51 protein-coding genes (2 of these 51 only partly in view) are annotated in these 57,671 nt (G+C 68.1%); 28 read left to right on the top strand and 23 right to left on the bottom strand.

Annotated elements, in window-relative coordinates:
* The 3 genes from F8566_RS52285 to F8566_RS19405 form a co-directional block, all read left to right on the top strand.
* Nucleotides 1-1,772 carry the 3' portion of a serine/threonine-protein kinase gene (locus F8566_RS52285; protein WP_264159343.1) on the top strand. 559 nt of this gene lie to the left of the window's left edge, so the window shows 1,772 of its 2,331 coding nt (coding positions 560-2,331); the start codon falls outside the window, past its left edge; it ends in the stop codon at nt 1,770-1,772.
* Nucleotides 1,769-2,698: a DUF4232 domain-containing protein gene (locus F8566_RS19410; RefSeq protein ID WP_151561727.1), complete on the top strand. Its 930-nt coding sequence runs from the start codon at nt 1,769-1,771 to the stop codon at nt 2,696-2,698. The genes F8566_RS52285 and F8566_RS19410 overlap by 4 nt, the downstream gene beginning before the upstream one ends.
* An 824-nt stretch (nt 2,699-3,522) precedes the next feature.
* Nucleotides 3,523-4,107 (top strand): PadR family transcriptional regulator, encoded by a 585-nt coding sequence (locus F8566_RS19405; RefSeq protein WP_151561726.1) that lies wholly within the window; start codon nt 3,523-3,525, stop codon nt 4,105-4,107.
* Between the two features lie 125 nt (nt 4,108-4,232).
* Here the strand turns inward: F8566_RS19405 and F8566_RS19400 are convergent, their stop codons facing one another.
* The 3 genes from F8566_RS19400 to F8566_RS19390 form a co-directional block, all read right to left on the bottom strand.
* Entirely contained in the window at nt 4,233-5,114 is an 882-nt protein-coding gene (locus F8566_RS19400; RefSeq protein ID WP_151561724.1) for a hypothetical protein, read from the bottom strand.
* A gap of 218 nt (nt 5,115-5,332) precedes the next feature.
* The gene (otsB, locus tag F8566_RS19395; protein ID WP_225993328.1) at nt 5,333-6,142 is read right to left on the bottom strand and encodes a trehalose-phosphatase; all 810 of its coding nucleotides are present in this window, start codon (nt 6,140-6,142) and stop codon (nt 5,333-5,335) included.
* A 19-nt stretch (nt 6,143-6,161) separates the two neighbouring features.
* Nucleotides 6,162-6,482, bottom strand: a complete 321-nt coding sequence (locus F8566_RS19390) for a DUF3263 domain-containing protein (RefSeq protein ID WP_151561722.1) — start codon at nt 6,480-6,482, stop codon at nt 6,162-6,164.
* Between the two features lie 184 nt (nt 6,483-6,666).
* Here F8566_RS19390 and F8566_RS19385 point away from each other — a divergent pair, with 184 nt between their 5' ends.
* Nucleotides 6,667-7,608, top strand: a complete 942-nt coding sequence (locus F8566_RS19385) for an SAM hydrolase/SAM-dependent halogenase family protein (RefSeq protein WP_225993327.1) — start codon at nt 6,667-6,669, stop codon at nt 7,606-7,608.
* Nucleotides 7,609-8,035: 427 nt separating this feature from the next.
* Entirely contained in the window at nt 8,036-8,632 is a 597-nt protein-coding gene (locus F8566_RS19380; protein ID WP_151561718.1) for a MarR family winged helix-turn-helix transcriptional regulator, read from the top strand.
* A 48-nt stretch (nt 8,633-8,680) separates the two neighbouring features.
* Here the strand turns inward: F8566_RS19380 and F8566_RS19375 are convergent, their stop codons facing one another.
* The 7 genes from F8566_RS19375 to F8566_RS19345 all read right to left on the bottom strand — a co-directional run bounded on the left by F8566_RS19375 (nt 8,681) and on the right by F8566_RS19345 (nt 16,281).
* Nucleotides 8,681-8,971, bottom strand: a complete 291-nt coding sequence (locus F8566_RS19375) for an SHOCT domain-containing protein (RefSeq protein WP_225993326.1) — start codon at nt 8,969-8,971, stop codon at nt 8,681-8,683.
* A 112-nt stretch (nt 8,972-9,083) separates the two neighbouring features.
* Complete coding sequence (locus tag F8566_RS19370) at nt 9,084-11,549, bottom strand: S8 family serine peptidase (RefSeq protein WP_192809752.1); 2,466 nt, start codon at nt 11,547-11,549, stop codon at nt 9,084-9,086.
* Between the two features lie 350 nt (nt 11,550-11,899).
* A complete protein-coding gene (locus F8566_RS19365) occupies nt 11,900-12,370 on the bottom strand; it encodes a hypothetical protein (protein ID WP_151561714.1) in 471 nt (156 codons plus the stop codon).
* A gap of 150 nt (nt 12,371-12,520) precedes the next feature.
* Entirely contained in the window at nt 12,521-13,081 is a 561-nt protein-coding gene (locus F8566_RS19360; RefSeq protein ID WP_151561712.1) for a dihydrofolate reductase family protein, read from the bottom strand.
* A gap of 222 nt (nt 13,082-13,303) precedes the next feature.
* Nucleotides 13,304-14,086, bottom strand: coding sequence for an FAD:protein FMN transferase (locus tag F8566_RS19355; protein WP_151561710.1), 783 nt, complete (start codon nt 14,084-14,086; stop codon nt 13,304-13,306).
* A 23-nt stretch (nt 14,087-14,109) separates the two neighbouring features.
* Nucleotides 14,110-14,358, bottom strand: coding sequence for an FMN-binding protein (locus F8566_RS49935; protein WP_192809751.1), 249 nt, complete (start codon nt 14,356-14,358; stop codon nt 14,110-14,112).
* Between the two features lie 438 nt (nt 14,359-14,796).
* The gene (locus tag F8566_RS19345) at nt 14,797-16,281 is read right to left on the bottom strand and encodes a ferredoxin reductase family protein (RefSeq protein WP_192809750.1); all 1,485 of its coding nucleotides are present in this window, start codon (nt 16,279-16,281) and stop codon (nt 14,797-14,799) included.
* A 692-nt stretch (nt 16,282-16,973) separates the two neighbouring features.
* Between F8566_RS19345 and F8566_RS19340 the strand changes: the two genes are divergently transcribed.
* The 9 genes from F8566_RS19340 (at nt 16,974) to F8566_RS19300 (ending at nt 27,615) form a co-directional block, all read left to right on the top strand.
* A complete protein-coding gene (locus F8566_RS19340) occupies nt 16,974-18,425 on the top strand; it encodes a DUF1996 domain-containing protein (protein WP_151561704.1) in 1,452 nt (483 codons plus the stop codon).
* A gap of 154 nt (nt 18,426-18,579) precedes the next feature.
* The gene (locus F8566_RS19335) at nt 18,580-18,918 is read left to right on the top strand and encodes an immunity 51 family protein (RefSeq protein WP_151561702.1); all 339 of its coding nucleotides are present in this window, start codon (nt 18,580-18,582) and stop codon (nt 18,916-18,918) included.
* A gap of 49 nt (nt 18,919-18,967) precedes the next feature.
* A complete protein-coding gene (locus tag F8566_RS19330; protein ID WP_151561700.1) occupies nt 18,968-19,537 on the top strand; it encodes a hypothetical protein in 570 nt (189 codons plus the stop codon).
* Nucleotides 19,538-19,731: 194 nt separating this feature from the next.
* A complete protein-coding gene (locus F8566_RS19325) occupies nt 19,732-20,787 on the top strand; it encodes a FecCD family ABC transporter permease (protein WP_151561698.1) in 1,056 nt (351 codons plus the stop codon).
* Nucleotides 20,788-20,825: 38 nt separating this feature from the next.
* Nucleotides 20,826-21,881 (top strand): FecCD family ABC transporter permease, encoded by a 1,056-nt coding sequence (locus F8566_RS19320; protein WP_225993325.1) that lies wholly within the window; start codon nt 20,826-20,828, stop codon nt 21,879-21,881.
* Between the two features lie 196 nt (nt 21,882-22,077).
* Nucleotides 22,078-22,824 (top strand): ABC transporter ATP-binding protein, encoded by a 747-nt coding sequence (locus F8566_RS19315; protein ID WP_225993335.1) that lies wholly within the window; start codon nt 22,078-22,080, stop codon nt 22,822-22,824.
* A gap of 131 nt (nt 22,825-22,955) precedes the next feature.
* A complete protein-coding gene (locus F8566_RS19310) occupies nt 22,956-24,005 on the top strand; it encodes an iron-siderophore ABC transporter substrate-binding protein (RefSeq protein WP_151561693.1) in 1,050 nt (349 codons plus the stop codon).
* 2 nt (nt 24,006-24,007) lie between these two features.
* A complete protein-coding gene (locus F8566_RS19305; protein WP_151561691.1) occupies nt 24,008-25,840 on the top strand; it encodes an ABC transporter ATP-binding protein in 1,833 nt (610 codons plus the stop codon).
* A 74-nt stretch (nt 25,841-25,914) separates the two neighbouring features.
* A complete protein-coding gene (locus tag F8566_RS19300) occupies nt 25,915-27,615 on the top strand; it encodes an ABC transporter transmembrane domain-containing protein (RefSeq protein WP_151561689.1) in 1,701 nt (566 codons plus the stop codon).
* A gap of 43 nt (nt 27,616-27,658) precedes the next feature.
* On the opposite strand, the gene F8566_RS49930 is transcribed toward F8566_RS19300, so the two are convergent.
* Entirely contained in the window at nt 27,659-28,213 is a 555-nt protein-coding gene (locus tag F8566_RS49930; protein ID WP_192809749.1) for a hypothetical protein, read from the bottom strand.
* A gap of 211 nt (nt 28,214-28,424) precedes the next feature.
* Nucleotides 28,425-30,284 carry an ABC transporter ATP-binding protein gene (locus F8566_RS19290; protein ID WP_225993324.1) on the bottom strand — a complete coding sequence of 620 codons (1,860 nt, stop codon included), beginning with the start codon at nt 30,282-30,284 and terminating at the stop codon, nt 28,425-28,427.
* A 447-nt stretch (nt 30,285-30,731) separates the two neighbouring features.
* Here F8566_RS19290 and F8566_RS19285 point away from each other — a divergent pair, with 447 nt between their 5' ends.
* The 4 genes from F8566_RS19285 to F8566_RS19265 all read left to right on the top strand — a co-directional run bounded on the left by F8566_RS19285 (nt 30,732) and on the right by F8566_RS19265 (nt 35,371).
* Nucleotides 30,732-31,736, top strand: coding sequence for a hypothetical protein (locus F8566_RS19285; protein WP_151561685.1), 1,005 nt, complete (start codon nt 30,732-30,734; stop codon nt 31,734-31,736).
* Nucleotides 31,737-32,204: 468 nt separating this feature from the next.
* Entirely contained in the window at nt 32,205-33,155 is a 951-nt protein-coding gene (locus F8566_RS19275) for an endo alpha-1,4 polygalactosaminidase (protein WP_225993323.1), read from the top strand.
* A gap of 200 nt (nt 33,156-33,355) precedes the next feature.
* Nucleotides 33,356-33,835 carry a hypothetical protein gene (locus F8566_RS19270; RefSeq protein WP_151561681.1) on the top strand — a complete coding sequence of 160 codons (480 nt, stop codon included), beginning with the start codon at nt 33,356-33,358 and terminating at the stop codon, nt 33,833-33,835.
* 723 nt (nt 33,836-34,558) lie between these two features.
* Entirely contained in the window at nt 34,559-35,371 is an 813-nt protein-coding gene (locus F8566_RS19265) for an endonuclease/exonuclease/phosphatase family protein (protein ID WP_192809748.1), read from the top strand.
* On the opposite strand, the gene F8566_RS52995 is transcribed toward F8566_RS19265, so the two are convergent.
* On the bottom strand, nt 35,362-35,553 hold the full coding sequence (locus F8566_RS52995) for a hypothetical protein (RefSeq protein WP_404800320.1): 192 nt from the start codon (nt 35,551-35,553) through the stop codon (nt 35,362-35,364). The genes F8566_RS19265 and F8566_RS52995 overlap by 10 nt on opposite strands.
* A 149-nt stretch (nt 35,554-35,702) precedes the next feature.
* Between F8566_RS52995 and F8566_RS19255 the strand changes: the two genes are divergently transcribed.
* Nucleotides 35,703-36,281 (top strand): hypothetical protein, encoded by a 579-nt coding sequence (locus F8566_RS19255; protein WP_151561679.1) that lies wholly within the window; start codon nt 35,703-35,705, stop codon nt 36,279-36,281.
* A gap of 544 nt (nt 36,282-36,825) precedes the next feature.
* Here the strand turns inward: F8566_RS19255 and F8566_RS19250 are convergent.
* Entirely contained in the window at nt 36,826-37,842 is a 1,017-nt protein-coding gene (locus F8566_RS19250; RefSeq protein WP_151561677.1) for a helix-turn-helix domain-containing protein, read from the bottom strand.
* A gap of 129 nt (nt 37,843-37,971) precedes the next feature.
* On the opposite strand from F8566_RS19250, the gene F8566_RS19245 reads away from it, so the two are divergent.
* A complete protein-coding gene (locus F8566_RS19245; RefSeq protein ID WP_151561675.1) occupies nt 37,972-38,463 on the top strand; it encodes a hypothetical protein in 492 nt (163 codons plus the stop codon).
* A gap of 422 nt (nt 38,464-38,885) precedes the next feature.
* Here F8566_RS19245 and F8566_RS19240 read toward each other — a convergent pair whose 3' ends face one another.
* Nucleotides 38,886-39,599 (bottom strand): C39 family peptidase, encoded by a 714-nt coding sequence (locus F8566_RS19240; RefSeq protein WP_151561673.1) that lies wholly within the window; start codon nt 39,597-39,599, stop codon nt 38,886-38,888.
* 314 nt (nt 39,600-39,913) lie between these two features.
* Here F8566_RS19240 and F8566_RS19235 point away from each other — a divergent pair, with 314 nt between their 5' ends.
* The gene (locus tag F8566_RS19235) at nt 39,914-40,408 is read left to right on the top strand and encodes a hypothetical protein (RefSeq protein WP_151561671.1); all 495 of its coding nucleotides are present in this window, start codon (nt 39,914-39,916) and stop codon (nt 40,406-40,408) included.
* A 61-nt stretch (nt 40,409-40,469) separates the two neighbouring features.
* On the opposite strand, the gene F8566_RS19230 is transcribed toward F8566_RS19235, so the two are convergent.
* A complete protein-coding gene (locus F8566_RS19230; RefSeq protein WP_151561670.1) occupies nt 40,470-40,868 on the bottom strand; it encodes a VOC family protein in 399 nt (132 codons plus the stop codon).
* Between the two features lie 175 nt (nt 40,869-41,043).
* Entirely contained in the window at nt 41,044-42,081 is a 1,038-nt protein-coding gene (locus F8566_RS19225; RefSeq protein WP_151561668.1) for a helix-turn-helix transcriptional regulator, read from the bottom strand.
* A 141-nt stretch (nt 42,082-42,222) separates the two neighbouring features.
* Between F8566_RS19225 and F8566_RS19220 the strand changes: the two genes are divergently transcribed.
* On the top strand, nt 42,223-44,589 hold the full coding sequence (locus F8566_RS19220; RefSeq protein ID WP_151561667.1) for a PA domain-containing protein: 2,367 nt from the start codon (nt 42,223-42,225) through the stop codon (nt 44,587-44,589).
* Nucleotides 44,590-45,087: 498 nt separating this feature from the next.
* Here the strand turns inward: F8566_RS19220 and F8566_RS51315 are convergent, their stop codons facing one another.
* A complete protein-coding gene (locus tag F8566_RS51315) occupies nt 45,088-45,282 on the bottom strand; it encodes a hypothetical protein (RefSeq protein ID WP_225993336.1) in 195 nt (64 codons plus the stop codon).
* Nucleotides 45,283-45,572: 290 nt separating this feature from the next.
* On the bottom strand, nt 45,573-46,535 hold the full coding sequence (locus F8566_RS19210) for a threonine ammonia-lyase (protein ID WP_151561664.1): 963 nt from the start codon (nt 46,533-46,535) through the stop codon (nt 45,573-45,575).
* 559 nt (nt 46,536-47,094) lie between these two features.
* On the opposite strand from F8566_RS19210, the gene F8566_RS19205 reads away from it, so the two are divergent.
* The 3 genes from F8566_RS19205 to F8566_RS19195 all read left to right on the top strand — a co-directional run bounded on the left by F8566_RS19205 (nt 47,095) and on the right by F8566_RS19195 (nt 49,208).
* Complete coding sequence (locus F8566_RS19205; protein WP_192809747.1) at nt 47,095-47,502, top strand: DUF3592 domain-containing protein; 408 nt, start codon at nt 47,095-47,097, stop codon at nt 47,500-47,502.
* A gap of 454 nt (nt 47,503-47,956) precedes the next feature.
* The gene (locus tag F8566_RS19200; RefSeq protein WP_151561661.1) at nt 47,957-48,385 is read left to right on the top strand and encodes a nuclear transport factor 2 family protein; all 429 of its coding nucleotides are present in this window, start codon (nt 47,957-47,959) and stop codon (nt 48,383-48,385) included.
* Between the two features lie 388 nt (nt 48,386-48,773).
* Nucleotides 48,774-49,208: a hypothetical protein gene (locus tag F8566_RS19195; protein WP_151561660.1), complete on the top strand. Its 435-nt coding sequence runs from the start codon at nt 48,774-48,776 to the stop codon at nt 49,206-49,208.
* A 734-nt stretch (nt 49,209-49,942) separates the two neighbouring features.
* Here the strand turns inward: F8566_RS19195 and F8566_RS19185 are convergent.
* From F8566_RS19185 to F8566_RS19175, 4 genes are all read right to left on the bottom strand, one after another.
* Nucleotides 49,943-50,485: a hypothetical protein gene (locus F8566_RS19185; RefSeq protein WP_151561659.1), complete on the bottom strand. Its 543-nt coding sequence runs from the start codon at nt 50,483-50,485 to the stop codon at nt 49,943-49,945.
* Nucleotides 50,486-51,760: 1,275 nt separating this feature from the next.
* Entirely contained in the window at nt 51,761-51,889 is a 129-nt protein-coding gene (locus tag F8566_RS52275) for a hypothetical protein (RefSeq protein ID WP_264159342.1), read from the bottom strand.
* A 502-nt stretch (nt 51,890-52,391) separates the two neighbouring features.
* Nucleotides 52,392-53,231 (bottom strand): hypothetical protein, encoded by an 840-nt coding sequence (locus F8566_RS19180; protein WP_151561657.1) that lies wholly within the window; start codon nt 53,229-53,231, stop codon nt 52,392-52,394.
* A complete protein-coding gene (locus F8566_RS19175) occupies nt 53,228-53,806 on the bottom strand; it encodes a SigE family RNA polymerase sigma factor (protein ID WP_151561656.1) in 579 nt (192 codons plus the stop codon). The genes F8566_RS19180 and F8566_RS19175 overlap by 4 nt, the downstream gene beginning before the upstream one ends.
* Nucleotides 53,807-53,936: 130 nt before the next feature.
* Here F8566_RS19175 and F8566_RS19170 point away from each other — a divergent pair, with 130 nt between their 5' ends.
* The 3 genes in view from F8566_RS19170 to F8566_RS19160 are tightly spaced (at most 30 nt apart) and all read left to right on the top strand, a layout consistent with a single transcriptional unit that may run on beyond the window.
* The gene (locus tag F8566_RS19170) at nt 53,937-56,252 is read left to right on the top strand and encodes a WD40/YVTN/BNR-like repeat-containing protein (protein ID WP_151561654.1); all 2,316 of its coding nucleotides are present in this window, start codon (nt 53,937-53,939) and stop codon (nt 56,250-56,252) included.
* A gap of 30 nt (nt 56,253-56,282) precedes the next feature.
* The gene (locus F8566_RS19165) at nt 56,283-57,518 is read left to right on the top strand and encodes a sensor histidine kinase (protein ID WP_151561653.1); all 1,236 of its coding nucleotides are present in this window, start codon (nt 56,283-56,285) and stop codon (nt 57,516-57,518) included.
* Nucleotides 57,515-57,671, top strand: partial view of a response regulator gene (locus tag F8566_RS19160; protein ID WP_151561651.1) — the start only. Its footprint extends 509 nt past the window's final position; 157 of the gene's 666 nt are visible here — the first part of the coding sequence; it begins with the start codon at nt 57,515-57,517; the stop codon falls past the right edge of the window. The genes F8566_RS19165 and F8566_RS19160 overlap by 4 nt, the downstream gene beginning before the upstream one ends.

Below are 57,671 nucleotides of genomic sequence, written 5' to 3'. Positions count from 1 at the left end.
GCGGCGGACTCGACGTGCGGGCCGACGTCTACGGGCTCGGCGCGCTCACCTACCACATGCTCACGGGCCGTCCCCCCGGGCCCGCCCCGGTCAAGGTCCCGCCCAGCGCGCTCCGCGAGGGCATCCCGCCCGCGTTCGACCAGGTGATCCTCCGTTCCCTGGAGGTCGAACGCGAGAAGCGCTGGCCGACCGCCGAGGCCTTTGCCGAGGCCCTCTCCACCCTCCGGCCGACCATGCCGCCCGGAACGCGACACCCCATGAAGGCCGAGACCTCGAATCTGGACTCGACCATTAAGGACGAGTACGTGGGTCCCCAGCGTCCCGCACCGCCCAGCGAGTCCAGGCGCCCCGTGGCCGGACCCGGACAGGTCACGCCTGGTCAAGCGCCTGCAGCCGATCCTTCGGCCGCCACAGGCCAGCCTGGCACGCCTCAGGGTGGGCCTTATCCGGCCCGCGCTGAGCCCCGCGGGCCTCAACAGGGGCAGCCTCAGCCCGGACCGTACGGTCCTCCTGGGGGCTATTCAGCTGAGCCTCAACGCGGCGGAGGCCCCGTCCCGCCGACGCCGGAGCGACCAGTAGCGCCTGGACAACCTCGCGCACCTTTCCCCGTCGAGCCGGAGCCTCCCACGCGCGAGGACCAGACGGCGTCCGACGACGACATCCTTACCTCCGAGATGCGTGTGCCGCCCCGCCCGGGCGACCGGCCCGGGCCTCCCGGGGGCGTCCCCGACGACGAGAAGACGATCGTGGACCAGCCCGGCCAGGCTCGGCCCCCAGGCGGCGGTCCGCAGTATCGCCCCGGAGAGCCTCCTGGGTCTCCCGATGACGACCGTACGGTGGCTGTCCCGATACCTTCGGCCTACCAGGGACCTTCTGGTCCGAGCCCGGAGCCACCGCCTGCCGACGAGGACAAGACGACCGTTCTCCCGACCCCGCAGCCTCCGCATGGCGGTGGAGGTCCGGGGCATCCGCCGCCGCACGGCCACGCGCAGGGCCCCTCGCCCACGGGATTCCAGCCACCGCAGCCGGGCTCCGAGCAGGCGCCGCGCCCGGCGGGCGGCCCGATGGGAAAGCTCAAGAACGTCCGCCTTGCCGGGCGTTCCGGCGGCCCGGCGGGCGCCAGGGCCGGAGGCGGCGACCGCAGGCAGAACAAGCTCATGACGCCGATGATCATCACCGCGATCGTGCTCTCGATCGCGCTGGTCGGCGGTCTTCTGCTCGGCACGCTCTTCAACGAAGGCGACGGTGGCGGTGACAGGAACGGGGCGTCCAAGCAGCCCGCGCCCCCGCAGGACTTCGTCCAGATCGCCGACCCCTCCGGCAAGATCAGGCTGGCGGCGCCCAATGCCTGGCCGCTCCAGTCGGCGGAGAGGACCTGGAGCACCTCGGTCGCCGCCCTGACCGATCCCAAGGCGAGGCCGGTCCTGCGCGCGACGCCCAACGCCGCCGCGTTCAAGGGCGACGGAAGGAGCCCAGGTGTCTTCGTGGGCCTGACCACTGACACGGCCGCCGGAAAGCTCCCGCCGCCGGGACTCATCCGCCATCCGCAGTGCACGAAGGGCGCCCAGGAGAACTACGTCTCCCCCGACAAGGCTCTCTCCGGCACGATCATCCGCTTCACCGCCTGCAAGGTCGGTACGCCGTCCGTCACCGAGGCCGGCCTGCGCGACAAGAGCGGCACGTTCGGCGCCTGGGTCCGGATCAAGGAAACCGACAACCGCAACCTCACCAAGACCATCCTCGACAACCTCAAGCTCGCCGCCCCCGAATGATCACTGAAGGCCCGAATGACCGGCTGAGTGCCAGGTTGTATATCGGACATGTCGCCCGTGTCACCGCAGCTTTGATCCTCCCCCTGGCCCTGGTGGCGTGCGAGAAGACCGCAGGCGCGCCATCGGAACGCTCTGAACGCCCCACGGCCTCCGCAGCGCCGGCCTGCCCGCGATCGGGAGTCGCGTTGTGGGTCCGCGCAACAGAAGCGGCCATGGGTCTCCGGTCGATGAGCGTCGAGCTCTACAACTGCGGTGACCGCGACCGAGTGCTCAAGGGTTATCCACAGGTCCGGCTCCTGGACGTCGACCGCAAGCCGATCAAGGTGGCGGTCGGCCGCGGGTCGTCCTCGGTGGCGACGGTGGACTCCTACAATCACCCACCGCGAAAGGTGACGTTGAAACCCGGCGAGGTGGCCTGGGCCGGAATCCTGTGGCGCAACCTGGTGACCGACGATCCACAGCATGCCGTCACCGCCGAGTTCTTGGAGATCGCACCATCGCCGGGCGAGCCAACTGATCGCCTGCCCGGCGTCGGCATCGACCTGGGCACCACCCGGAAGCTGGGCGTCAGCCCGTGGGAGAAGGTCCGCAACACGACCGCAGCGAGCAGCAACGGCCCGCGCCAGCACCCGAACTTGGGACCGGCTCAACGGCTGTTGGCCGAGATGGCCGTACGAAAGATCTACCCCGCATTGGAACGACTGCGCACCCAAGGCGGCTTCACCGCAGACTCGGTGCGAGCGGCGCTCCTGGGACTGGGCTATTCGGCCGACACCACGAAAGCGACCTCCATCGGAGCAATCCAGGCAGTCGCGTTCGAGGTGCGCCCGGGAGGCGGAGCTTGCGTGTCCGGCACCCTCCAACCGGACCGCCTGACGACAAAGGTTGACAGCGGACAAGTAGCAGGCGGATGCGCCACCGCCTGACCAGCACGTGGCGCTAGCCGAACGCAAGCTGCTACAGCATAGAAGCCCGCCAAGTCGATGCAGACACGCCCGGCAGCTCACCCACACACCCCCCGCAGGTCGTGCAAGACACGCCCACAGGTCTGCAGACGCGCGGCAGATCATGCAGACGCGTCCCGCAGGTTTGTCCAGACGCAACCCAGCAGGTCGTGCAGACGCGCCCTGCAGGCCGTGCAGACGCCGTCCCAGATCGGTGTAGACACGCGCGGCATCTTGCAGACGCGACTCAGCAGGTCGTGCAGACGTGCCCCACAGGCCGTACACACGCGCCCCCCGCAAGTCGGGCAAACGCGCAAGTCGTGAAGCCATGTCCTGCAGGTCGTCCAAACGCGCCCCGCAGATCGCCCAGAAGCAACCCAGCAGGTCGTGCAAGACACGCCCACAGGCCTGCAGACGCACCCCAGGTCATGCAGACGCGTCCCGCAGGCCGTCCAGACGCGCGCCGCAGGCCTTGCATACGCGCGCCGCAGCCGTGCATACGCGCGCCGCAGCCGTGCATACGCACGCGGCGGTCGTGCAGACGCGTCCAGATCGATGTAGACGCGGGCGGCAGATCTTGCAGACGCACGGCAGGTCGTGCAGACGCGACTGAGCAGGCCGTGCAGACGCGACCTAGCAGGTCGTCCAAACGCGTCCCGCAGGTCGGGCAGACCCGCCCGCAGGTCGATGCAGAGCGTGCCGGATGCTCTCCGCTCACCATCGATCTTCCACTGACAGTTGCATCGCGACAGGTTCCGATATATCGTTAATGCATCGCAACCGATCACTACTGAAGGAGACATGCGATGCACTCCCGACACGGACGATTTACGAAGCCTGAAGAGCGCCCCCGGCGCGGCGATCCGTTCGGCCCCTGGGGCCAAGGCTTTGGCGGACCCGGTTTCGGCCCTGGCCGGCACGGCGGTGGCCGCGGACGCGGCAGGCGCACGCGGCGCGGCAACGTGCGGGCGGCGCTGCTCGCCCTGCTGGCCGAGCGGCCGATGCACGGGTACGAGATGATCCAGGAGCTGGACAACCGGACCGGCGGGGTCTGGCGACCCAGCCCCGGCTCGGTCTACCCGACGCTCCAGATGCTGGAGGACGAGGGACTGGTCACCAGCGAGGAGCAGGGCGGCAAACGGCTGTTCTCGTTGACCGACACAGGCCGCGAAGAGGCCTCGCAGCAGGCCGTCGCCCCATGGGAAGAGGTCACCGAGGCCGCCGGCGAGAACGCCCTGCGCGGTCGCGAGGCCATCGGACAGTTCATGGGCGCGCTGCACCAGGTCATGAACGTCGGCAGCGAAAGCCAGAAGGCACGTGCCCTGGACGTCGTCAACGACGCCCGCCGCCGCCTCTACGGAATCCTCGCCGATGACCCCGCAGCCGAGTGACCCCACCCCGGCCGCATCGTGATCGGATCACGATGCGGCCCTTTTTCATTGCCGGCCCGCCCGGTCATGAACACAAATGGCAGGAACGGACACTCTCAGCGACCACAGGGGGGCGTTCCGTTCGATCAGTTGGGGAACGGAGCCGGCTGGGCGTACTGCCCGGAGACGAAACGCTTCTGCCATATGTAGAGCCGAAGGTCGTTCCGTGTAAGGCGCCTGTCGACGGGCACCTCGACCATCGCGCGGATGAGGTAGGACGAGCGGGCCGGCATGTACTTGTCGCCGCCATCACCGGCTTCAAGTTCGCCACCGGAGATGCGGCGTATGACCTCGCTCTGCGTCGGCGGAGTGCACATGGTCTCTGGCACACCCGCCTGCCACATGCACCGGCCACGCGCCTGCCTCGCGACAAGGTTGCGCTTCACGAACACATCGCCAGGTGGGTCGAGCAGGACCTTCTGGTCCGTCGGGTTGCTCAGCACGTAGTCGATATAGGCGACCGCGGACCCGGCGGGCAGCGGTGACGACTGCACGGTCGGCTCGCCGCCGGCACTGACTCCCCCGTTCACGGCCGCTACTTGGTATTGGGCGCCTTCGGCCGTCGTGATGGCGACCGGCTTCCCGCTTCTGGGCGCGGCCCCTTGAGACCCGGATCGCGAATTCGTCGGCGGGTCACCTCCGCCGCTCTTCTCCCCGAACCCGATCGCGAACACCGCACCACCCGCGATCATCGCCGCCACGCCGGTGACGACCGCGGTCAGGATGAGCCCCCTGCGCCGTCCTGCGCGCTTACGCCGTTCCGCCTGCGCACGGTTACGGCCCGACCGTGAACCGAGTCGGACCTCCACGCCGCTGGTCTCCCGCACACCGATCGGCCCGGTCGTGATGGACGTCCCCGGCACGTCCGCCGGATAGGCCCCGGTGGTATGACCTTGCGGGTAGTGGAACGAGTCGGGCTCGCTCTGCGGCGGAACGTCGCCGGGTCTTCGCGGTGTTCCTGGCTGCATGTCCAATGCTCCCCGTCCCCCCACACTTCACCGAGATGCCGCCCATAGTTTGACGCAATTGGACGCCTCATCAACATGCGACCCCGGAATAACACCAAAAGACGCTAATCAGTCATGACCCTGTTGTCACTTATGGACACAGGCAAAACCCGCACGCAGACGACCGGCGTGAGCGCACGATTCCATCGCGCGCTCACGCCACGACGCGGCTCGGACGCTCAGGGGAGCAGGGTTTCGAGGAACTCGACTATGCCCTGCGGGCCGTCCACCACGAGGTCGGCACGTTCGGTGAGGGCGGTTACCTCGGTGGAGCCGCTGCAGAGCTTGAGGCCCGGGACGCCTTCGGCGCGGAGGGCGTCGATGGCGTCGAAGGCAGCCAGGTCGCCCAGGTCGTCTCCCGCGAAGAGGACGGCGGACGGCAGGCCGTCGCCCAGGGAGTCGATGAAGCTCCGGAAGGCGATGCCCTTGTCCATGCCGGGCGGGCGCAGCTCCAGCACGAGGCGGCCGGGCTCGACGACGAGGCCGGTGCGTTCGGCGAGCGCGTTCATGATGCCGCGCAGGCGTTCGAGGGCGACCTCGGGCTCGGCGGTGCGGCGGGTGTGCACGGCGAGCGCCTGGCCCTTGTCCTCGACGAACGTGCCGTCCGGGGCGCCGGCGGCCGCGAGGACGTCGGGCAGCTTCGCGCGGGCCTCGGCGACGCCGGGAGGCGGCTCGGGCACCGTCATGGTGCCCGACTCCCAGCGCTCCAGGCCGTACTGCCCGAGCACCACGAGGCCGTCGATGCCCTCGAAACCGCCGTACTCCACGGCGGTGGCCGCGGGACGGCCGGTGACGATCACCAGCGAGCCCACGAGCGGGGCCAGGCGGGCCAGGGTCGCGGCCGCCCGGGGATGGGCCCGGGCCGCCTCGGGATCGTCCACGATCGGCGCGAGTGTGCCGTCGAAGTCGAAGCCGAGCACGGCTCCGCGGGGGTTGTCGCGGATAGCGTCGAGGCCGTCCGTACCGACGGCGGTCAAGGGAAGGTTCACGTGACCAGTGTTGGTCACGCTACGGCCGGATGCCGAGTCGGCGCGCGGCGCGCTGCCGTTGACGCTGTGAGCGCATCCGGCGAAGGCGCTTGACCAGCATCGGGTCGTGCGCGAGCGCCTCGGGCCGGTCGATGACAATGTTGAGGAGCTGGTAGTACCGCGTCGCCGACATGTCGAACATTTCGCGGATCGCCTGCTCCTTGGCTCCGGCGTACTTCCACCACTGCCGCTCGAAGGCGAGGATCTGGCGGTCACGCTCGGAGAGGAGTTCGGCAGGGAAGGCGCCGTCGTCTTCCAGGCCGTCGTTCACGGGTGGGTGTAGCGCAGAACCATCGTTCATGGGTCCGTCCTGATGGGGGCCGTCACCAGGGGCGTTGGCCTCTCGCATGAGGTCCCCTCTGTGGTCACTAATCCCGGGTCGTCCGGGTTCGGCCGGGTGCCATGCTACGCGTCCCCGCCGACAAGTTCCGGGTGTTCTGACGGAACGGCCCAACGTTACGCTCAGGCAACGGAGGTGGGTTCCGTTGAGTGACGGCACGAGCACCAATACGAGCGCCAAGGCGCATCAGTGCATCACATTTCTTACCGACTACGGGCTGGACGACGGGTTCGTCGCGTCATGTCACGGCGTGGCCGCGCGGATCGCCCCGGACGTCCGGATCATCGACATCACCCATCTCGTCCCGGCGGGCGACGTGCGGCGCGGCGCCGCGGTGCTGGCGCAGACCGTCCCGTACCTCCCGCCGGGCGTGCACGTCGCGGTCGTCGACCCGGGCGTGGGTACGAGCCGGCGCGCCATCGCGATCGAGGCCGGCGACCGGATCTTCGTGGGCCCCGACAACGGACTGCTGTCATGGGCCGCCCGCGGCCTGGCGCCCGGCGGAACCTACTCCCTCGCCCCGTGGCGCACCCCGGCCGGGGAGAGCACGCCGGCGGCGAACGAGCCACGCGCGTTCGAACTCACCAATTCCAAGCTCTGGCTGGACCCGGTCTCCCCCACGTTCCACGGGCGCGACATCTTCACGCCCGTCGCCGCGCAGCTGGCCGGCGGACTCGACATCTCGGCCGTCGGCCGTCCGGTGGACCCCGCGAGCCTCATCACGCTCCCCTCCCCTACGCGACGTGTACAGAACGGCGGGGCGGAGGGCGAGGTGCTCACGGTCGATCGCTTCGGCAACATCCAGCTCTCGCTGACGAGATCCGACCTGGACCAGCTGGGCGCCCATCCGGGAGACTCCCTCACGATCACCCTGGGCGTCACCGCTCGTCTCCAGGGCTCCGAACCCCAGCGCCGCCGTACCTTCAGCGTCCCTTACCGGGAGACCTTCGGCTCCGTACCCCCCGGCGAACTGGTCGCCTACGCCGACTCGGTCGGCTGCGTGGCCCTGGCCGTCAACTCCGGCGACGCCGCCCAGCGGCTCGGCCTCCCCCCGGGCGCCCGCATCCGGATCTCACCCACGCCCTGACGCGCCCCCAACACGACACGCTCTGCCCGACTCACGCGTTCTGTCCCGCCCGATGCACCCTGCCCGACCCGACGTACCCCGCCCAACCTGACATGCTCTGCCCGGCCAGAGGCGCTCTCACCGTTCGACGCGCCCGGCACCGTCCGACGCGCTCCGCCCGCCTGACGCATCCCGCCCCGCCCGACGCGTCCTGTCCCGCCGACGCGCACCGCACCTTGGGACGCGCTTTGGCGAATCTGACGCGTCTGTCCCGTCGGACGCGCCCTTTCCGGTCCGACGCACCCTTTCCGGTCTGGCGCGTTCTGCCCGACCTGGCACGTTCTGGTCGGTAGAGGTGCAGTCGCATGCGCACTACATGCATTAACGTATGTATGTATTGTGCATCTGTACGGTATGTCCCGGTAGATGTCTTGAGCGGAGGCCCTGCATGGGGATCGAGAACGCCTCCAAGGGCGGCCACCCCGAGGACCTTCCGGATCCGGCGCTGTCCGACATCGCTCTCGCGCTCTTCCATCTCCGGCGGGTCTGGGCCACGCCCGATCTCATGAAGCGCATCCGGGCCCAGACCTCCAGCGGCCCCGGCGGCAGGCCCCTCCAGCTCTCCAATCTGATGGTCGTCCACGCCGTGGCCGGGTTGAGCTTCGGCGACGGGTCCGGGGACGGAGACGAGCGCCGGGGCGGTGCCGAGGTCACGGTCGGGGCGGTCGCCGAACGGCTCGAAATCGATCCCTCCACGGCGAGCAGGCTGGTCGGCCATGCGATCGACGCGGGCCTGGTCTCACGGCGCCCCTCCCCGGTGGACGCGCGGCGCGCCAACCTCGGGCTGACGGATGCGGGGACGCGCGTCAAGCAGGTCGCCGACCGCTTCCGTCGTGCCTACCTCGACGAGCTCATGGCGGACTGGACCGGATCGGAACGCGAGGACTTCGCGCGCCTTCTCACCCGATTCGCCGACGCCGCAGCGCGGTGCCCCATGGACTTCGACGGCATCGACAAGATCTTCGAAGAGGCCCAGGCCGATTGATCTGCCGGCCGCCGTGCCTTCGGAGGCACGGCGGGCGCGGCATGGACGTCATGCGTCGTTACGCAGCGTCGACGAGCGAGCGTAGTACTCGTCCTCGTCGATCTCGCCCCGGGCGAAGCGCTCCGCGAGCACCGACCGGGCTCGGGCCATCGGATCGGCATGTGCGGCCCCGGCCGCGATGCGGCGGCGCACCAGGTAGAACCCGGCGACCACCACGGCCACCCAGAACAGCCCGAACGTGATGGGGAACACCGGCCACCAGGCGGGGGCGTCCGCGGCCCCGCTCTCGTGCCAGGGACCCGGGTGAACCTGCATCGCCAACGTCGTCAGCATGGTCATCGACCTCCTTGTTTCGGATAAGTCGATGCTCAGCGACAGGTGAGGGGCGCTGCATCGTACGGCCGGAGGCTTCTCCGCTACGCCCGGTGGAGTAGCGAGGAGCCGTGCGGAATCACCACCACGGTGGGCGGTAGTCGTCGTCATCTTCCGGACGCCGGCGCGTGGAACGGCCTCCCGGCTGGTCCTCAGACGACGATCCTGGCTCGGGGAAGCGGGCGCCGTACTGGTCGTCGTCGTCCAGGTCCGCGGGTGGCACCGCGGGGAAGGCCGCAGTGGGCAGCTCGTCCGAGAAGTCATCCGCGGGAGGCAGAGGAAGCGCGTCGGTCGGGCCTTCGGCGTCCTCTTCCCGAGGCACGGAATCAAAGTCGGGCAGGTGATTCGGAGTGGTCGGCTCATCAAGCGCGTGACCGTTAAGGCCGTGGCCATTGCTTGCTGAGCCCCCGAATCCGTTCAGGGCACCCAGCCCGTTCGAGCCATTCTGGCCTCGGCCATTGTCCGAGACCGCGGGCTCACCGGGATGGTAAGGACGAAGGTCGCCGAGACTGAACGGAGGCTTTTCATCGGCAGTTCCGGGCCCTCCGTTCTGGCCCGTCGCTGGTCCGCGGCCGCCGAGCTCTGGCGTACGGTCTTCGTCGCTGTCCGGCTTGTGCCTGCGTCCTCGCTTTTCGCCGTACCCGCGCTCCAGCTCGTCGCCGCGCTCTACGTCCTGGCCACCGCCCAGACCTCCGTATTCGCGCTCAAGGCGTCGCGGGGGCCGTGCTGAGCCGAATCCACGCTCAAGGTCATGGGGTTGGCTCTCCTGGCGGAAGCCACTTGCGGAGCCGTACGGGCGCTCCCGCTCGTCCCCGTTTCCAGAGCCGTATGGGCGCTCCTGGCGGGGGGCACTTCCCGCGCTGTACGGGCTCTCCTGGCGGTGGCCGGTCCCTGGGCCATACGCGCGTTCCTGTCCCTCGGCAGCGCCGGTACGCGGGGGCCAGAGGGGACGATCGGTCTGCTCTCGTGAGGTCGGCGCCTCGGGCGAGGGTGAAGCGTGCGAGCGACCCATCCGGGCCGCCGATTCCGGGGAGGCGGACGGCATGCCTCCGGGGAAGACCTCGCTGCTCTGCCACAGCGGGACGTTGACGGGTGCGACGTCAGGACCGTTCGACGGACCGCCGCCCGTCATGGCGCCGACGGGTTCGCGCGGGCGGCCGGAACCAGAGTGACGCAGGTAGTCGTCTTCTTCGAAGTCCTCGTCGGGGCGGCGTCGCTGCCGCCAGCCCAGCACCAGTCCGACGATCACGAGGACGGCGCCGCCCGCGACGACGGCCATCACCAGGGTGCCGGTCCCCTCCTCCTCCGGCTCGGCGGCGACGGGCGAGGACTTCTCGGCGCTCTTGGGCGTCGCGCCCGGGCCGTTGGCGGACTTGTTGATCTTGTTGGCGGCCAGCAGGGTCCGTGCCGCGTCGAGGGTGCCCGGGCAGTTGGTCGAGCCACTTGCCTGCTGGCGCGGTACGGAGCCCTGGATGAGGGCCTGGCGGATCTCGTCCGGGGTCAGCTTCGGGTAGCGGGCCCGGACGAGGGCGGCCACCCCGGCGGCGATCGCCGAGGACGGGCTGGTGCCCGTACCGACCACATAGCCGTTGCTGGCATCCGCGCTGACGATCTCGACGCCGGGCGCGCAGACCGCCACGTACGAGCGCCGGTTGCTGTCCTTCCAGACCCGCCCGCGGTGGTCGAGGGCCCCGACGGCGATCACTCCGTCGTACGCGGCGGGGTAGTTGCGGCGGTTGGAGCCGGCTCCGTCGTTGCCCGCCGAGGCGATGAGCACGACGCCCTTGCTCAGGGCGTACCGGACGGCCTCTTCTTCGGTCTTGTCACCGTCATAGAACAACCTGCCGCCGCCGAGGGACATGTTGATGACCTCGGCGCCATGATCGACGGCATACCGGATGCCCTGCGCCACGGCGTCGCGGTTGCGCCCGCTCGTTCCGCCGTTGCCCCGGAGCGGATCGTCGTTCTCCCAGGTCACTCGGATCGACAGGATCCGGCTCTGCGGCGCGACACCGATGACGCCGCGCTGGTAGCCCGGCCCGTTGCCGTGCCCGGCGATGATGCTCGCCATCGACGTGCCGTGCAGCCCCCAGTACTTCCCGCCGGGACGCCGCGTACCGCCGGTGAGGTCAGGGCCGCTGGTGACCCGGCCGACCAGGTCGGGATGGCGTTTGTCGACGCCGGTGTCGAGCACCGCGACGGTGACGCCAAGACCCTTGGACCACTTCCAGGCCCTGGGGATGTGCATCGCGTCGAGATGCCACTCGCGCTGGCGGATCTGGTCCGGCGCGGATCGGGTGACTCCGGTGACGGCTCCCCGTGCGGCGACGCGCGCCTGGCCGGCGACGCCCGCCTGGCCGGGCTGGCCCGCGTGATCGGACTGGCCCGCCTGACGTTCGGCGGAACCGTCGGGGGCGAGCGCCATGGGCACGGCGACTGCGGCGGCGAGCGTCAGCGCGGTGAGGCTCGCGGTGGCCCGTACGCCAAAATGGCCGACGGGTCGGGTACCTCGAGAGCGGCGTCGGCCGGCATGCGACACGCCCACCGAACCTCCTCCCGGCGTCGGCCGTGGTCTGCTGGTGCAACCCACCACAGGCGGAAATCCTCGTGAACACGAAGCACGACGGCAACCGCCGCCTCCGTGGGCACAGCCCCTCATCCCGCCCCACCGAGCCCTCGGGGCGCGAGGCCTCATTCTGCCATGAGGCGGCAGTACGGCTCGGGCACTCGGCACATTCAGGCACGGTCCAGGACAGCTGGCAGTTCTTACGGATCTACCGTGCTCCGCACCCGACCTGCCCTAACCCGGGCACCCTGTGTGCTACACCCCACCGCGCGTCAAGTTCCCCGCGAACGACTGCTCTGAGATGGCGGCAGATCAGGTGTGGCGGCAGATCAGGTGCAGGTGCCGAAAGGCCGGTCGCAGTGGAGAACCTGACCACCGAGCGCCGGCCGCACCTTGTCGATGAGCGCGTCCGGTCCGGTGACGAGCCAGTTCGGGCCGTGCAAGATCGCGAAGGCGCCCGGTTCGCCGAGGGCGCTCTGCCCGATCCCGGTCTTCCAGCTCTCCAGGGCCGTGTCCATGGTCAGCCCCGAACCGGAACCAGGGCTGAGCACCGTCCCCGCGACATAACGCCCGCCGAAGCGGCATTCGACCCTCGCCTGATCGACCCGGCAACCGGTGGCTCCTCGTTTCCGAAGGGCCGCCGCGATGTCCTTGGTGTCCCCGTAAGCACGGGCGCTCGCGCCGGGCCGGGCCGAGGCCCCGCCGTCTTCGCCTGTCATGAGGAACGCGGTGATGCCTGCGGTGGCGAGCACCGTACCGCCGACTGCACCGGCGACGGCAAGCATGGGCTTCGACTTCATGCACACCAGGATGCCCTACTCGCGAGTAACTTGATCCTGACACACAAAAACCATCCCCCTCCCTGAAGCCAGGAGGGGGATGGCCGCTTCGCCAGGCCGTGCCCCTCCCGCGGAGTTCGGAAGGGGCCCTTGAACGTGAAGGTGGCTGTATCAGGAACGCTTCGGCTCGAAGTGCAGCCCGGTGATGCCGCAGTCGAACGCACGGGCCCCGACGAGCCGGAGCTGCTGGTAGGCGCCTGCGGGGAAGACGGGCATTCCGGTGCCGATCGCGGTCGGGTTCATGAACAGGTGGAGCTCGTCGAGGAGGCCCTCGGCGATCAGACTCGACACCAGCGTGCCGCCGCCGTAAGCGATCATGTCTCCGCCCGGCTCGGACTTCAGCCTGTTCACGGTCTCGGCCAGGTCGCCGTTGGCGACCACGGCGTTCTCCCAGGGCGACTCGGTGAGCGAGTTGGAGATCACGACCTTGGGAGTGTTGTTCATCCAGTCGATCGACTCCTGGGTCTCCCCCTCCGGCCCTGCGGCCCACGTCGGGATGAATCCCTCGGCGAGCTTGCGCCCCAGCACGATGCAGTCGACCTGCGCGGTGAGCGCCTCGATGTAGCCGTTGATGTCGCCGGTCCAGGGAAACGTCATCCAGTCCATCTCACCGTTCGGGCCGGCCATGTAGCCGTCAACGGTGGTCTGAACCTGAAGCTTGAACTTACGCATGGGCGGGGTCCTTTCGAGTGCTGTGCGCTTGCTTCCTTGCGATGCCCCAACTCTGGCAGCCGACAATCTGAGATGTCAAGACAAATTTTTTTGTCGGTGCACGGATGCCGTCATACCTCGCAAAGGTCCTAGTCCCCGCCTGCGCTCAGCTCACGCACAGGACCAGCGCACATGGCTCGCCGGAACGCGCCCCCGCCCCTTGGCCAGTACGCGCCCTAGCCCCTAGCCGGCGCCCACATCCGCATGCTCTCCAGCCTCCACACCGGTCTCGAGGGCATCCTCAGCGATGGGGAGATGGTCGGAGTGGTAGGCGTGGCCGTCGCGCGTTACGGCGGCGGACTCGTAGCCGGACTCGGCGAGGCGGGCCAGCCAGAGCAGGCCGTCCGATCCCATGGCCATGGCAGCGGTGGCGTAGGCGTCGGCCAAGGCGAGGTCGGGGCCGGTGACGGTGACCGAACGGAGGGCCTGTACGGGTTCGCCTGAGTGCGGGTCGAACACGTGGAGTCCACGCTCGTAGGTACCCGAGGTGGCGACGGCCAGATCGGTGCCGGTCAGGACCCAGGCCAGCTTGTCCGGTTCCCAGGGATGGCGGACTCCGAACCGCCACGGGCGACCGGGTTCGGGGCAGCCGCGGCTGCGGATGTCGCCGCCGGCGTTGATGCAGTGGTTGAACGAGCCCGCCTGAGCCAGGCGCGCCGACGCCATCTCGACCGACCAGCCCTTGACGTAGCCGGACGGATCGAGCCGTCCGGCGGCTCGTTCGTCGAAGTAGCCGTCGGTCTCTCGCCGCAGGGTGGCGCAGGCGTCCAGCACGGTGCGCATGTCGGCCGAGCACCGGTCGGCGGCCAGGTCGCCCCGTTCGAGCTGGTTGACCTCGCTGTCGTCCTTGTAGGTGCTGAAGCGGCGGTCCACCTCGTGCAGCCAGGCACAGGTGTCGTCGATCAGCTCGGCGAGGGCGCGGCGAGGGAGAAGGTCGGCGATCTCGATGCTGACCGCCGTTCCCATGACCTCCTCGACGTGCCGCATCATCAGGCCCGCGCCGCGGTGAACGCGGACTGCAGTGAGGCGGCGAAGGAGCCGCTGGTGAACGTGGCGCCCGAGACGGTGTCGACGCGGGCGCTCTGGGAGGTCAGGGCGGCCTGCCGCAGCAGCGGGATGGCTCGCCCGTTGACCTGCGCCGTCGTGGCCGGGGTCGTGGCGTGGGTGGCGGTGAGATTCGTGACCCGTCCGGCGGCCACTTGGATGGTGACCTGGATGGGCCCGTATTGGTTGCGCACGGTGTTCCCCCGGAACACTCCGTCTTTCAGACCATTGGCTGCTCTGACCGCACCGTTCCCTGCCGCACCGTTGCCGGTTGCCCCGTTGCCGGTTGCACCATTCCCTGCCGCACCATTCCCGGCAGCCCCATTGCCCGCAGCACCATTTCCTGCCGCGCCGTTGCCTGCCGCGCCGTTCCCATTCCCGTTTCCGTTTCCGTTTCCGGAAGCAGCGTTGCCGTTGCCGGGCGGGTTGGCTCCACCCTGGGCGTTTCCGGGCGGTTGGGCGGCGGACGAGCCGGGGGGTGCGAGATCGCCCGTCTGGCCGACGGCCTGGCCGGACGCCGTGGAACTGGCGTCCGCTCCGTACTTGGCGGCGAGGAGCAAGGCCGCCCCGCTCAATGTGCCGGCGATGGCCGCGGTGGTTCGACGCATCACGTCCCTCGTTTCAGAACTCGATCAGAACTCGAACGGGTCAAGGTGGATCTGGCGGCGGCGCACCCGCAGGCGGCGCAGGGTCGCGACCGCCGCTTGGACCATGCCGGGTGGGCCGCACACGTACACGTCACGGTGGCGGACGTCCGGGACCAGCTCCCGGAGCCCTTGGGGCGTGAACAGGTTCTGCGGGCCCGGTTCGTGGCGGGAGCCCAGCACGTAGCGCAGCTCGTGCCCGTGCCGCTGGGCAAGGCTGCGCAGCTCGTCGCGGAAGACGATGTCGTCGGCGTCGGAGGCCCGGTAGATGACCACGCTGCCGTTCGGAAGGTCCTCAAGGACGGCGCGAATCGGGGCGATGCCGCTCCCGCCGGCGATCAGCAGCGCCCGCTGCCGGGAGCGTTGACCGGCGGTGAACGTCCCGGACGGGCCGACGGCGAACACCCGGGTGCCCGGCCGCAGGTCACGCAGCCCGGTCGTGTGGCTTCCGACCGCGTTGATGGTCAACCGGAGCCATTGCTCGTTGGGAGCCGCAGACAGCGAGAACGGATGTGACTGCCACCAGGTGCCGCTCGCCATGAAGCGCCAGCGGAAGTACTGCCCGGCCTGCGCCTCCAGCTTGTTCAGGCTGCGCCCGCCGATGTAGACCGAGAACATCGTCGCCGTCTCGGGCACGACATCCATGACCTCGAACCGGTGCCGCGCGTTCAGCCACAGCGGCTCGACCATCCGGCCCCACAGGAGGCAGGCGATCACCAGGGCGTACAGGCCCATCCAGTACCACTCGGCGAACCCACCCTTGGCGAGATCGGCCCCAGCGAACTGGTGACCGTAGCCCAGGATCAGGATCGCGTAGGTGGACCAGTGCAGCCATTTCCACAGCTCGTACGGCATCCGGCGGCGGATGCCCCGGATCGCCATCATGCTGACGGCCACCATGATCCCGGTGGCGGTGTAGGCGCCGACCATCCCGTCAACGGTGTTGAAGAGGGTGACCGTCTGGTCGACGACCGTGACGTCGGCGCTCATGGCGTAGCCGACCGTGATGTACGCGGCGTGCGCCAGCACCGACAGCAGCAGATAGACGCCCACCTGGCGATGCCAGCGCATCAGGTCGTGGCCGCCGATCCAGTTCTCCAGCCAGGCGACCCGGCTCATCATCAGGACCTGCGCAAGGAGCAGGTACCCGCCGACCAGCCCGGTGACCCGCCCGCCGGCCGTGACCATCTCGGGCGTGCCGCTGAGGGTGCTGGGCGGAGTGCCGAACATCCACAGCGCGACGCTGGTCGCCAGCAGAGCCCAGAACAACAGGACCACGAACAACTTGTTGCCGGCGGTCTTCGCCGCGGGCGGCTTGAACCGTTGTTCCAAGCCCGGGCCCGGGCCGAAGGCCCTGGGCGCCGACCCCAGCTCCTCCCGGCGCTCCTCGCGGCCGTTTTCGAACCGGGAGTCGCGCTGTTCGAACCGGGATTCGCGCGTGGATTCGCGCTGGGCAGTGTCTTCCCTGCCCACGGGCCATGGCATGTCAGGAGTAGCACGTACGGCCGTCTGTCGCTGGTCCCAATCGGCGCCGTACGTCTCATTGGTGGGGACCGTATTCCCTGCTTGCACACGATCCTCCGCGAGGTCTCCGGGTGCGCGGTCTCGACTCGGTCAGAGTCGCTGGCATGTCGTACGGGTGATCCCGGACATTTGGTTCAGCCGACGACTCGACTGGCTGTCATCGTGGACGTTTCTTCGGCTACGACCGACGTTGAACGAGCTCGGCGACAGACGCGTACCACTGGTCAACCTCATACGGACCGTTCCCAGTCACCTACCTTCTGGATCCATCTTCCGGATCCTTGTGATCCAGTGATCCACCTTCTGGATCCCTTGTAGCGAAGAGAAGCGAACGTCGTAACGAAGAGGATGAGTGGCCCGCGCGGTAGGAAGCCGGGTGAACATGGAGGCCGCGCGGACCACTCGCTCGACGCGTGATGACGTCGCGCTGAGATTAGACCGGCGCAGACCCTCGACCACACGTCTTAAGCCTCACTTGACCCAGGGCTGAGCGCCCCCTAAGCGTGTATCGCCGGGGCGTGACGTCGTGGCAGCTCAGCGTGGAATTTGAAATCGCCTTGAACCAGAGTGACCGATGGTGCGTACCTGTTGAACGGAGCCGGGTGCACTTCCTCACACCCTTAACAAGGAGGGAGCGCCGCATGCGACATGCACGGCGACCGCGTTCCATCTCACGCAGCATCACCCTGCTCGCCGGGGCCGGCCTGGTCCTGACGAGCCTGGGTTCGGTGGCGGCCGAGGCGAGCGTCCCCGCTCTGCCGGCTGCCATGGCACAGACCATCAACTGTCCGGACGTAGCCGGACAGCTTCCGCAGGTGCCCGCACAAGCCAAGGCCGAAGTGGATCGCAACCTCGCGCTCCTCAACACCCAGATCCAGGAGGCGAACACGCGCCTGGCCAACTCGGTGGGCCAGGGCGGACCCAACTTCGTTCAGAACGCGATCGTGGGACCGCTGCGGGACAAGCGCGTCGCCACGATCAACCGGATCGCCACGGCCATCGGACGGGTGGCCCAGCGCCCCGCCGGCCTGGACGCCCTCGCCCCCTGCACGGTGGTCGACGACGGCCAGGGCGGCGGCGGTCAGGGCAACAACCCGGGCCAAGGGGGCCAGAATCCAGGCCAAGGCAACAACAACGGAGGTCAGAACCCGGGCCAGGGCAACAACAACGGTGGCCAAGGCAACGGGAACGCGGGTCAGCAACGCCCGGTAGCCTCGGACTTCGTCGACATCCGCCAAGTCAGGCCCAACGCCCAGCAGGCGCGGGCCCAGGCACGCGGATCGCGCGGCACGTTCACCTCCCGATGCGGGCGCAACGAGAACGGGCACTTCAACTCCGACAACTTCATCGTGGCGCCGGGCGTCGCGAACGGAGCGCACCACCAGCACGACTACGTCGGGAACCTGACCACCGACGGCAACTCCACCGACGAGAGCCTCGCCGCCGGCGGCACGACGTGCAGCAATGGCGACAAGTCGACCTACTTCTGGCCGGTCGTGCGGCTGCGCAGCCCCAACGACCCGCCGCAGAACGACCAGAGCGCGGCAGACGGCAACATCGGCCGCATCCAGCGGCCCGCCTCGGTTTCACTCCAGTTCCGGGGCAACGCCACGAGCAAGGTGACCGCGATGCCGCGCTTCATCCGCGTCATCACCGGCGACGCCAAGGCCGCCACCAACGGACCGGCCAACTCCCGCGCCTCGTGGACCTGCACCGGCTTCGAGAACCGGCGCCTGACCGACAAGTACCCGCTCTGCCCCCGAGGCAGCCAGGTGACCCGCATCCTGGAATTCCCGAGCTGCTGGGACGGCCGTAACACCGACAGCGCCAATCACCGGACGCACATCGTCTTCCCCGGCCAGAACGGCGCCTGCCCGGCCGGCACCCGGGCGGTCCCGCAGCTGCAGATGCGGCTCACCTACAACATCAACCTCAACCGCCAGCAGCTGAACCAGGGCCGGGTCTATGCCCTGGACAGCTTCCCCGAGCAGCTCCACAACCCGGTCACCGACCACGGTGACTTCGCCAACGTCATGTCCAACCGCCTCATGAACCGCGCCGTCACCTGCATCAACCGCGGCCAGCGCTGCTAGTACCCGACCCCGACCCCATACCCGACCCCGTATCCGACCTCGACCCCGACCGCTGACCCACAGAGGCCCCGTCCACACTGGACGGGGCCTCTTGCCGTCGCAGCACACGTCTTGAAGGTTGCTGCTCGGCCTCCGGGAATGCCACGCTTCGCCGATGGATCCGCTGAGGTTGGTCGAGACCACGCCCGGGAAGTTCTCGTTGCTGCTGGACGCAGGGACGACGCAGGTCGACGAAGTCATCGGGCAACTCGGTCACGAGCCGAACGGCTATTTCTGGGAAGGCATCGCGCAATTCCTGGTGAGCAGTCAGGCCCCGGCTCTAGAAGGGCGCTTGTCCTACGACCCTGAAGCCGGCATGTTCTGCGCGTACGGCGATGATCGAGCTGCCCTCCAGGAGCTGGCTGCCCTGATGAGCGCTGTCGCCACAGACGGTGAACGCATGCGGGGGCTTGTCGAGTCCGCCACGGCCGGTGGCTTTGAGTTCGATGACTGATCGCGCACGAGCCAGGAGCTGACCTACCGCTCCTGGGGATAATCGAGCCATGCGTCTCGGGATAGCCCATCATCTGGGGTGGGCCGTGGCGGTGACGGCTTCGGCTGACCACCGGGTCGTGGACCGGCGGCGGGTCGAGCTCGTCGAATCTGGCGTACCGACGGCCCCCGTTCACCATGAGGGCAAGCCGCTCGACGATGCTGCGGCGGCGGAGTTGGTGGCGCGGGTGCGGGAGTCGGCGATCCGGGCGACATCGGCTTCGCTGGACGCACTCGAATCGGCGCTGCACGAACCGATCGTCTCGATGTCGCTTCGAGCCTGGCCTCTCGATTTTCCCGAGGACATCGCCGTCCAGCGACGTGCACCGTATGAAAGCCGCGCGGACTCCGTCATGTATCGCCAGGTCCTGGACCAGCTCGCACGCGCGCGTGGCTGGGCCGTCCATCTCTATGACGCCAAGAGCGTGGAGGACCGGGCGGCCCGGATCCTGGCCGACCGGGCCAATGAGATCCTCTATGGGCCGCGGGCGGCGCTGGGGCCACCCTGGACCAAGGACCACCGGATGGCGCTCGCGGCGACGGTCCTGGCCGCTGCCGGCGCCACTACGGACGAGCGATAGCTGAACGAAACAGGCCGCCTCCGGGCAACGCCCGCGACCGACTGCCCGGACCGCGCCAGGCCGGGCGTCAGCGCCGGATCGGGTCGAGCGGATCAACGCCGTTCAATTAGGTTAGGCTCCCCTTATTTGCTGCCGATCCTTATTTACCCGCCCATTCGGAGGAAAGTGGTGCTAGCCGGACTCGACGGACGCGGATGAGCACGGTCATGGAGAAGCGGCCCGCGTCCGGGGTCGCGGCGGTCCGGCGGCGGCGGGTCACGGGGGTGGGGTTGCTCGTGACGGTCCTCGTGGTCGCGGGGGCGGCGTCGCTGGCCGTCGGAGCACGGGCGTTGACCCCCGGCGAGGTCTGGCGCGGGTTGTTCGCCGAGCCGGGCTCCGACCAGCGGCTCACCGAGATCAGGCTCATCGTGCAGACCGTGCGGGTCCCCCGGACGGTGCTCGCGATCGTGGCCGGCGTCGCTCTGGGGATCGGCGGGGCGCTGATCCAGGGGTGCACGCGCAACCCGATCGCCGACACGGGCCTGCTCGGGGTGAACTCCGGTGCCTCGGTCGCCGTCGTGTCGGCGACCTCCCTGTTCGGGTTGTCCAACCCGTTCCAGTACGTCTGGTTCGCCTTCCTGGGGGCGGCGGTCGCCGGTGTCGTCGTGTTCGGCCTGGCGAGCATCGGGCGAGGGGCCGGCAACCCGTTGACGCTCGCGCTGGCCGGGCAAGGGGTCACGGTGTTCCTGGCGTCGATGACCACCGCGATCGCGCTGTCGGACAAGGAGTCGCTGAACGCGTGGCGGTTCTGGAACGCGGGCTCGGTGGCGGGTGTCGGATTCGACGTCATCTGGCCGGTGACCGCGTTCATCGCTGCCGGCCTGGTCTTGGCGCTGACCACGCTGCCCGCCATCAACCTGCTGAACCTGGGTGACGACGTGGCCCGTGGGCTGGGGGTGAACGTCGCGTTGAGCCGGACCGTCGGCATCCTCGCCATCACCCTGCTGGCGGGCGCGGCGACGGCCGCGTGCGGTCCCATCGCCTTTCTCGGGCTCATGGTGGCCCATGTGGCCCGGTATCTGACCGGGCCGGACTACCGCTGGCTGGTGCCGTACGCGGGTCTGCTCGGAGCGGTCGTCCTCCTGGTCTGCGACATCGTGGGCCGTGTGGTCGTGCGGCCGGGCGAGCTGGACGCAGGGGTCCTGGTCGCCATCCTCGGTGCCCCGTTCTTCGCGGCCCTGGTGTGGCGCGGAAAGTTCAAGAACGCATGAACGCGACAAACACAACAGACACGACAGACGTGGCAGACGTGGCAGACGTGAAGCGGTCGGTGGCGCCAGGCGTACGGCTGGGTCACGTGTCGTTCGTGTGGCGGCCCTGGCTCGTCTTCGTCACTCTGCTGCTGGCGTCGGCGACGTTTCTGGTGTTCTGCCTGTCCATCAGTGTCGGCGACTTCCCCATCGAGCTGCCCCGGGTGATCGCCACGATCCTCGGCCAGGGCGAGCGGGTCGACAAGTTCGTGATCATGGACCTGCGGATGCCGCGTGCCCTGGCCGGGCTCATCGTGGGGATCGCGCTGGGGGTGTCCGGGGCGATCACGCAGTCCATCGCGCGCAACCCGCTGGCCAGTCCGGACATCCTCGGTATCACCGGGGGCGCCAGCACGGTCGCGGTGTTCATGGTGACGGTGTCGGGCGGGGCCGCCGCGGCGGTCGCCGACTCCGTGGGCGTGTCCGCGGCGGCGCTCGCGGGCGGCCTCGGCACCGGGCTGCTGGTGTACTTCCTGGCGTGGCGGCGCGGGATCGACGGCTTCCGGCTCATCCTCATCGGCATCTCGGTGAGCGCCGTGATGGAGGCGATCACGAGCTGGCTGCTGGTCACGGCCGACATCAGGGACGTGGCCCGGGCCCAGGCATGGCTGGTGGGCTCGCTGGACGGCCGATCATGGGACGAGGTCCGGGTGGCGCTCTGGTGCTCGCTCGCCCTCCTGGCCGTCGTGGCGGTCGTCGCGTTCCAGTTCAGGCCGTTGCACTTCGGCGACGAGGTCGCCGCGGGCCTCGGCGTTCGGTACTCGATGGTGCGCGCGGTCATGTTGTTGTGCGCGGTGCTGCTGGCCGGTGTGGCGGTGAGCGCGGCAGGTCCGGTCCCGTTCGTCGCGCTGGTGGCGCCGCAGGTGGCGATGCGGCTGGCGAGATTCCCGACGCCTCCGCTGGTGGCCTCCGGCCTGGTGGGCGCGTTGCTGCTGATCGGTGCGGACCTGGTGGCGCGCACGGCGCTGCCGGTCACCCTCCCGGTCGGCGTCGTCACCGCCGCGATCGGCGGCCCCTTCCTCGTCTATCTGCTGGTGCGGGCGAACCTCAGATAGGCGAATCCGAGGGTCGGGCCAAGCGAGTAAAGGAGATCTTGTGGCCGCTGAGCACATCACCGGGAACGAGTCCGGTGCCGACGACGCCCGACCGTTGGTCGACGACGCCCGATCACTGGGCGATGACGCCCGATCAGCGGTCGACGACCTCCCACCGCTGGAGGCTCGGGGCGTCACGGTCGGGTACGGCGGCCGGATGGTCATCGAGGACCTCGACGTGGCGATCCCGCCCGGGGTGATCACCACGATCATCGGCCCCAACGGCTGCGGGAAGTCGACCCTGCTGCGAACCCTGTCACGGCTGCTCAAGCCGGCGAAGGGCACCGTCGTGCTGGACGGCGCGGACATCGTCAAGCTCAAGACGAGGGACGTGGCGAAGAAGCTCGGCCTGCTGCCGCAGGCGCCGGTCGCACCGGATGGGCTGACGGTGGCCGACCTGGTCGCCAAGGGCCGCCATCCGCACCAGAGCTGGCTGCGGCAGTGGTCGTCGGACGACGCCGCCGTCGTGGAACGCGCGCTGGCCATGACCGGGGTGTCCGACCTGGCCGACCGCCCCGTCGACACGTTGTCGGGCGGGCAGCGCCAGCGCGTCTGGATCTCGATGACCCTGGCCCAGGGCACCGACCTGCTGTTGCTGGACGAGCCGACCACCTACCTGGACCTGGCGCACGCGATCGACGTGCTCGACCTGGTGGACGACCTGCACGAGTCGGGACGCACCGTGGTCATGGTGCTGCACGATCTCAACCTGGCCACCCGCTACAGCGACAACCTCATCGTGATGCGGGCGGGGTCGATCCTGGCCGAGGGGCATCCGCGCGACGTGATCACCGCCGAGCTGCTGTACGAGGCGTTCGGGCTGCGCGCCAAGGTGATCGACGACCCGGTGGGCGACCGGCCGCTCATCGTGCCGATGGGACGGGCCCACGTCCAGTCCGGCTAGATGGTGCCTTACAAGGCACGACACGCATGGACAAGATCAAAGTTAGGTTAGGCTGCCCTTATTTGTGCATGTTAAGGTTTGCCTGCCCTCATTCGGGGTGCAGGTGGACAGCGTGAAAGCAGGGATTTCGATTGGCCCTCCGACGAACGACACTGACGAAGTCCTGGCGGCACTTGGCGGCGATCCTGTCCGCCGCGACCCTCAGCGCCGGCCTCCTCGCGGGATGCGGCTCCGACTCGACGGACAAGCAGAGCGGCAGCGCCCCGGCCGCCGCGGGCGGCGTGTTCCCGGTCACCGTGGAGCACGCGTTCGGGTCCACGAAGATCGATAAGGCCCCGCAGCGGGTCGTCTCCGTCGGCTACACCGACGACCAGGCCATCCTGGCGCTCGGCATCAAGCCGGTCGGCATGGTGGACCAGTACCCGAACCCGCCCGGCAAGTCCCCCGACATCAACACCCAATGGCCCTGGGTGAAGGACAAGTGGGGCGACACCCGTCCCGAGGTCGTCATGAGCAACGGCGACTCCGGCCCGAACTTCGAGAAGATCGCCGCACTCCGCCCGGATCTGATCATCGCGGTCTACTCCGAGATCGACCAGGCCGCCTACGACAAGCTCTCCAAGATCGCCCCAACGGTGGGACGTACCAAGGCCGAGAAGGAGCCGTTCAGCGCGCCGTGGCAGGACAACGCGGTGCACATCGCCAAGGCGCTCGGCAAGGAGGCCGAGGGCACCCAGCAGGTGCAGGCGATCCAGGCCAAGCTCGACGCGGCCCGCAAGGCACACCCGGAGTTCGCGAACCAGACCGCCGTCGCGCTGTCCTGGTACAAGGACTCGGTCGCGCCGTTCACCACCACCGACGTGCGCGGACGGCTGATCTCGGGCATCGGTTTCAAGGGCGCCACGGAGATCGACAAGATCGCGGGCGGCAAGTTCTTCACCACGCTGTCCCCCGAACGCATCGACCTCATCGACGTCGACCGCATCTTCGTCATCAACGACCAGGCGGACCAGACGGCGCTGAAGAAGTTCAAGCTGTTCACCAACCTCTCCGCGGTCAAGAACGGAAAGGTGTCGTACCTGCTGGACAGCGAGGGTCCGGCGGTCGGCGCGGCCATGTCCCAGGGCACACTGCTGTCCCTGCCGTACGCGATCGACGAGATGGTCAAGTCGGTCGGCTAGGTGTGAGCCCCACCGACACCCGCACCGCCCAGGTGACCCTGCGCACGGCGACCGGACGAGAAGCCACCCGATGGGTCGCGGCGCACTGCCGCGAAGTGCCATGGCTGGCGTTCGCCACCGTGCTCACCACGGTGGCCGGGGCAGCGCTCCAGGTGCTGCCGGTGCTCCTGCTCGGCCGGGTCGTCGACGGGGTGGTCGAGGGCGACTCCCCGTCGACCCTGGTCACGATCGGTGCCCTGATGGTGGCCGCCGCGCTGCTCGGCGCGGCGGCCACCGCAGCGTCGACGTACCTCATCGGCCGGCTGGGCGCGGATCTCCTCGCACGGCTGCGGGAGGGCGCCGTCCGGGCGGTGCTGGGGATGCCGAGCGCACGGATCGAGCAGGTCGGCCGGGGAGACGTGCTCTCCAGGGTCGGCGACGACGTGGCCGTGCTGTCCAAAGGCATCCGGGCGGCCATTCCCACGATCTTCTCGGCGGGCGTGCTGGTCGTCATCGCCACCGCCGGCATGTTCGGCCTGGACTGGCGGCTCGGGCTGGCGGGCGCCGGCGCACTGCCCGCGTATGCGCTGGCCCTGCGCTGGTATCTCCCGAGGTCCGCCCCGCTCTACCGGAAGCAGCGGGTGGCCCAGGCCGACCGGGCGCAAGCGCTGATCAGCGGCCTGAACGGGATCGACACGGTCCGGGCATATCGCCTTGAGGACGCCTTCCGCGAAAAGGTCACCAGCGAGTCGTGGCGCGTGCGTGATCTCGGCATCGAGGTGTTCCGGCTCTTCGGCCGATTCGTCGGCCGGGAGAACCGCGCCGAGTTCATCGGTCTCGTCCTGATCATCGTGGTGGGCTACGCCCTGCTGGAAGCCGACGCCGCCAGCCTGGGCGAGGTGTCGGCAGCTCCTCTGATGTTCCACCGCCTGTTCAACCCCCTCGGCGCCATCATGTTCACCTTCGACGAGGCACAAAAGTCAGGCGCAAGCCTTACCCGGTTGGTCGGCGTCCTGGGAGAGCCCACGGAGGACCGCCTAGTAGGCGACCCAGCCGTAGCGACAGCCAATGCCATGCCAACGAACGCCGCGGCAGCCAACGCCGCGGCAGCCAACGTCACGGCGTACCCGGTGACGGTCGAAGGGCTGACATTCAGCTATCCCGGATCGGAAGAGCCGGTCCTGCGGGAGGTCGACCTGACGATCCCGGCCGGCGGCTCGCTCGCGCTGGTGGGCGCGACGGGCGCGGGCAAGACGACCCTGGCCGCGCTGATCGCGGGCATCGGGACCCCGCAGGCCGGATCGGTGCGCATCGGGTCGACCGATCTGGCCGATCTGGACGAGGCCGGGGCGCGGGCCCTGGTGAGCATCCTTACGCAGGAGACGCACGTGTTCTCCGGTCCGCTAGCCGACGACCTGCGCCTGGCCGCGCCGGACGCGACCGACGCCGAACTGACGAACGCCTTGCGCACGGTCGGCGCCGACGAATGGGTCGCCGCGCTGCCCGATGGGCTGGACACCATGGTCGGCGAGGGCGGCGAGCGCCTGGACGTCACCAAGGTCACCCAGATCGCCCTGGCCCGGCTGGTACTGGGTCGTTCGCCCGTGGTGGTGCTGGACGAGTCGACCGCGGAGGCGGGCAGCCAAGGCGCCGCTGAGCTGGAACGGGCAGTGCTGGCAGCGTGCAGAGGCCGCACCACGCTGTTCGTGGCGCACCGGCTGACCCAGGCTGTGGCGGCTGACCGAATCGCCGTACTCGACGCGGGTCGCATGGTGGAGCAGGGGACGCACGAGGAACTGGTGGCTCTGGGCGGCCGATACGCGCAACTGTGGCGAGCCTGGCGAGAAGGTAGCTAGACATTGGCCAACCTCCGGACCTTGCAAAATCCGTCCACCCCACCGAACCCCGGAAACAAGTGCGCGCCACCTCGATGACGACTCCCGACACGCAGCAGCCCCGCACGGGGTCCGAGATCCTCAGGACCGCGCTGCGCCGCAACGTCGGCGCCATGACCTGGGGCACCGTCCTCATGGGCATGTACCAAGCCGGTGAGACCGCCTTCCCCATCGCGCTCGGCCTGATCGTCGAGCACACGATGCGGGACCGAACCCCCGGCGCCCTCGCCCTGTCGATCGCCGCGCTCGCCGTGATCATCACGACCGTCTCGTTCTCCTGGCGGTTCGGGATGCGCGTCCTGCAGAAGGCCAACACGACCGAGGCGCACCACTGGCGGGTACGGGTCGCGGGCTGCGGGCTCCAGCCGGTGGCGAAGGACGTCGATCTCAAGTCCGGCGAGGTCCTGACCATCGCCACCGAGGACGCCGACCAGACCGCCGACATCATCGAGGTCGTCCCGCTGCTGATCAGCTCACTCGTCGCGGTGCTGATCGCGGCGATCGCGCTGGGCATGGCCAGCGTCCGGCTCGGCCTCCTGGTCATCGTCGGCACCGTCGCGATCCTGTCGATCCTGAGCGTGATGTCCAAGCGGATCGGCGCCGGCACCCAGGAGCAGCAGGCCCGTGTGGCCCGAGCTGGCGCGAAGGTCGCCGACCTGATCACCGGCCTGCGGCCGCTGCGCGGCTTCGGCGGCAACCACGCGGCCTTCCACTCCTACCGGAAGGTCAGCACGGAGGCGAAGCACCAGGCGATCACCGTCGCCAAGGTGAACGGCGCGTACGCGGGCACCGCCCTGGCCCTCAACGCGATCCTTGCCGCCGCCGTGACCCTGACCGCAGGCCGGCTCGCGTTCCAAGGCCAGATCACCATCGGAGAGCTCGTCATGGCCGTGGGTCTGGCGCAGTTCATCATGGAACCGCTCAAGCTGTTCTCCGAGATGCCGAAGTACGTGATGATCGCGCGCGCGTCGGCCGAGCGGATGGCGCTGGTCCTTGCTGCGCCCCCAGTGATGACCCCTGGACCGGAACGCCTGACCCCCAGCAGCGACCTCGAGGTCGACTGCGTCGGGTACGGGTCCCTGCGCAAGCTGAAATTCAAGGTGTCCGCCGGCGAGTTCGTGGCGATCGCCGCCTACCAGCCACGCGCGGCAGCCGACCTGGCGGCGATCCTGGCCGTCAACGTTCCTCCCAGCTCACACGACGGCATGGTGCGGATCGGCGGTCAGGACACGGCGAACCTGTCAATCGAAGCAATCCGCGAACACGTGCTGGTGAACCCGTACGACGGCGAGATCTTCGCGGGCACCCTCCGTACCAACATCGACCCGTCAGGCACCAGCCAGATGGTCGCCGAGGCCGTCGAGGCGTCCATGCTGACCGATGTCGTCGCCCTCCACCGCGAAGGCCTCGACTACGGCGTCCGCGACCGCGGCGCGAACCTCTCAGGCGGCCAGCGTCAACGACTGTCTCTGGCCCGCGCCCTGGCCGCCGACGCCGACATCCTCGTCCTGCACGACCCGACGACCGCCGTCGACGCAGTCACCGAACAGCTCATCGCCCGCAACATCGCCAAGCTACGCCGCGATCGCACCACCATCGTGCTAACGAGCAGCCCGCCCCTCCTGGACGCCGCCGACCGTGTCCTCGTCCTGGACGAAGGCGTCATAACCACGGAAGACACACACCGAAACCTCCTAAGCACCGACAAGGCCTACCGCCAAGCCGTAGCCCGGTGAGCAGTAGCCCGGCGCGTCCCGCCAACGAAGCCCCCATCGGCAGCTAATCGCGCGTGAGCTCTGGCGGGAGGGCGTCCTCGTCGGGCCCGACGCGGCGCGCGTTGACCAGCGGATTGCTCTCCAAGGCCCTGATCAACCCAGCGGCCCCGCCGATGTCGGTCCAGGCGTCGTCCCAGAGGGCGGAGACGAGCCAGGAGTGATCTGCGGGGAAGAACAGGTCGGGCAGCGCCCCTTCACCGCGCATGTGACCGGTCCGCCAGGTGAGGGCTTGTTCGGGCCCGGCCTCCACCAGCAGATAGGGCCAGTCCATGTAGAGGGACAACCTTGGGGCAAAGGGGAACACGATGTCGTGGGCGCCCGTGTCGAGGTAACCCAGCCACCAGGCCTGGTCAGGAGTGTGCGCGATGAGCTCGTCAACCACGGCACGCTCATGGGCCTCGATGCTGACGTGGTCAGGCGGGTAGAAGGTTGCGTAGGCGTCGAACACCGGCGGAATCGCCGTCGTGACCGAGAGGCCGGGCGTGGTCTGCCCAGCAAGCCAGGCGACATCGCGATCCGTACCGATTCGCCAGCTCCGCCCATCCTTGGAAACGTCCATATGAGGCCCATCCAAATCAATACAACCGGGCGACGCGACGTGCGGATGCTACCGAGCTCTTGCAGAGCGGCGTCAGCCCAGACGGTGCAAAACGGAAGTCAGCACTCACGTTCGCGAGCTGGTCGCCTTGGCCCTCGCTTACTCTGAACACTCAGCTATCTGTCTTTTGGCCGCTCCGGCGCACCAGCCGATCGGCGAAGGTGATTTTCGGTCATGCCGGGCGGCGGTCGAGGGTGTCCGGCGCGGCGTCGGGGGTGTCCGGCGCGGCTTCGTCGGTGAGGAAGCCGCCGGATTGGTGGTGCCATAGACGGGCATATGGGCCCTCGGCTTGAAGGAGTTGCCGGTGGGAACCCTGTTCAAGGACGCGGCCGCGGTCGAGGACGACCAGGCAGTCCATGCGGACGACCGTGCTCAGGCGGTGCGCGACGACCAGTGCGGTGCGGTCGCGCATCAGGCGCCACAGAGCCTCCTGGACGAGAAGTTCGCTCTCGGAGTCCAGTGCGCTGGTCGCCTCGTCCAGCAGCAGGATCGGGGCGTCCCGGAGGATGGCGCGGGCGAGAGCGACGCGCTGCCGCTGGCCTCCGGAGAGTTTGACGCCGCGTTCGCCCACCAGCGTGTCGAAGCCGTCCGGAAGGCTCTCGGCGAACTCGGTGACGTGTGCCGCCTGCGCGGCCTGGCGTACCTCGGCCTTGGTCGCACCCGGCCGGGCGAAGGCGATGTTGTCGTGCACTGACCGGTGGAACATCGCGGGTTCCTGCGGCACGTACGCGATCAGGCTCCGGAGGTCGGCCTGGCGCAGCCGGGCGATGTCTTGGCCGCCGATGAGGATCCGGCCGCCGTCGACGTCCATGAGGCGCAGCAGCAGCCGGGTGAGGGTCGTCTTGCCGCCGCCGGACCGGCCCACCAAGCCGACCTTGGCGCCACTGGGAATCTCCAGGTCCAGCCCATCGAACAGGGCCGGGCCGTCGCCGTGCGCGAAAAGCACCCGCTCGAAGCGGACCGCCGCGTCGGCCTGGCGCAACGGCTGAGGGTCGGGCGGGTCAACGACGGTCGGCGGACTCAGGAGCAACTCGGTGAACTGCGCGGCCTCGGTGAGCGTGCTCTCTATCCGCCGGTAGACCTGGTTGAACTCGAACATGATCCGGGTGGCGTTGGTGTAGTAGCTGAACGTCACCACGATGGCCTCAACCCCGAGTCCGCCTCGTAGTGCCACCGCGACGAGCAGCCCCAGCATGCTGGTCAGGATCGACATCGGGGCGACGATCGTGTCGACCCGAAGGTTGGCGTAGTCCCAGGAGCGCAGCGACAGCCGGGACTGCTCGGCGACCCGGACCCGGAACTCGGCGGCCTCCCGATCCTCGGCGGCGAACGCACGCACCGTCTCCATGTTGGCCATGACGTCGGCGACGTGGCCCGACACGCGTACCTTGGCCGCCTCGCGCTCGTCCACCAATGCCTGCCGGCGGCGGATGAACGGGGTGATGAGAAAGCCGGTGACAACGATCAGTCCCACGAGCACCAGGACCAGGACCGGGTGGTAACGCCACAGGATCACCGATGCGAAGGTAAGCGGGATCACGTTGGCAATGATCGAGAAAGTGAGGGTGTCGGCGAAGTGTTCGAATCCGCTGCAGAAGTTCAGAATCCGCTTGGTCAGTGAGCCGGCGAAGTTGTCATGGAAGAACGCGGGGTCTTTGGCGAACAACTCGTCCATTCCGGCGATGCCGAGCGACTCGATCCCTCGGGCGTCCACCCGGTTGAGAAAGTGCAACCCCACTCGCCACAGCGCCTCGCCCGCAAGCATCAGGCCACCGAAGCCAAGGACGTAGGGCAGGAGCGCGGCAAGGTCGCTCTCCCCGCCGTCGGCCAGATGCCCTACCAGAGCAGCCACCATCAGCGGTGTCAGGTAGAGCAGGCAGGTGTTGCCGAGCGCCGGCAGAGCCAACGCCGGAAGCGAGATCCGCCACTGACGGCGCAGCACCTCGCAGTAGTGGCGCAGTGCCAGCAGAACCGCTCGCTTCCGAGGCGACGGGCCGTTCCGGGAGCCACCTTGTACCCCTAGCACCGCCACCCGCCCTCCCACGCCGCCGCTTTCTCTATGCTGCATCGGGCCGTCTAGGACAGGCGAACAGTTTTCGCGGACGCTCCGGGCAATCACGTGGGCAGGACAAGGCGCTCGCAGTTCATTCGCCCGCGGATTCGGGCGTCATGCTTCCCAACCACATGGCGCAGTACCGCCACGACCACGAAACAAGCAGCGCGATCCCCATAAAGCGATCAACACCGGGGGTTCGGGAATCAAACTCCGCAAGTCCCCTGGCCGCGTCCCAAGAAGACCCCTGTAGCCGCCCCCGCGGGGACCAGTGCCGGCCGACGCGAACTGCTGGCCGTGCGGAGCCCGCGCACGCATGCGGCGCGGCGGGCGGCGCCGATGGCCGCCAGGCTGCTGATGGCTCCCCAAGGCCGTGTCCGAGGAAATGTCGTTGCCGGTGTGGAACGGCTGGGTCACGATCGCGCCATGGAACTCGACTGGGGCTATTTCCGCCGGCTGTACGAAGAGCTGCACGACCACCATGACGACGTCGGTGGGCGTCAGCGGTACCTGGTCGGTCAGCAGCGAATGGCGGCCGACCATCTGGCCGAGTTGGCGCCGTTGCGCAGGCGGGAGCGGATACCCGCCGGCGGGTACACCGGGGACGACGAACAACTATGGCGGATCATGAAGTTGTACGCGTTGAGCCGGGTCAGCGACTACCTGATCGAAATCTTCTGCCCGGAGGGGGACCCGCCCGCCGGGTTCGGTGTCACCGGAGGGCGTCCTGTCATCGAGAGCAGCAGCACCCGCAGGTTGGAGCTCGGCGGATGGCGGGTCAACGCCACTCCTGGCTGGCATGGATTTCGGAGGCTGGAGTTCGACGGGCTGGCTGTGCACACCAAGTTCTTCACTGATATCGGGCTGACCCCCTTCGAGCATGCCGAGGCGTTCTCCCCGTTCCACCACGAGATCTTCGCCGTGGTGCAGGATCCGGGCGCGACGCACGTGACGCTGGAGGAGGTGCTGTGGCCCGGTTTCTGGTTCGGTGACCTGCTGTTCAGCCGGGCCGGTGTGCGAGTGCGGGCACCGCGACACCTGATCGACGCCGCAGTGGCCACGACCTCGACGCTGTACTTCGCCTCCCGCCGCGAGCCTCGTCCGACCAGTGACCTGTCGCACGGCTGGGGTTCCAACTCGCAATGGCGAACGAGCTTCCACCGGTTCTACTCCGACGAGGAGGGTCTGCACCTCAACTGGGACGGCGAGGTGGACATCGGTGAGGACCCTCCGCGACGCCCGGCTGACCAACTCGACGACGATGGTCCGCTGGACCAGCGCCGGGAACTACTCCTGCACCGCTGTTTCGTCCGCAGCGCATTGCCACGCGATGAGGACGACCGGTTCCCTTACGACGACCGGCTCAGCCTCACCACCGCTGAGTGGCCACTACGCCCGGAGTCGATCGTGCAGGTGCCATGGACCCGATGAGGTTGCAATCACGGGAGACCAGGACAGAGGCCAGAAAGTTCATGGCCCAGGACTCTGCTGAAGCACTCGCAGAAGTCGCTCGTCCACAGCCCCGTTCCCGGAGAGGCGGGCGAAGGCGGCCATTGGACAACGTAGATTCAAGCTGAGTCTGACTGCGCCCATGCGTATGACAGAACGGCTGGCCCGGCGAAGTGTTGGCGTCCGGCCGTAGCCACGGCGACACATCCACGGCCGACGCCAGACACCCACCCGTCGCTGCTCGGCAACGGTGCCAGCGCACTCCGTGACTTGGCTCGTGCGTTCAGCCGTAGATCGTGATCCTCACTCTGGGACACCGCCTTGCTGCTGGTAACCGGATGCTGCGGGTCGAGGAGGATCAGAAGGCCGACCGCCAGTCGCGTTGCATGGGAGCGGAATGAGGCTCGCCCGCGTCCCAGGATGATCGAGCCGTTTTTCAAAGGGGGCGGCGTGATACGGCGCTTTATCGGGTTTGTCATCCTGGTCGCTGCAGCGCTGGTGGGGTGCGCACAGGAGGACGATCCGGCGCCACGAACGGGGTCGAGCTGGTGGAGGCCCGCGCCCGGGCAGGTCTCGGACTGGGACTGGCAGATCGATCAGCCGTACGACCTGTCCGCGCGCCGCGCCATGTACGACCTCGACCTGTTCGATCTGGCCCCGGCGGGATCGCGGCTACGGTACCCCGACGGCGAGGTGATCGAGGTTCCGGCGGGTCCGCTGGCCCACATGGTCGAATCACTGCACGCCCGGACGCCCCGGCCGATCGTGATCTGTTACGTCGACACCGGGGCTTACGAGCACTACCGGCCCGACGCTCACAGGTTTCCCGGCCACCGGAAGCGAGTGGCCGCACTGCCGAACCGGCCCCGTCCGCCCGCTCCCGGCTCGGTCATCGGCTGGGACACCGGCTGGGACGGCGAGCGGTGGCTGGACATCCGCGCATCCTCACGTGGGGCCTTCGCCGAGGTCATCTGGGCCCGGCTCGACCTGGCCAAGAGAATGGGCTGCGACGGGGTGGAACCGGATCAGAACAACCCGCTCGGCAACGACCCGGGCTTTGCGATCACGCTGGCCGACCAGCACTCCTGGTATCGCGAGGTCGCCACGCAGGCGCACGCCAGGGGCCTGTCGGTGGGCATGAAGAACGGTCACGACCAGCCCGGTTCGGCCGCTGCGCTGGTCGACGTGTTCGACTGGGCGCTGCCTGAGGAATGCGCCGAGTTCGACGAGTGTGCAGAACTCGACGTCTTCATCGATCGGGGCAAGGCCGTCTTCGCAGTCGACTACAAAGGCTCAGTCGATCCCGCGGCGGCCTGTCGCCTCCACCGCACGCACAACTTTGACGGCCTCGTTAAAGACGAGCCGCCCACAGCCGCCTACCGGACACGATGCCGCAACTGAACGGGCCCCAATACCGCACCTGAACAGGCGTCGTGACATCCATCAGGCGCGGAACGGACGTGTCCCTTTACCGAGAGCGACCTGGACGTACTCGCAGTGATTGCGATCCTTACCAGCGCATGGTCATCGGTTCCCGCTGTTTGGTCGGGAGGAACGCTTCGCCGCCAAGCGAAGATGTCCAGTGGGCAGGATGATCACTAATGACCGACTGCTATGCCGTCCTGGAGGCCGAACCGGGTAAGTCGGTGTGGCTGGAGATCTGCCGGCTCGCCGAGGGGATGCCCGACGCCGGCGTGGCCGAGGTCGCTGATCGACTGCGGGCTTGGCCTGCTCGTTCTCGCCCGATGCCCGACCGTTGGTGGGCACAGTGGCAAGCAGGCGACCACCGGCCTTGGCACGCGCTCGCCACGCACCGCCGGTTGTGTCAGCTCGGGAAGTACTTCTACGTGAGCGTGGCGGCCTGTCCCCATGACCTCGGCCTGCTGCTGGCCGGGTCGGGCGCGACGAGCAACAGTGATCAAGGCGAGGTGCTCCTGCTCAGCCTTACGCCCGAGATTGAGACCGTCACCTCGGGCCGTGATGCCGCCTCCAACCTGGTGCCCTCGCTGGCACAGCAGGCCACGGCGGTCGAGGCGCTGTTCAGTCCCGACGGTTCGCAGGTGATCGTGAGTTTCTCTTGACCAGCGGCGGCGATGAACCGGAAGACGCGTTCGAGATGGATTTCGTCCGCGTCGCCCAAAGCGGTGATGGTCGGCTGATCGTGGGTGGCAGCCCCGGTGGCTCACGCGGCGGCCGTGGCCGAGGCGGCCACGGGCAAGGTCGTGCTGAACGCCGGCGGGGCGACCGGACCGGTCGCCTTAGACGCAGATGGCCGTCTGCCGGCCTATGCCTCCCATCCTCCCCAGACGCGTGCGGCCTGGTCGCCGCCGGAGGCGACAGGCCTACGGCATGCCTTCTCACCCTGGACCAGGGCAAGCTGACCGGCGCATCGCTGGTCAGCGCGGCCGATCCGGGACTCGTCCTGGACGCGACCTCACCGTTCGCCAGGTTCGCTGCCAGAGCGTGCCCCAGACGGCCGCGTGTTGGTCGCATCCGGGCCCACCGGCGTCATCAACGCCTGGTTCATCAGCTCACTCGCAACGTCGTGAGATCCCGCCCGAACGGACGCGATCTCGTCGACCACGCTCAGGTCCGCGACCAGAGAAAAGGCAACTCTGTGTGATATTCCACGTTCATGCTTACCTGACCGACTGTGTGATCAAGGGAGTCACCCACAGGGCGAGCATCCGTGTCACCAACTGGGCACGGTCAACGCGGGGCGCTCGCTGCGACGCCCCAAAGCGCGGGCCGCCTGCTCAGCGGTCAGGCCCACCACTACGTGACAGCCATTAGGTTCATACCCTGTGCGGATCATCTCTCTTAACGCCTGGGGCGGCGCGATGTTCGACGAACTCGCCCGCTGGCTCGACACATGCGGCGCCGACATCCTCTGCCTCCAGGAAGTCACCCACACCGCGGCCGTCGGCGGCTGGACACGCTTCGACGACGCTGAACGGTCGCTGCCACAGCGAGCAGACCTCCTGAACGACATTCGTTCGCTGCTCCCCCGTCACCACGGGCTCTTCACCGCCAGCGACGCCGGCCCGGTCCGCGACCAGGAAGGCCGTTGGCATCAGCAGGATTTCGGACTGGCGGCCTTCGTCGCCGAGACACTGCCCATCGTCGGCACGCGATCCGCGTTCGTACACGGCGACTACGTCGAACACCAAGACCAATGGCCGGCCGGTGGCCGCCCCCGCGCCGCTCAGGCCGTGCGTGTCTTCGACCGCCAGGCCCAGCGGTTCGTCACCGTCGTCAATATCCACGGCCTGCGAGACCCACGTGGGAAGGGCGACACTCCGGCTCGGCGTACGCAGGCCAAACGGCTCGCGGACCTCATCACCGGCGTGCGCGAGGACGGTGACCTGACGGTGGTGTGCGGCGACTTCAACCTGCTGCCCGACAGCGAGACGTTCCAGGTCCTCGCAGGGCTCGGGCTGGTCGATCTGGTCCGGGACGCCGACACCCGGACCTCCCGCTATCCCAAACCACTCCGCCATGCCAGTTATCTGCTGGTATCCGAGCCCACCGCTGTCCGGCAGTTCGAGATCGTCACCGAACCCGAAGTATCAGACCACCGCGCCTTGATGCTCGACCTGTCAGCTTCTCAGGGCTGAAGCCCCGAGCTTGCGGCTACGTCTCGGACTTGCTGCCAGGTGCATGCTGCGTCTTGGCCCGTGCCTGTTTCAGGTGGGGGGCCGGGACGGATGACTGCCGCCCCCGCGGTTGACATGGTTCCGTTTGTCGTGTGGCCGCAGTCGGCGCACATCTGGGAGGTGTAGGCGAGGTCGACGAACACCACGGGCACGCCCGCGCGGGCGGCCTTGTCAGCAGCCGAAGTCGCTTGGAAGGTGGCCGGACGCTTGAAGCTCCGCAATTGTCTGCTGCCGAGCCTGGTCCAAGTGGCCACAGTCGTGAACGACCGCGATTGTTGCGATCATGTCTCGCGTGGAACTTGATGAGATCAGCACGACGGCCCGCAGGGTTGCGGCTGCGTTCGACATGAGTCCGCCCCAGGTCGAGGCAGGGCGTACAGCACGTTGGTCGCCGACAGGGGTCAGCCTCCGGGAACGCGGTGGAAGCCTCGTGCTGATCATCGGGCCACAGTTCCACACGCTGCAATCTGCAGACGCGGACGCGGCCCTGGCGGAAATCTGCGCCGGTTACAAGATCCACCCTCGTACTTTTCGTAGGCTCGGGCTCGCGTTCCTGGCTTTGCTCGCTTTCCTGGTCATCGCCATGTCGCTGGCGAATTTCCAAACCGACGTTCCTGGCTGGGGCAACGTCTTGGGAGTCGGTCTGCTCCTTGTCGGGTGGCTGCTCATTCTTGTCCCGTGGCTGCGATGGTTCACCTATCAGATAGACCGTGAAATCTTCGAAGCGCTCGGCTGGCCTGTCGTCCATGCAGCGCTCGACTTTGACCGTAGGAACCCATTGAAGGTACCCCTCCGCTGGTTGACCCCTGGTGTCGCAACGCGTAGGAATCGCCTTGCCACCAGACACCAGTTTCAGCCCCCGGTGCCTTAGACCTGGATGAACTGTTCGTCGCTTCTGGGCCGCCCGCAGGTGCGGGCAGCTGTGGGCTGGCTATGCGGCGGGACTGGGCGGGACAGGCCGCGTGCGCGGGGCGGACGGCCGCTGGCGGCGCCCTTAAGGACGTACGGCTGGATGCGGCCCTCGGCAGCGATGGATCAGCCGACTTGTTGCTGGTCCTCGTAGCGGCGGCGCCATGCTGTGGAGCGCACGGCGTATGCCGGAGGTGTTCGGCTTCGAATTCCTCGGCTGACCAATCGTCGGAGCCTACTTCGGCTTCAAGGGTTGATTCGTAGGACCAGGCATGGCGGCCGTCGACGCGGTCGAGCTCGCACAACGGCTATCGCGCGGCGAGCGATACCCAGCCACCAGCGTTTCCACTGGCGCGGGGAATGCGGCGGCTGGTCGGCGGTCAGAAGGTGGTCTCCGTAGAGCGCCTAACGCCCGTGCTCCGCCGGCAGGGTTGGCGGACAACGGTGCCGTTGGCTTTGCCGAACGGGGTCCTGTGGCAGCCCTTGACGTTATGGAAGAGGGTCTTTCAGAAAAACGATCTGGCTGGAATCGGGGCATCGAGGCTTTCGAAGGGCGACGCGGAGTGCTTGAGGAAGACCCGGCCGATCAGCTCGGTGCGGCTGCGGGTGCCGGTCTTGCTGAAGATGGACTTCAGGTGGTCCTGGACGGTGTAAGGCGAGACATGCAGGGCCTCGGCGATCTCCTTCGTGGACAGGCCGGTCAGGCAGAGTCGGGCAATCCTTCGCTCGGAGCCTGACAGGCCGTAGGCGTGGGCGATGAGCGGGGCGAGCTCGTGGGGCGCAGCGGGTTGGATGACGACCGCGACGCCGTGGTCGGAAAGCCTGGTCCCGTACAGGCTGAGCCACTGGCCCGAACGGGTCCGGACGCGGGAGCGGGCCGGAAGCGCCGTGCCCCCGCGGGTGCGAGCCGCGATGATCGTGACCATCGTGGATTCGGCCGGGCTCTTGGGCGGCGGCATCTCGACCATGTCCTCGATCCAGCGCTCGGCCGCCGCCGAGATCGACTCGACGCCGCCCCGTTCGTCGAACACCACGATGCCCGGGAGGCCATCGCTCGGGGTGGCGTCCATCGCCGACGAGATCAGCAGGGTGCGCCGCAGCCCGTCCGCGATCGGCTCAGAGAGCGCGGCGAGCGCCCGCACCTCGTCCTCGCCGAAGCGGGGGCGCTCCGGGCCCCGGAGGAATGCGGTCGCGCCCCAGCAGACTCCGTCAATCACGCAGGACGCGCGCAGCTCGCCCCCGGAAAGAGTCGGCGTCCGATGGTCGGGACATGACCAGTGGTTGAGGTCCTCTGGAGGAAATTCGTCATCGCCGGATCCTGAATTTGCACGGCGCATGTTTCTGGCCAGGATTCCGGTGAATGACAGGGTTCCCGGATCGACCGTGTACCAGCGGCAGCGGTCGAACACGACAAGGCGATTCAACGCCTTGCTCACCTGTGTCGCGAAGCCGACCCAATCAAGGTCGGAGCGCCCAAAACGTTCGATTTCACTTCGCACCCGGCGCAGCAGTTCTCGATTCACCGATCCATCGTAGGCTTCGCCCCGCTATCCCAGAATCCTGGGATAGCCCCCCGCGCCTCTGGCAGATCAAATATGGGCCATATCGAAAATTGAGGGGGACCGATGAAGCATCGAAAACGAGCCACTGTGATGGCGCTCGCGCTGGCCGCAGCGAGCTTCGGCGTGACGGGGACCGCGTCTGCGGACCCGCCCGACGACAAGGCCGCCATACACAAGGTGCGGGAATGGACAAAGAAGTATCTTTCGGTGGAGAAGGCCAAGGCCGACGGATTCAGGTTGGCCGGCGGGTGCGTACCGGGAATGGGCTACCACTTCGTCAAGGCCAACCGGGTGGACAGGAGGCTCATCCCGTTCGAACCGGAGGCACTGGTCTACGCCCCGAGCCGTAAGGGCCTGAAGTTGGCGGCGGTGGAATACCTCTTCATCGACAGGGACAACGACATCCACACCGGCGGCGACCGCCCGAAGCTTTTCGGCCACTACTGGTTCGACGGCCCGATGCTGGGCCACGAACCCGGCATGCCGGTCCATTACGACCTGCACGTGTGGGCCTGGCTGAAGAACCCGTACGGGAACTTCTCGACCCACAACCCGCGGGTCAAGTGCCCGCGTTCCAGGTAGCACAAATCAGATAGGGCGGGCGGCCCGCAAAGGCCGGCCCGCCCATCTGCCTCTCTCGAACACCGAGCCTTACATCGGATTGACCACCCATTGCCGTCGCCGTTGGGCTGGGCGCGGCGCATGAGTCTCTCGAACGCCTGAACCGTCCCCGCGAGCATGCGGGCGCGGACATGCCTCGATGCGGAGCCATGGGCCAGTGAGCGGGCCGCAGGCGACCTTCGGAACGCACGCCCGGACCCCAGTCATGACGGATGGCCCGTCCACCACCTCGTGGACGGGCCATCCATCATGTGGACGGGCCGCTTCGTCGTGCGGACGGGCCGTTCGTCACGGCGACGGGCCGTTCGTCATGGCGACGGGCCGTTCGTCATGGCGACGGGCCGTTCGTCACCCGGCTCGGTTGGCTCGGGCGAGGGGCAGTCTCACCAGACGACGACGAACTTGCCGGCGTAGGCGATCTTTTCCCACTTGGTGGGCTTGAGCTTGCGCTTGCCGTGCGCCGGGTCCCAGATCAGGTAGGTCGAGTCGTCCCAGTTGGTGGTGTCGTCGAAGCCGTAGACCACCACGTAGTGGGCGACCGCCTTGCCGGCCTTCGGGTACCAGCTCTTCTTGGCGTAGACGGTGAGGATGAGCGGACCCTGGCCCCGGGCGTAGGCGTAGCGCGTCGCGTTCCAGAGGTTGTAGTTCTTGACGTTCCGGTGCGCCTTGTACTTGGTGCCCTTGGTCTTCCACGCCTTGTTGATGTAGTTGGTCATCTCGCGGCCCATCGCGATCGGCGAGGTGAAGCCGATCTTGTCGGTGGCCATCTTCTTCGCGAGGGAGGCCTGCGTGCCGCCACCGACCTTGGCGTGGTAGCTCAGGGCGCTTGCGGCCGCGGCCGGGCCGCACCAGTTCTTCTTCTTCTGCTTCTGGCCCTTGATCTTCATGGTCTTCCAGTAAGCCGCCGCGGTGGCCTCGTCGGACGGCGGCTCCCAGAGGATCTTCCAGTTGTGCTTCGCGGCGGTCGGCGCCTGGGCGGCGGCGGGGGCCTTCGGCGTGGTGGGGGCCTGTGGAGCGGCGAAGGCTATCGAGGGAGTGGCCGTCGCGACGCCGGCCGCGACGAGCACGGAGGCGACACGAGTGGATGCACGGGCCATGGTCTCTCCAGGGGTACGGGAATCTTGCGGGGAAGGATGAGCCAGGACGGAGTATGGCAAACCTGCGATCCTGCCTGGTAGAAGCGCAGGGTCTATCTTCTCAGTCGCCCCATGGGTCCCAAGAACTACCGATGGCTCTGAGATCCCCCGCAGTGGTGGTCGGTGGTGCTCATCCCCGCTGTTCCTGGCTCTTGGCGTACGGGGAGCACCTCTAGGAGCCAGGTGCCAGTCACGATGGGTGCCAGGGGGCCTGGCGGATGCTCATCTCGGCCCATGAAGATGATCACGCAATGTGGGCGGAGAAGGGAAGTCACATGGTTCAGATGTCCATCGTCTCGCGGACGGCCGTCATCGGCGGTCTGTCACTCACGCTCGCCATGGGCGCCGCTCCCGCTATGGGCGCCGCCCCCGCGGTGGCTGCGGTGCCCGACGGGCATGCGAACGCGGTCCAGGCCGCCAAGCAGAAGGACTACTTCTTCGGGGTCAGGGTGAACTGCAGCGGCCCGACATGCGGGGCTCCCCGGACCAGGACCGTCCCGAAGGACAGCAAGAAGCCCCTGACGAAGTCGGGTATCGGAGCGAACATCTCGATCAAGGCCAACTACGTGCAGGGCGTTCCCATGAAGGTGCAGCTCTTCGCGAAGGGCGGAAGGCCTTTGGGCCCTGTCGTGACGGTCGAGCCCAGGGACAAGGGCAAGCCCATCAAGCTCAACCGGGCCAAGGTCAAGAAGGGCACCAAGTTCTACGTGCTCTTCAAGTCCTCCTCACGCACTCGCGGCTCCATCATGACGGGGCGCGTGTACTACTGAACGACGCGGCACGCCGGTGGGGCCCTGCTGCCACCGGCGGCACCGCATCGCCGATAGGGGCTCAGACGTCGGCTTCGATGGCGAAGGTATTGCCGTCTGGGTCCTGGAACCAGGCGATACGTCCACCACCGGCCCGAGCAGTGATCCCCTTGGCGTCGTGTTCGAACTGGTCGTAGCGAACGAACTCGACGCCGGAGGAGACGAGCTCGTCAACGATCTGGTCGATGTCGTCGACGTACCACGTCGCCAGTGTCGCTGCGGTCTTCCCGGCAGTCACCGACTGGTACACGTTCAGCGCCGGCCCGCCACCAGAACCATAGACACGGCTGCCGTCGTCGATGTTGGCGCTGGGGCCGGACTCCAGCACCTGTAGTCCCAGCTTGCCTTCGTAGAACGCGACCGCCTTCTGAATGTCGGACACGGCGACCGAAGTCCTGAGTTCATAAGCGCTCAAGGGCATGAATCCACTCTCTCACACGCGAGCAATGGGCCATTTTCGCCGCCCAGCGGGTCTCTTCGAGGACGCTGACGAGTCCGTGGCCCCATCGCCCATCGACAAAAGCGGATGACCCGGTAGAAATCCCTCGCGACAGAAGACGGTCACTCGGCCTGGATACGACGTTCGTCACCCGCCCTCACCGAGGATCACCTGTGGTGAGGGCACTATCGTCCGTCTTCAGCTTGGCGCCGCCGGGTGAGGCGGGGTGAGGATGGGCGAAGCGGGAGGCGGTGAGGACGCCGGCTTGGAAGCGGGTGCGTGCTCCCAGGCGGTCGCACAGTTCGCGAACACGACGCTGGACGGTACGTGTGCTGATGCTGAGCTGGCGGGCAATGGCATCGTCGGTGAGGCCTGCCGTCAATAGGGCGAGCACATCGTCGTCCGGGGCGGCGTCGTGGCCGGGCAGCGGGACGCCGCTCTGCCACAGTGCCTCGAACAACGAGACCAGGGCGTCCAGCAGAGCGGAAGAGTGGACGACCAGAGCACTGTCGACCGAACTGGCATGTTCGGAGGTCAGCGGGAGCATCGCGGTGCGCCGGTCTGCGATGGCCAGCTTGATCGGCACGTTCCCCAGGCGGGCCTCCTCCCCGGACGCGATGGCCCGCTGGACGTACTCCAGTGCGCCGGGCTCGTCGAACGCGTCCGGACCGTAGATGCCGCGCACCCGGATCCCGCGGTCCATCGTCCGCTCCTGCTCGTCGCTGGACACCGCCGCGTCGGTGGCGAACGGCGGATGCACCAGTACGAGAAGCTCCTCGCGCGCCCCTTGGAGGAGTTGCAGGTAGCGCCGGGACACCGCCGCCCGCCCGCTGACGACCTCCACCTGTTCCTCCGGATGCGGCGCGGCCTCGGCGACGAGCGGGCCGATCGCCGCGCGGCTGCGGGCGATCTCCTCCTGGCGGCTGGCGACGAGGGCCTCGACCGCGACGTGCGGCGGGGTGGCCAGCAGCCGCAGCGGGCGCCCGGCCAGGCGTGTGACCAGTCCGAGTTCCTCAAGGCGGGGCAGCATCCGTCGCAGTGCCGTGACCGATGTGCCGGCGCGCGGCGCCAAGCTCGCAAGCGCGGAGGGGCCCTCGCGCAGGAGTGTCCGGTAGACGGCCTCCTCGGCGGCGGTCACCCCGAGCCCCTCCAGCACCGGGCGCCGGGAGTCGCCGGTGAGCCGTGATTCGGACATGCAGCGAATCTAGACGTTGACTGTCCCTTTTCGGGGGCTGGCGGCTTTACGTCATGACGGTTCCCGCCACCGTCGTCCCTGGACCACCTGCGCGGACGCCCGCTAGAACGATCATCATCGGGTTTCGGAGAGGGGACGGCCATGTGGCGACGTACGACGGGCGGCATCGCAGCGGTGGGCTCGGCCATCGCCCTGGCCACCACCTTCACCGCCCCCGCGTCGGCCGAGGCCACCGCCTTCACGTCGGCCAAGTCCGCATTGGCCAAACCCGCGTCGGCCGAGCCCGCCCAGACGACTGCGGGCAAGCCGTACGACGTCACGCTCCCGACCGGCGACAAGGTTCACGTGTCGGCCAGTGGGGTGGCCGCCGTGACGGCCGTGCCGCGCAAGGACGGCTACACGCCCGCCTTCTCGGTGACACAGACCGACGGTGACCTGTACGTCGTCCCCGATGACCAGACCTCCGCCGATCCCGCGTCGTTCAATGTGACCGCGCTCCACGAGGGGCGCCGGCCGGCCGTTCCCGCGCCGAGAGCATCGGACGGACTCGTCACCATCCGGGTGAAGGGCATCGCCCGCGACGGCCGCGTGGGGCGTGGAACGTACAACGTGTTCGACGTCAAGGACGGCACCCGCGGCAGCTCACGCCGTGTGCTGCCCGGCGACCCGGATCTGCCCTGCACGGACGCCTCCTGGGACGGCAGCAGCTGCATCCGCGTCCCACCGGGGACGTACTCGATCACGGGTGTCATCGAGACCATGCCGCCGTGGCAGTCGAGCACCGCGCAGGACACCCCGCTCAACCGCAGCTTCGTCGGGCATCCGGAGATCGAGATCACCGAGGACACCGATCTCGTGCTCGACGCGCGCCGGGCGAACGAGGTGAAGATCGACACACCGGACCACGTGACCAAGCGCAACCGCGGGGCGCTGAGCCATCTGATGTGGACGCGCACCCCGCAGAAGGGCCCGGCGACGAGCCAGGGCGTGCTCATGGGAGGTGGCTCCCAGCTTGAGGAACGCGTGTTCATGCAGCCGGCCCCGCGGGTCCGCGCCGGCTCGTTCGAGATCTACACACGGTGGCGGCTGGACGCCCCGTCCATCACGATGCGGGCTCCCGGCCTCACGCTGTCACCCGAGTACGTCAACCCGGTCTACTTCAGCGACGTCTCCTCGCAGTATCCGCGTCTGAACGGCACGACGCGGCTCCGCGTAGCCGACGGCGACCGCCCCGGAGCCGACCTCCGCGGCAGGCTCGCGCTGATCCGCAGATCGGACGGCGTCTCCGTGGCCGAGCAGTCCAACCGGGCCGCGGCCGCGGGAGCACGGATGGTCGCGATCTACAACGACAAACCCGGCGTCAACGGCGATACGAACGGCAGCGGCATCAAACTGACCGTCCCCACAGTGCGGCTCTCCCACGAAGAGGGTCGGGCGCTCCTGTCCCGCGCCCCCGTGACCGTCACGGCTGCGGGCGTGGTCAGCAGCCCGTACATGTACGAGCTGCTCTACCCGGAAAAGCAACAGATCCCGAAGAAGCTGCACTATGTGGCGCGCACGCGGGACCTGGCCCGGGTCCGCAACGACTACTACGGCTTCGCCACGATGAGCACTGGACGGTATAGCCGCCGTCCATGGGAAAGCCTCTCGACGGCCTACACGTTCCCGTTCACGGGGGCGCCCCGTTCACGAATCGAATACCTCTCCGCCGACCCGGAAACCATGTGGACGGCCCGCGCCGCAACACCGGAGGAGCCGTACAACCACCTCTTCCCGGACGAGGACACGCCCTACGTACAGCTCGACGAATCCGTCTGGCTGTCACATCTGCCCGGTCAACGCCGTACACGCACCTGGTTCAAGGCACCCCTGACCGGCGGCCTGAACCCCCTGAGCCCCATCGCCCGGACCGGCGACCGGCTGCGCATGAGAGTGGGCCTCGTCGACGCGGCAGGCAACTTCTCCAGGGCCTACTCCAGCAACTTCCCCGGCGGCTTCGCCACCGCCTTCCGCGTGTACCAGGGCGAGAAGCTGATCGCCTCGACCATCCACCTGCCCACCGGCAGCCTGAACCTGCCGCCCGACGAGGAGACCTACCGGATCGAGTACGACGTCGACAACCACGCCTCATGGGCCCGGCTGTCAACGCGTACCAAGACGGCCTGGACCTTCCGTTCCGCCCGCCCCTCCGGAACAGAAACCGCCGTCGTCCCGCTCCTCCAGATCGACTACGACGCCGACCTCGGCCTGAACAACCGCGCACGTTCCAGAACCCTGAACCTGGCAGTGCGCCACCAGGACGGCTCCACCACCCCGCTGCGCCGCCTGTCTCTCGCAGTTTCGTACGACGACGGCGCCAGCTGGACGAAGACGTTCCTCCGTAAGACCCGCAACGGTTACTCCACCCGCCTCCGCGGCCACGGCAAGGTCTCCCTCAAAGTCCAGGCCGAAGACACCGCCGGCAACGTGCTCTCTCAGGAAACCATCCGCGCCTACACCCTTCCCTAGGAAAAACGCTGGGCGCCTGGACCCCTACCTCCCGTTCCAGGCGCCCAGCATGAACCAACGCCGCCACCAGCCATGGCAGGTGATGGCCACCTGGCCCGCCTAGTCGATATCGGAGGTTCTGCGGTGGCGGAGGGACGCGCTGGTCGTGATCGACGCGACGGAGTCCCTCCAGTCCTTGAGCTCGGGAGAGGTCGTGGCGACGACGGCGGTCACGGCCGCGACCCTGCATGCGACGGCGTGTGGAGGCGTCGCGGCCGCATGAGTCACCGCCCTGCGGGTGTCAAACCGAGTACTCCCCGCACTGCCCGGTCCATAGCTACACCGACGCCTGCTGCGCGAACACCTTGTCAGTACCTCTAAGGCAGGGATTCACAGTCGTTCCTCACAACTTTTGCCCGTCCGGCCTCGGGAGTAGGTCCTTCACTGCAACGAGAAGTGAGGGCTCAGCCCGTCCTGGCAAGCCGCGGCGGCACCCACGCTCGTCGCGTGAGTGGCCGCTCAGTAAGCGCGGACGCGAGCGGGCATGACTCGGGTGAGGGTGGAGTACTCGGCGAAGGCCTCTTCGGGGGTGATTCCCTCAGCGCACATCACTCCCTCGATGCTGAGAACCCCGCCGTCTTCGGCTTCTTGCTCCGTGTCCAGATGCAGCGTGACCTTGGCGTTGCCCTGGAGGTTCCGGGACCTTCGGCGCACCCGGGCGGCTGAGAATCAGGAACCGCGTACCGTCCCCCAGGAATCCGACGGGCGGTGTCTGGGGTTGCCCGTCGGGTCGCACGGTCGTCAGCCAGATGGTCTTCTCGTCATTGAGGCGACAGCACGGAACGAATACTTCCCGATCGCAGCATGTGCGCGCACCTGCCAAGATCACCGGAGCGGAGCGAGCTGGGCCTCACGGGTCTCACGTTGGCTGGGCGTGGACTGTCGTGGCATCGGCGGCTCGTGATCGTTAATGGTTCGTCTCGACTGCCCCAGGGACCTGCGGGTTAGGGACGGACCCATTGGTGATAGTTGTTCAGGTCGACGTTGCTGCCGCAGATGATGGTGACCACGTGGCGGTCGGCAAAGCGGTCAGGGTCCTCCAGGATGGCAGCGACGCCGAGGGCCGCTGAGGGTTCGACGACCAGGCCCGCATGCTCCAGGAGCATCCGCATACCCGCGATGATGGACGCCTCCTGGACCAGGACGGCATCGTCGGCGACCTTCAGCAGGTCGTCCAGCACGGCGGGGATGGGGTATCGACCGGCGACGCCGTCGGCGATGGTGTCGGCGGAGTCGGTGGCGATGACGCGGCGCTGGTGCCACGAGCGGGTCATCGCGGGTGCGCCGTGGGGCTGCACGCAGATCACCTCGACTCCGGGCGCCAGTGCCTTCAGGACATGGCCCACGCCGGTGGCCATCGCGCCGCCTCCTAGGGCGATGAGGACAGCGTCGAAGGAGGACGCCTGGCGTGCCAGTTCCAGGCCGATGGTCGCCGCGCCCTCGCAGGTTTCGATGTCCCGGCTGTCCTCGACCAGCCGGATGCCGCGTTGGCGGGCAATGCTCGCGGCGCGCTCACGAGCCATTTCGAAGTCGCCGTCGACCAACTCCAGTTCCGCGCCCAGGGCGCGGATCCGATCGAGCTTGGCGGCGGGTGCCTGGCGCGATGCCACGACCGTCACGTCGAGGCCACGGCGGCTGCCTGACCATCCGAGCGCCTGGCCGAGGTTGCCGGCGCTGGCGCACACCGCGGCTGCCCGGCCCTGGTCGCTCAGTCGGCTCGCGACAAGCTCGGTACCCCGGGCCTTGAAGCTGCGGACCGGGTTCGCCGTCTCCAGCTTGATGCTCACCGCACAGCCAAGCGGGCGCCCCAAGGCGTCGCACCGGAATAGCGGAGTGTCCAGAAACATCGGGTCGATCACACGGCGAGCCGTGCGGATCCGGTCAAGGTCCAGGCGCGTTTTGAGCATGACGAGACAACCTACCTACAGAAGCGCCGCCTCAACCGTCCGGCCTGCACAAACGCAGTACCGCCGCAGGTCAGAGATAGATCCTTTGGATTCTGCGATTGCGACCGGGCCCGCTAGTCTCCCAGAGATTCGACGTACCGAAGGTTTTTCAACCTCAACCTTGGCTCGTCATGTCCCCCGGGTTTGGCCCTTGGGTTCGCTCGAATCGGCGGGATCTTGTTCCACTGCTGTGGAAGCCAAAAGCGCGGCGCAGTCGGCGTACCGAATGGCGGCCTTGGGGCCGAGGCCGAAGACCGCTGGACCGGCTATGTGGAAGGGTGCTCGCCCACTGGTCAACCGACCTACCAGCTGCGACCAGCAGAACCGCCCGTCGGCCACCAAGATTTCGTAGAGGCGACCGGAATCGAGCTGGAGGACGTTCAGCAGCGTGGCCGGACCCGGGCCATCGGGGCCGCCAACGCGGTGGAGGATGCGTCTAACCCACATGCACAGGCATTGGCAGGCGTGGATGGCGTGGGTTCAGCGCAGGCATGTGACGCGAAACGCTGGCCGCTTCAGTATGAGTGATCGCCCGCCGGTCCAGATCGGTACACCAGCCCAGGTCATCGCAGGGATCAGCGCCCTTTTCGCGGCGCTGGGCTGTCTGGCCGCCTTTCCCGTGGTCCGTGGGGAGATGGCGCGCGCACAGAACTCCCGGATCACGATGGCAACGATTCTCAGCACCTACGACGGCAGGCTCATCGACGGAGCGCACGTCGCCTTCACCACAGCAGCCGGTCGGCGGGTGGAAGCCCAAGTCGCTTCCAGCAGATTCCGAGACATGCGGGTTGGCACGACCGTCAAGATTCGGTACGCGCCGTCCACCCCAGCCCACACCGCTGTCGACAGCGAGGAATCTTCCGCTGAACGGCTCGCGATGCCAGGCGCCTTTTGGGCGATGGCGATCGCCTTCGGCATCGGCTCCTAACCTAAAGCGCACGCGCAAAACCGTCGCACAGTGAACGCCCGCTGACCACGCCCTGCGGCAGCCGAGGGACGTCGCGACGACCACCACATGCGCCCGCTGCGTTCGCGGAACGCAAGGACCATGTGATGGCTGATGGAGGCCTCAAGCCGGACGACCCGGACGATGTTCCCGGGCTGGCTTCAGATGCCGGGACTGGCATAGATCCATGGAGAAGGACGACAGAGCCTGGAGAAGGGTCAGTGAACTCCGGACTCTGCGGGCCAGCGGGCGGCAGCGAAATGCCTTGGGGGCGTCTGCGGATGGGTGCGTACCTCCGCCATCTCCGCGGAGTGGGACGCCGTGCCGGGATCGGTTATTCCAACCGGTTATGAAGGCTGATATTGGACGTCATGCTCGGCTGGATCACATGATGGGCCCGACCACAAGATCACCATGCACGGACAAGGAAGATCCCATGCCGGACAAGGATGCAAAGATCCAGGCCATCGAGACGTTCTTCGCCGCGTACGCCGCCAACGACCTGGCCGGAATGCGGACGGTTCTGGCCGAAAACATCGAGTGGACCATCCCCGGCCATCACCCCTTGGCAGGCACCAAGCGCGGAGTGGAGGAGGTGGCGGCCTTCTTCTCCCAGCTCGGCAAGGCCGGGTTCCAGGCCGAACCGCTGTTCCTGGAGGCCAACGACGAGTACGTGGTCGACATCCACCGCGGTTGGACCACCGAGGGAACCGGCAAGGTGGACACCCTGTGGGCCCTGGTGTGGCACTTCAACACAGACGGCAAGGTCGATCGGGTGTTCAACCTGTCCGGCGACCAGCACCAGATGGACGCCTTCGTCTGGGCCAACTACGATCTCGCCCCGCTTCCCGACCGCCTCGCCTGACCAATGCGGTGACGCCTGGCTGCCTCAACCGACACGGATGCGGGGACGACCGCCGAGGCGCATAAGGAAGTGCGCGCCCAGATGGCACAGATGCAACGGAGACCGCCAGACTGGAACCGGTTCGACAGCCCGGGCTACGAGATCACGTGAGGGCCGACAGCCCCGCCAACGATGACGATCATTCTTGCGGGCGCCGATCAGCTCGCAGTCCCTTCCAAGCGACAAGATCCGGAACGGTCAGGCACACCAACCCGCACCCGCTCGGGCGTTTCGTTCCGCTGCCACATCAGTGCCGGTAGCCGGACTTTGATGATCTCCATGCGACGAACGATCTTGATCATCTAGATTGCCCTGGTTCAGGATTGTTCGACTGAAGGATTCGCAACCCATGAAGACCCGTCTCCTCACCACCGCCGCCGCGTTCGCGGTGGTCGGCGGTGCGCTGGCAGTCACCCCCGCGACCGCCAACGCGGACACCGGCGCGGGCAGCGCACAGATCGCCGTCGGGCAGGCCTCAGCGAGCGCCGCCAAGGTCAGGCGGTTCGATTTCCGCCGGGGTTGGGGAGTCGCCTGGGGCACCAAGTCCACCAAGGTGGTCAAGGGCCGCATGTCGGACCAGAGGAACGACGGCACGTGCATCCAGGCCCGCGTTGCGTGGGCCGTCAAGAGGGGCAACAAGGTCCGCATCTTCGACCGTGACACCAAGACCGTGTGCGGCGTACTGGCCGTGGCGTTCAAGGCAACGCCGGACTACCGGGGCCGGCCGCGCAGGGCCGACCGAGTGCACGTCGCGTTCGCTCCCGTCAAGGGCAGCCTCGGCTGACTCGAAGCAGCACCGATGAGGGCGGGTCCCGGGATGGCTCCGCGCCGACCCGCAAGCCCACGCCCACGCCGCATCACTGGCAGCGCTGGGCCCGGGTCGGGCGCCGAGGACATCGCCGACATCACAGCGCTCCTCGCCTCCGACGACCCCCGCTGGGGTGACCGGCAGGGTGATCGACGCCACAGCCGGCGCCAGATTGTGACCCGCCCCGGCTCGTGGTCGTTCAGGGAGTGAGCTGATCGAACGGCTGGACGCGCCCGGCCTCGGTGAGGTGGGCTCGCCAGGCGTCGATCTCGTCCGGCGTGGGCGGGAGGCGCGCCAGAGCCGGACACCGGTCTTGGCAGAAGGGTTGGGCGGCGCAGTTCAGCGACCGACTGCTGAGGAAGTGAACGCGCCGAGTCCCGCACTGACATCGCGCAGGACGCCGCCCCGCCCTCCTCACGGCCCCCTCTCTGCAGGGCAGCAGAGCCTCCCGCCATCATTCGGCTCTAGCCGACAATTGCGCGTGCTGCATCTCGGGCGTTCACCGGGACGGCGCCAGGATGCTGGTGCCATGGCGCCGTCATAAAGTTGCGCGGTGGCGACCGTCAAGCTGTCGCAGAGCGGAGGCGCTCCAGCGCGCGACGGACATCTCCCACGCTTGCAACAGAGGCAGGGGCCACGGCCTCTTCTAGTGGCCATGGCCCTTGCCTCTTGTGGCCTTCGCCGTCAGCGACGCGTCCGTCAGTCGCCGGTCAGCCGATCCACTTCAGGTCCTTGGCGTACAGGCGCTTGGTGCACGAGCCGCCGGTGCCCTTGTCGAACTCGAAGACGAAGGCGATGTACATCTGCCCCTGCGTGCCCCGGCCGATGTAGGCGTTGGTGTTGTACAGCTTGCCCTTGTGCCACTTGCTGTCCTCGGTGGCGCCGATCTTGTAGCCGGGGCCGCCGGCCCATCGCTCCCTGCCGGTGCCCTCCTGGAAGATGCTCCACGCCTCCACGCGGCTGTTCTTGTGATTGCCCTTCGTCCGCTGGATAGCGTAGCCCCACTCCAGGATCCGGGTCTTGGTCTTGCTGCTGGGCTTGCCGTAGGTCTTGACGTAGCCCTTGCCCCAGCGGCCCTTGGCCTTGCACATGACCTCTGCCCGGTAGCGGGCCTTGGCGGCGACGCCGACGGTGCCCTTGTCCGCCGAGACCTTGGCCGTGGTGACGCCCGCGGACGCCTGCGGGGCGGCCACGATCATGCTGGCGGCCGAGACGGCGGCCAGCGCACCGGCGACGCGGATGCTGCGCGACATGCGTTTCCCCTCCTCAGAGGATTGATTTCAAGATCGCAAAGTTCCCAGGGTGTGGCCAACAACCGGCGAGGCCAAGATCAACACGGCCTGAACAAATGTCGTCGCGCGATCGTCCGTTTGCCGTCCAACTGTCGTCGCGACAGATCGTCGGAGGTGTGGCCGGACCCTTGCCCGGCAGGTCAGGCCGCGACGCCCGGATCTGGTGGGCAGGCGAACACCGCCGGCGGGAACCAGTTGAGATTCCCCCGCAGCACGGCCGCCTACGACGAGATAGGTCAGCCTGAGGTCTGTGAGGTTTCGCGATCAGCCCCTGGCAAGCCCCTCGACCACCGTCCGCGACGCCACCACACAAAGAACGCCAGAGCCAGATCCGGCGAGCATCATCAGCCCGCCCATAAGGCTCGAACCTGGCATCCAGGCCGCGATCGTGGAGGCGTCCTGTCCAGCATCGAGATCACTACTCGGAAGTGCGATCAGGCCAGCCACGCGCGCCACAATGAGGCGCGCCGTTTCCCTAAGGCGGTCCTTCCAATCTCATTGCGTCCATGGCTCTTGCTCGGCCCACCTTCTCTGAACTATGCGCCGCTCAACGGGTCAGCCTCCGCGCCCCGGCACGGAGGCCGATTTGTGCTGGACGAGCGGACCTGCGGGATCTCACGATCGGCGGTGCCGCTCCGGCCAAATCTCGGTGAGAAACGGTGATGGCGAAGCCAGGTCAAGCGGTCGCTGGCGCTAAAGGCGTTTCTAACGCAGAGTCGCCGCGAGACCGACGCCGCTCGATGCTCCGCTCATCCGCGCGGGCCCGCCTGTCACACGGTCAGCCACCCCCGGTCGATCAGCACACCGCCGGGTCAAGCTCATCGTCCTGAATCAAGCCGGATTGGGCTTTTCGCTCTGCCGTTGCAGTGGGGCCGTGTTGTGCGTGTATCCGGTTGGTTGGCTGTGTGGTGTGAGGCGAATTGGCGGTTGCGGATGCTGCGGTAGATGCGGGGTGGTATTCCGTGACGCTTGACGAAGCGTTCACGCGGCACGGCAGCGTCGCGCAATCATCAATGACCAGAGCGGTCTGTGCATGCGCGGGGGATCGACGGCAACGTCGGGCGGACGGTGGAATGCGCGGACCTCAACAATCCTCAGCCGGCGGTGGTCGGGGCAGCGCCGGTTCTGGAGTGACTGCCAGCGTATATGTGCCTGGCATCCACCAGTGCAGCACATGTTCGAACAAGGTGCATTGGAAGTCGGTGCAGAGGTGCCTGACTGGTGGCAGTGGCGTGCTCACGACATCGCGAGCCGGCCGTGCTTGAAGCGCAGTGTCGTCTCCAAGACCGCGGTGCGGTTGTTCATTTCGGCGGTCTCGAGGATGAGTTCCGCATGCAGGGTCGCGGGGATCAGGTCCTCGGTCACTTCGCCGAAGTCGATGCGAGTGACGTCGACGGGGTTGTGGGTGGGCCACCATGTAGATCGACCCGTCGATGTAGCCCTCCTCAGGATTCACCGGAAAGGTGAACGCGCGGCCGCTGAGCTCGGCGAGACTGGTGGCCGGAAGGCCGATGAAGTCGAGTCTGAACGCTGTCTCAACGAGCTTGGGTCCTGCCTGCCCAGGACGAAAGGTCTCCGGTTCGTACTCGCCGTCTGCGGAGAAGGGCTCCAGGGGTATGTCGATGCTCCAGGTCCCGGCGACTGGATTGTCGAGGTCTGCCGGGTAGTAGACGATGGCGCCGGTCCTGAGATTGAGGAACTCGTCGGTGAAGTCGTTCACAGAACGAGTTTGGCTCAGCGTTAAAGGTCTTTCTACCGGTCGGGTTCGACGCAGGCATTTGAAGCACTCAGTGGATCCGTCACTGATGGCTCTGAAGCGCGGACCCAAGTGGAGAGCCGTCAATTCCTCGGCAGCGGGCGCCCGCGATCAGACTTCCCTGAAGCTCCCGGTGGCCATGGCTTCGGTGCTACGGCTGCCGGCGGTGAACGCGCTGACGCGGTAGGTGTCCTTGGTGAAGTCGTGACCGGTGGCGGGGCGGTTGAACTGGACGCCGAAGCGGTACGTCCCGGCGGGGAGAGTCTGACCGGGTTTGAGAGCGATGTCGTAGGTCAGACCGCTGCTGGTTCGGTTCACCGTGGTGGTGACGTCGGCGGGGGCGATCGTCGTCCACGATCCGGTGGGCCGCACCGTGGAACCGCCGGAAACGGTGACGCTCACGTGCAGCCCTCGCGTGGGGCGCGTGGTGACGACGGTCACGTTTTCCTGTGCCCAGTACTGGGTGCTGTGGGGATCGACGGCGCCGCTCGCCGTCAGCGGCCCGGCCGGGGGCGTCGGCCTGGAATGGCCGCCCGTGGTGGTGGTCGCTGGGGGTGCCGGACGTGCCGGGGTCGATGTGGACTGTGAAGTCGGCCGGTGGGTCTGGGGAGAGGAGCTCCGGCCGATCGACGGTGTGGCGGTTTGACTGGACAGATGGCCGTTGTGGCCCCCGCCGATACCGAACGACACGACTGTGGCGACGCTCACCGCGGCCACCGCCGCGGCGACGCCGAGCGGAATGCCGATGAGTCGGAGCCGTGCCCGACGGCGGCTGTGCCGGGCCGGCGCGGCCGGTTCGTGGCGGTCGGCGATGAGCCGCTCGAACCGGGCGTCGATGCGACCAAGGTCTGGTTCGTGCTTGTCCGCCTGCTCTCGCAGCGCGGCCGTCAGCCACGTCCCCCTGTCCCGCTCACTGTCGTTGCGGGACTCTCCTGATCGAGGGCGATTCATGGGGTCGCTCCTTTGGTGGCGGACGAGCGGTTCTCGCCGGTCGCGGCGTACCGCGATCCACGCAACCGCGCCGCGAGTTCGTCCAGGCCGCGGGAGCTCTGGCTCTTGACGGTGCCCACCGCGATGCCGAGTGTCGACGCGGTCTCCCGTTCGCTCAGCCCGTAGTAATAGCGCAGGACGACGCAGGCGCGTTTGCGGGCGGGAAGCTGGAGCAGGGCCTCTCGAAGGTCGACCGCCCCTGCCGTGTCGGGTTGCTCGGTCCGGTCGCTCCGGCCCAGGCCCCACAGCCGCCAGCTGCGGCGTTCACGGACCAGACTCGCCGTACGGTCCGCGGCCAGGTTGGCCACGATGCGACGCACGTACGCCAGCGGCCGATCGGCGGAACTGACCCGGTTCCAGTGCTTCCATGCCTCGGCCAACGCCTCGGCCGTGATGTCGTCGGCCGCGTCGTGCTCGCCGGTGAGCAGGTACGCGAAGCGCGCCAGCTCACGGTAGTGACCTGCGAAGAACGCGTCGAACGCGGCCCGTTCGCCCCCTGACCGTTCGGCTTCGGCCGCACCCTCCGGTTCGCGCACGCCGGGGAATCTAGCAGAACCGTCACATCGGAATTGTCCGGCAACCTTTCGCGCCCGCGAACGGACAGGTGGATGACGCGCGGGACGCCCGTGAGCCCGCGCACGGACTCGATCACCAGGAGAATCCCAGGTGAGAAGCTCTCACAGCAGACGCGAGCCGGCGCGTTCCGGTCGCCTGTCGCCCGCCTCGTCGCGACGCGCGCTGCGTAAATATGTTCTGATCGGCTCGGCCGCCGTACTCGTCGGCGGCGTACCGGTCGCCGTCCTGCTCACCGCGGGCGGCTCGCAGAGAACCGGCTCCGAGGTCGCGGCGCCAGCGCGTCTCGATGGCCAGAAGCCAACGCAGCTCCATGGACAGGAGAAGCCGGCGCGTCGCCAGGCGAACGCTCAGGCTGCCAGGTACAAGTGGGCGAACGCACCGATCAACGGCGGCGGATTCGTCACCGGTCTGGTGTTCAACCCCAAGAGGAAGAACCTGGCGTACGCGCGCACCGACATCGGTGGCGCCTACCGTTGGAACGCGAGGACCGGGTCCTGGATTCCGCTGACCGACTGGATCGGTGAAAGCAACAGCAACCTGCTCGGTATCGAGAGCCTGGCCACCGACCCGGTCAACCCCAACAGGCTCTATCTCGCCGCCGGAACCTACACCAGTCAGTGGGCAGGCAACGGGGCCATCCTGCGTTCCACCGACCAGGGCGCCCATTTCACCACCATTCCCCTGCCGTTCAAACTCGGGGGTAATGAGGACGGCCGGTCGATGGGAGAAAGGCTCGCCATCGACCCGAACGACAACCGCGTCCTGTACCTGGGCACCCGGCACAACGGGCTGTGGCGCTCGGCCGACTACGGATCGACCTGGCGCAAGGTGGCCTCCTTCCCCGTCACCGGCAGCACCAGCAGCGGCGTCGGGGTCAGTTTCGTGACCTTCGGCAAGGGCCGTGGACAGGGGCCCACCAAGACCATCTACGTGGGTGTGGCCGACAGCGGGACAAGCCTCTACCGCAGTACGGACGGCGGGGCGAGCTGGTCCGCCGTGCCCGGACAGCCGACCGGGTTGCTGCCGCATCACGGTGTGCTGGCCTCCAACGGGCAGCTGTACCTCTCCTACGGCAACGCTCCCGGCCCCAACGGAGTCACCGCCGGCGCGGTGTGGCGGCTGACGACCGGCACCGGCAGCTGGCGGAACATCACCCCTGCTTCGGATAACTCCGGATACCGCTATGGCTACGCCGGGCTGGCCGTGGACCCACGGCATCCGCGAACGGTCATGGTCGCCACTCTCGACAAGTGGTGGCCCCACGACGAGATCTACCGCAGCACCGACCAGGGCACGTCATGGAAGGCGATCAGCCCGCGCGCGGTGTACGACAACTCGGCCGCACCGTACGTGGGCAGGTCGATCGGGCACTGGATCGGCACCCTGGCCATCGACCCGTTCGCTCCGGGCCGTGTGATCTACGGTACGGGCAGCGGCATCTGGGGCAGTGACGACGTCACCAACGCCGACCGTGGCGCCACCACACACTGGAGCGTGCGCGCCAAGGGCCTGGAGGAGACCGCCGTACTCGGCCTGATCTCCATCCCCGGCGGCGCACCGGTCATCAGCGCCCTTGGCGACGTCGGCGGGTTCACCCACACCAACCTGCGCAAAGAGCCCCGAACGAACTTCACCAACCCCACCTTCGCCAACACCACCGGCATCGACTTCGCGCAGAAGGCCACGAAAGTGGTGGCCCGGGTCGGCACCGGCAACGAAGCGAAGGGCGGATACTCCACCGACGGAGGCCGCCGCTGGACCCCGTTCAGAGGCACGCCTCAGCCCGGCGCGAAGGCCGGAAGCATCGCCGTGTCCGCCGACGCCGCGACCTTCGTCTGGACCCCCTCAGGTGATCACCCGTACTACTCGCGGGACCGCGGCGCGACCTGGAACTCCAGCCAGGGCCTGCCCGCGAACGCACAGGTGGTCGCCGACCGAGCGAACCCGGGGATCTTCTACGCCCTGGCTGGCGGCACGCTCTACTTCAGCACCGACGCCGGGGCGACCTTCGCCCGCCGCGCCACCTCCCTGCCCGACGGCAGCCTCAAGGCTGTGAGCGGCGCCCAAGGAGACCTCTGGATCGCCGCAGGCAACTCCGGCCTGCTGCACTCCACCAACGGCGGAGCGACCTTCTCCAAACTCGGCACCGTGACGGCGGCCCGCGGAATCGGCTTCGGCAAACCCGCCTCCGGTGCGCGCTACCAGGCGATCTACATCACCGGCACCATCGGCCGCGTCTCGGGAGCGTTCCGCTCCGTCGACGGGGGCACCACCTGGCTGAGGATCACCGACGACCGTCACCAGTTCGGCTTCCTCGGCTCCGCCATCACAGGCGACCCCAACACCTACGGCCGGGTGTACATGGGGAGTAACGGACGCGGCGTCCTCTACGGCACTCCCCGCTGATCCGCACCACACCAAGTCCCCGCCGGGGCAGTGTCTTCAGCCCCGGCAGGGACCTGGTTCGACGCGACCGCCGTAATCCAAGCGGCACACGATCAGGCCCGGTCCCGCACCCTCGACACCCGCCGCCCCTGGCTGCTCGACGGGGCCGTCACCGCCGTGACCACCGCCATCATGGTCTTCCCTCCCTCCGACGAGACGTTCTCCACCTCTGCCGCGGGAAGGCCCGCCGCCCTGCCCTGGCTGGTCGGGGCCGCCCTGGTGACGCCGCTGCTATGGCGGCGTCGGGCCCCCGAACGCTCCTTCGTCGCGATCATCGCGGTGATCGCGGTGGGACTGCTGCTGGGGGTGAGCCAGGACACGTTCGCAGTCCTGCTGGTCGGCCTGTACGCCGCCACCCTTTACGGACATCCGGCCTTCCTTCCTTGGGCGGCCGGCCTTGCCCTGGTCGGGATGCTTCTCACGGTCTTCCCGTCGCTGCCCGGCAGCTTCGCCCTCCGGGTGGTCTTCGTGGGAGTCGCGATCACCGCCGCGGTGGCGCTGGGCCTGGCCACCCGCTCCCGGCATGCCTACCTGCGGGCGATGGAGGAGCGGGCTGCCCGCCTGGAGATCGAGCGCGACCAGCGGGCGCAGCTGGCGATCGCCGAGGAACGCGCCCGGATCTCTCGCGAGATGCACGACGTCATCGGCCACAACCTCGCCGTCATCATCGGGCTCGCCGACGGCGCCGCCGCCCTGTCGCGGACCGTCCCCGAACGCGGCACCGAGGCCCTCACCAACATCAGCGGGATCGGCCGGCAAGCCCTCACCGAACTCCGCGGCCTCCTGGGGGTACTCCAGGACGGCACCGCCGAACTCGCGCCGCAACCCGGCCTCACCGACCTCGACCCGCTGTTCGCCCACCTCCAGGCGGCAGGGCTCCCGGTCCGGTTCCGTGCCAGCGGGCCACTGGACGCTCTGCCCACCGGTCTCCAAGTAGTCCTCCACCGGATCATCCAGGAATCCCTGACGAACACCCTTAAACACGGCGGACCCGGCACCGCCGCCACCCTCGCCGCCGACGCGGACCGCATCCACCTGGCGATCAACGACACCGGAACCGGCGGCCCCGCGAGCCCCGCGGACGGCGGACGCGGCCTGCCCGGCATCATGGAACGGGCCGCTCTCTACGGCGGTGTGGCCACTGCGGGGCCGCGCCCCGGCGGTGGCTGGACCGTCACCGCCGAGTTTCCGGCACCTGCCCTTCCGGCATCGAAGGACCGGCCATGACGACCGTGCTGCTCGTCGACGACCAGCCGCTGCAGCGCATGGGCTTCCGCATGCTGCTGGAGAGCCGCCCCGACATCGCCACTGTCGTCGGCGAGGCGTCCAACGGCATCGAGGCCGTGCGTCGGGCCGCCGACCTGCGGCCCGACGTCGTCC

This window comes from Actinomadura rudentiformis, assembly GCF_008923185.1.
GTDB classification, from domain to species: domain Bacteria; phylum Actinomycetota; class Actinomycetes; order Streptosporangiales; family Streptosporangiaceae; genus Spirillospora; species Spirillospora rudentiformis.
The sequence above is the reverse complement of the archived record's forward strand: the minus strand, read 5'-3'. Positions and strand labels throughout refer to the sequence as shown.

Bases quoted from the DNA above. Each gene is read 5' to 3' on its own strand.
- F8566_RS19410 (WP_151561727.1), top strand. From the start codon at position 1,769: ATGATCACTGAAGGCCCGAATGACCGGCTGAGTGCCAGGTTGTATATC.
- F8566_RS19405 (WP_151561726.1), top strand. From the start codon at position 3,523: ATGCACTCCCGACACGGACGATTTACGAAGCCTGAAGAGCGCCCCCGG.
- F8566_RS19400 (WP_151561724.1), bottom strand. From the start codon at position 5,114: ATGCAGCCAGGAACACCGCGAAGACCCGGCGACGTTCCGCCGCAGAGC.
- F8566_RS19390 (WP_151561722.1), bottom strand. From the start codon at position 6,482: ATGAACGATGGTTCTGCGCTACACCCACCCGTGAACGACGGCCTGGAA.
- F8566_RS19380 (WP_151561718.1), top strand. From the start codon at position 8,036: ATGGGGATCGAGAACGCCTCCAAGGGCGGCCACCCCGAGGACCTTCCG.
- F8566_RS19375 (WP_225993326.1), bottom strand. From the start codon at position 8,971: ATGACCATGCTGACGACGTTGGCGATGCAGGTTCACCCGGGTCCCTGG.
- F8566_RS19365 (WP_151561714.1), bottom strand. From the start codon at position 12,370: ATGAAGTCGAAGCCCATGCTTGCCGTCGCCGGTGCAGTCGGCGGTACG.
- F8566_RS19360 (WP_151561712.1), bottom strand. From the start codon at position 13,081: ATGCGTAAGTTCAAGCTTCAGGTTCAGACCACCGTTGACGGCTACATG.
- F8566_RS19355 (WP_151561710.1), bottom strand. From the start codon at position 14,086: ATGGGAACGGCGGTCAGCATCGAGATCGCCGACCTTCTCCCTCGCCGC.
- F8566_RS19340 (WP_151561704.1), top strand. From the start codon at position 16,974: ATGCGACATGCACGGCGACCGCGTTCCATCTCACGCAGCATCACCCTG.
- F8566_RS19335 (WP_151561702.1), top strand. From the start codon at position 18,580: ATGGATCCGCTGAGGTTGGTCGAGACCACGCCCGGGAAGTTCTCGTTG.
- F8566_RS19330 (WP_151561700.1), top strand. From the start codon at position 18,968: ATGCGTCTCGGGATAGCCCATCATCTGGGGTGGGCCGTGGCGGTGACG.
- F8566_RS19325 (WP_151561698.1), top strand. From the start codon at position 19,732: ATGAGCACGGTCATGGAGAAGCGGCCCGCGTCCGGGGTCGCGGCGGTC.
- F8566_RS19315 (WP_225993335.1), top strand. From the start codon at position 22,078: ATGGTCATCGAGGACCTCGACGTGGCGATCCCGCCCGGGGTGATCACC.
- F8566_RS19300 (WP_151561689.1), top strand. From the start codon at position 25,915: ATGACGACTCCCGACACGCAGCAGCCCCGCACGGGGTCCGAGATCCTC.
- F8566_RS49930 (WP_192809749.1), bottom strand. From the start codon at position 28,213: ATGGACGTTTCCAAGGATGGGCGGAGCTGGCGAATCGGTACGGATCGC.
- F8566_RS19285 (WP_151561685.1), top strand. From the start codon at position 30,732: ATGGAACTCGACTGGGGCTATTTCCGCCGGCTGTACGAAGAGCTGCAC.
- F8566_RS19270 (WP_151561681.1), top strand. From the start codon at position 33,356: ATGACCGACTGCTATGCCGTCCTGGAGGCCGAACCGGGTAAGTCGGTG.
- F8566_RS19245 (WP_151561675.1), top strand. From the start codon at position 37,972: ATGGCGCTCGCGCTGGCCGCAGCGAGCTTCGGCGTGACGGGGACCGCG.
- F8566_RS19240 (WP_151561673.1), bottom strand. From the start codon at position 39,599: ATGGCCCGTGCATCCACTCGTGTCGCCTCCGTGCTCGTCGCGGCCGGC.
- F8566_RS19235 (WP_151561671.1), top strand. From the start codon at position 39,914: ATGGTTCAGATGTCCATCGTCTCGCGGACGGCCGTCATCGGCGGTCTG.
- F8566_RS19230 (WP_151561670.1), bottom strand. From the start codon at position 40,868: ATGCCCTTGAGCGCTTATGAACTCAGGACTTCGGTCGCCGTGTCCGAC.
- F8566_RS19225 (WP_151561668.1), bottom strand. From the start codon at position 42,081: ATGTCCGAATCACGGCTCACCGGCGACTCCCGGCGCCCGGTGCTGGAG.
- F8566_RS19220 (WP_151561667.1), top strand. From the start codon at position 42,223: ATGTGGCGACGTACGACGGGCGGCATCGCAGCGGTGGGCTCGGCCATC.
- F8566_RS19210 (WP_151561664.1), bottom strand. From the start codon at position 46,535: ATGCTCAAAACGCGCCTGGACCTTGACCGGATCCGCACGGCTCGCCGT.
- F8566_RS19205 (WP_192809747.1), top strand. From the start codon at position 47,095: ATGAGTGATCGCCCGCCGGTCCAGATCGGTACACCAGCCCAGGTCATC.
- F8566_RS19200 (WP_151561661.1), top strand. From the start codon at position 47,957: ATGCCGGACAAGGATGCAAAGATCCAGGCCATCGAGACGTTCTTCGCC.
- F8566_RS19195 (WP_151561660.1), top strand. From the start codon at position 48,774: ATGAAGACCCGTCTCCTCACCACCGCCGCCGCGTTCGCGGTGGTCGGC.
- F8566_RS19185 (WP_151561659.1), bottom strand. From the start codon at position 50,485: ATGTCGCGCAGCATCCGCGTCGCCGGTGCGCTGGCCGCCGTCTCGGCC.
- F8566_RS19180 (WP_151561657.1), bottom strand. From the start codon at position 53,231: ATGAATCGCCCTCGATCAGGAGAGTCCCGCAACGACAGTGAGCGGGAC.